Annotated in this window: 59 protein-coding genes and 1 tRNA gene (1 of these 60 cut by a window edge); 46 read left to right on the forward strand and 14 right to left on the reverse strand. The window is 39.1% G+C overall.

Annotation, left to right across the window (positions count from 1 at the left end; translation table 11 throughout):
* Positions 1–37: 37 nt before the first annotated feature.
* The 7 genes from gyrA to dnaA all read right to left on the reverse strand — a co-directional run bounded on the left by gyrA (position 38) and on the right by dnaA (position 9,038).
* Positions 38–2,524, reverse strand: coding sequence for a DNA gyrase subunit A (gene gyrA, locus AC2TDL_RS09285; RefSeq protein WP_484700579.1), 2,487 nt, complete (start codon positions 2,522–2,524; stop codon positions 38–40).
* Between the two features lie 260 nt (positions 2,525–2,784).
* The gene (gene gyrB / locus AC2TDL_RS09290) at positions 2,785–4,692 is read right to left on the reverse strand and encodes a DNA topoisomerase (ATP-hydrolyzing) subunit B (RefSeq protein WP_484700583.1); all 1,908 of its coding nucleotides are present in this window, start codon (positions 4,690–4,692) and stop codon (positions 2,785–2,787) included.
* Between the two features lie 73 nt (positions 4,693–4,765).
* Positions 4,766–5,014, reverse strand: a complete 249-nt coding sequence (remB, locus tag AC2TDL_RS09295; protein WP_484700588.1) for an extracellular matrix regulator RemB — start codon at positions 5,012–5,014, stop codon at positions 4,766–4,768.
* Positions 5,015–5,023: 9 nt separating this feature from the next.
* Entirely contained in the window at positions 5,024–6,139 is a 1,116-nt protein-coding gene (gene recF / locus AC2TDL_RS09300) for a DNA replication/repair protein RecF (RefSeq protein WP_484700591.1), read from the reverse strand.
* 29 nt (positions 6,140–6,168) lie between these two features.
* Complete coding sequence (gene yaaA, locus AC2TDL_RS09305; protein ID WP_484700594.1) at positions 6,169–6,384, reverse strand: S4 domain-containing protein YaaA; 216 nt, start codon at positions 6,382–6,384, stop codon at positions 6,169–6,171.
* Between the two features lie 10 nt (positions 6,385–6,394).
* The gene (gene dnaN, locus AC2TDL_RS09310; RefSeq protein WP_484700597.1) at positions 6,395–7,537 is read right to left on the reverse strand and encodes a DNA polymerase III subunit beta; all 1,143 of its coding nucleotides are present in this window, start codon (positions 7,535–7,537) and stop codon (positions 6,395–6,397) included.
* Positions 7,538–7,691: 154 nt separating this feature from the next.
* A complete protein-coding gene (gene dnaA, locus AC2TDL_RS09315; protein WP_484700599.1) occupies positions 7,692–9,038 on the reverse strand; it encodes a chromosomal replication initiator protein DnaA in 1,347 nt (448 codons plus the stop codon).
* Between the two features lie 682 nt (positions 9,039–9,720).
* On the opposite strand from dnaA, the gene rpmH reads away from it, so the two are divergent.
* The 12 genes from rpmH (at position 9,721) to AC2TDL_RS09375 (ending at position 20,987) form a co-directional block, all read left to right on the forward strand.
* Entirely contained in the window at positions 9,721–9,855 is a 135-nt protein-coding gene (rpmH, locus tag AC2TDL_RS09320) for a 50S ribosomal protein L34 (protein WP_213518855.1), read from the forward strand.
* 59 nt (positions 9,856–9,914) lie between these two features.
* On the forward strand, positions 9,915–10,301 hold the full coding sequence (gene rnpA, locus AC2TDL_RS09325) for a ribonuclease P protein component (protein WP_484700604.1): 387 nt from the start codon (positions 9,915–9,917) through the stop codon (positions 10,299–10,301).
* 132 nt (positions 10,302–10,433) lie between these two features.
* Entirely contained in the window at positions 10,434–11,225 is a 792-nt protein-coding gene (locus AC2TDL_RS09330) for a YidC/Oxa1 family membrane protein insertase (protein WP_484700606.1), read from the forward strand.
* The gene (gene jag, locus AC2TDL_RS09335; RefSeq protein ID WP_484700607.1) at positions 11,222–11,842 is read left to right on the forward strand and encodes an RNA-binding cell elongation regulator Jag/EloR; all 621 of its coding nucleotides are present in this window, start codon (positions 11,222–11,224) and stop codon (positions 11,840–11,842) included. Before AC2TDL_RS09330 ends, jag begins: the two co-directional genes overlap by 4 nt.
* Positions 11,843–11,949: 107 nt before the next feature.
* A complete protein-coding gene (gene mnmE, locus AC2TDL_RS09340; RefSeq protein WP_484700608.1) occupies positions 11,950–13,332 on the forward strand; it encodes a tRNA uridine-5-carboxymethylaminomethyl(34) synthesis GTPase MnmE in 1,383 nt (460 codons plus the stop codon).
* Between the two features lie 202 nt (positions 13,333–13,534).
* On the forward strand, positions 13,535–15,424 hold the full coding sequence (gene mnmG / locus AC2TDL_RS09345; RefSeq protein WP_484700609.1) for a tRNA uridine-5-carboxymethylaminomethyl(34) synthesis enzyme MnmG: 1,890 nt from the start codon (positions 13,535–13,537) through the stop codon (positions 15,422–15,424).
* The gene (gene rsmG, locus AC2TDL_RS09350) at positions 15,424–16,149 is read left to right on the forward strand and encodes a 16S rRNA (guanine(527)-N(7))-methyltransferase RsmG (RefSeq protein WP_484700610.1); all 726 of its coding nucleotides are present in this window, start codon (positions 15,424–15,426) and stop codon (positions 16,147–16,149) included. The genes mnmG and rsmG overlap by 1 nt, the downstream gene beginning before the upstream one ends.
* Positions 16,150–16,619: 470 nt before the next feature.
* Positions 16,620–17,444 carry a nucleoid occlusion protein gene (gene noc, locus AC2TDL_RS09355; protein WP_484700612.1) on the forward strand — a complete coding sequence of 275 codons (825 nt, stop codon included), beginning with the start codon at positions 16,620–16,622 and terminating at the stop codon, positions 17,442–17,444.
* An 86-nt stretch (positions 17,445–17,530) separates the two neighbouring features.
* Complete coding sequence (locus AC2TDL_RS09360) at positions 17,531–18,304, forward strand: ParA family protein (protein WP_484700614.1); 774 nt, start codon at positions 17,531–17,533, stop codon at positions 18,302–18,304.
* The gene (locus AC2TDL_RS09365; protein ID WP_484700616.1) at positions 18,285–19,124 is read left to right on the forward strand and encodes a ParB/RepB/Spo0J family partition protein; all 840 of its coding nucleotides are present in this window, start codon (positions 18,285–18,287) and stop codon (positions 19,122–19,124) included. The genes AC2TDL_RS09360 and AC2TDL_RS09365 overlap by 20 nt, the downstream gene beginning before the upstream one ends.
* A 96-nt stretch (positions 19,125–19,220) precedes the next feature.
* The gene (locus AC2TDL_RS09370; RefSeq protein ID WP_484700618.1) at positions 19,221–20,381 is read left to right on the forward strand and encodes an aminotransferase class V-fold PLP-dependent enzyme; all 1,161 of its coding nucleotides are present in this window, start codon (positions 19,221–19,223) and stop codon (positions 20,379–20,381) included.
* A 126-nt stretch (positions 20,382–20,507) separates the two neighbouring features.
* Positions 20,508–20,987, forward strand: coding sequence for a DUF4446 family protein (locus AC2TDL_RS09375; protein ID WP_484700620.1), 480 nt, complete (start codon positions 20,508–20,510; stop codon positions 20,985–20,987).
* Between the two features lie 6 nt (positions 20,988–20,993).
* Here the strand turns inward: AC2TDL_RS09375 and yyaC are convergent, their stop codons facing one another.
* Complete coding sequence (yyaC, locus tag AC2TDL_RS09380) at positions 20,994–21,587, reverse strand: spore protease YyaC (RefSeq protein WP_484700622.1); 594 nt, start codon at positions 21,585–21,587, stop codon at positions 20,994–20,996.
* Positions 21,588–21,692: 105 nt separating this feature from the next.
* On the opposite strand from yyaC, the gene AC2TDL_RS09385 reads away from it, so the two are divergent.
* The 9 genes from AC2TDL_RS09385 (at position 21,693) to AC2TDL_RS09425 (ending at position 28,421) form a co-directional block, all read left to right on the forward strand.
* Positions 21,693–21,941 (forward strand): putative Se/S carrier protein, encoded by a 249-nt coding sequence (locus tag AC2TDL_RS09385; RefSeq protein ID WP_484700626.1) that lies wholly within the window; start codon positions 21,693–21,695, stop codon positions 21,939–21,941.
* Between the two features lie 25 nt (positions 21,942–21,966).
* Positions 21,967–22,794, forward strand: a complete 828-nt coding sequence (locus tag AC2TDL_RS09390; protein WP_484700629.1) for a mechanosensitive ion channel family protein — start codon at positions 21,967–21,969, stop codon at positions 22,792–22,794.
* Between the two features lie 26 nt (positions 22,795–22,820).
* The gene (locus AC2TDL_RS09395) at positions 22,821–23,054 is read left to right on the forward strand and encodes a DUF951 domain-containing protein (RefSeq protein ID WP_484700632.1); all 234 of its coding nucleotides are present in this window, start codon (positions 22,821–22,823) and stop codon (positions 23,052–23,054) included.
* Positions 23,055–23,130: 76 nt separating this feature from the next.
* Positions 23,131–23,222: transfer RNA gene (locus AC2TDL_RS09400), tRNA-Ser, on the forward strand.
* Between the two features lie 574 nt (positions 23,223–23,796).
* Positions 23,797–25,422 carry a PucR family transcriptional regulator gene (locus AC2TDL_RS09405; RefSeq protein ID WP_484700634.1) on the forward strand — a complete coding sequence of 542 codons (1,626 nt, stop codon included), beginning with the start codon at positions 23,797–23,799 and terminating at the stop codon, positions 25,420–25,422.
* 571 nt (positions 25,423–25,993) lie between these two features.
* Positions 25,994–26,281 carry a 30S ribosomal protein S6 gene (gene rpsF / locus AC2TDL_RS09410; protein WP_484700637.1) on the forward strand — a complete coding sequence of 96 codons (288 nt, stop codon included), beginning with the start codon at positions 25,994–25,996 and terminating at the stop codon, positions 26,279–26,281.
* A 36-nt stretch (positions 26,282–26,317) separates the two neighbouring features.
* On the forward strand, positions 26,318–26,803 hold the full coding sequence (ssb, locus tag AC2TDL_RS09415) for a single-stranded DNA-binding protein (RefSeq protein ID WP_484700640.1): 486 nt from the start codon (positions 26,318–26,320) through the stop codon (positions 26,801–26,803).
* Between the two features lie 46 nt (positions 26,804–26,849).
* Positions 26,850–27,125 carry a 30S ribosomal protein S18 gene (rpsR, locus tag AC2TDL_RS09420; RefSeq protein WP_484700642.1) on the forward strand — a complete coding sequence of 92 codons (276 nt, stop codon included), beginning with the start codon at positions 26,850–26,852 and terminating at the stop codon, positions 27,123–27,125.
* Between the two features lie 117 nt (positions 27,126–27,242).
* Positions 27,243–28,421, forward strand: coding sequence for a cation:proton antiporter (locus tag AC2TDL_RS09425; protein WP_484700644.1), 1,179 nt, complete (start codon positions 27,243–27,245; stop codon positions 28,419–28,421).
* Positions 28,422–28,484: 63 nt separating this feature from the next.
* On the opposite strand, the gene AC2TDL_RS09430 is transcribed toward AC2TDL_RS09425, so the two are convergent.
* Together AC2TDL_RS09430 and AC2TDL_RS09435 are read right to left on the reverse strand one after the other, a co-directional pair.
* Complete coding sequence (locus tag AC2TDL_RS09430; RefSeq protein WP_484701116.1) at positions 28,485–28,871, reverse strand: hotdog fold thioesterase; 387 nt, start codon at positions 28,869–28,871, stop codon at positions 28,485–28,487.
* Positions 28,872–28,908: 37 nt separating this feature from the next.
* Positions 28,909–29,826 carry a 1,4-dihydroxy-2-naphthoate polyprenyltransferase gene (locus tag AC2TDL_RS09435; RefSeq protein WP_484700646.1) on the reverse strand — a complete coding sequence of 306 codons (918 nt, stop codon included), beginning with the start codon at positions 29,824–29,826 and terminating at the stop codon, positions 28,909–28,911.
* Between the two features lie 183 nt (positions 29,827–30,009).
* Here AC2TDL_RS09435 and AC2TDL_RS09440 point away from each other — a divergent pair, with 183 nt between their 5' ends.
* From AC2TDL_RS09440 to menC, 6 genes are all read left to right on the forward strand, one after another.
* A complete protein-coding gene (locus tag AC2TDL_RS09440; RefSeq protein WP_484700648.1) occupies positions 30,010–31,446 on the forward strand; it encodes an isochorismate synthase in 1,437 nt (478 codons plus the stop codon).
* A 181-nt stretch (positions 31,447–31,627) separates the two neighbouring features.
* Positions 31,628–33,415 (forward strand): 2-succinyl-5-enolpyruvyl-6-hydroxy-3-cyclohexene-1-carboxylic-acid synthase, encoded by a 1,788-nt coding sequence (gene menD / locus AC2TDL_RS09445; RefSeq protein WP_484700650.1) that lies wholly within the window; start codon positions 31,628–31,630, stop codon positions 33,413–33,415.
* Positions 33,412–34,230, forward strand: a complete 819-nt coding sequence (gene menH, locus AC2TDL_RS09450; protein WP_484700652.1) for a 2-succinyl-6-hydroxy-2,4-cyclohexadiene-1-carboxylate synthase — start codon at positions 33,412–33,414, stop codon at positions 34,228–34,230. Before menD ends, menH begins: the two co-directional genes overlap by 4 nt.
* Positions 34,231–34,232: 2 nt before the next feature.
* Positions 34,233–35,054 (forward strand): 1,4-dihydroxy-2-naphthoyl-CoA synthase, encoded by an 822-nt coding sequence (gene menB / locus AC2TDL_RS09455; RefSeq protein ID WP_484700654.1) that lies wholly within the window; start codon positions 34,233–34,235, stop codon positions 35,052–35,054.
* A 30-nt stretch (positions 35,055–35,084) separates the two neighbouring features.
* Entirely contained in the window at positions 35,085–36,551 is a 1,467-nt protein-coding gene (locus tag AC2TDL_RS09460) for an o-succinylbenzoate--CoA ligase (RefSeq protein WP_484700657.1), read from the forward strand.
* Positions 36,552–36,650: 99 nt separating this feature from the next.
* Positions 36,651–37,760, forward strand: a complete 1,110-nt coding sequence (gene menC / locus AC2TDL_RS09465) for an o-succinylbenzoate synthase (RefSeq protein WP_484700659.1) — start codon at positions 36,651–36,653, stop codon at positions 37,758–37,760.
* Positions 37,761–37,840: 80 nt separating this feature from the next.
* Here the strand turns inward: menC and AC2TDL_RS09470 are convergent, their stop codons facing one another.
* Positions 37,841–39,241: a TrkH family potassium uptake protein gene (locus tag AC2TDL_RS09470; protein ID WP_484700661.1), complete on the reverse strand. Its 1,401-nt coding sequence runs from the start codon at positions 39,239–39,241 to the stop codon at positions 37,841–37,843.
* A complete protein-coding gene (locus AC2TDL_RS09475; RefSeq protein WP_484701118.1) occupies positions 39,225–39,890 on the reverse strand; it encodes a potassium channel family protein in 666 nt (221 codons plus the stop codon). The genes AC2TDL_RS09470 and AC2TDL_RS09475 overlap by 17 nt, the downstream gene beginning before the upstream one ends.
* 223 nt (positions 39,891–40,113) lie before the next feature.
* Between AC2TDL_RS09475 and AC2TDL_RS09480 the strand changes: the two genes are divergently transcribed.
* The 6 genes from AC2TDL_RS09480 (at position 40,114) to AC2TDL_RS09505 (ending at position 47,143) form a co-directional block, all read left to right on the forward strand.
* The gene (locus tag AC2TDL_RS09480; protein ID WP_484700663.1) at positions 40,114–41,022 is read left to right on the forward strand and encodes a DUF2232 domain-containing protein; all 909 of its coding nucleotides are present in this window, start codon (positions 40,114–40,116) and stop codon (positions 41,020–41,022) included.
* A gap of 19 nt (positions 41,023–41,041) precedes the next feature.
* Complete coding sequence (locus tag AC2TDL_RS09485; RefSeq protein WP_484700665.1) at positions 41,042–43,003, forward strand: DHH family phosphoesterase; 1,962 nt, start codon at positions 41,042–41,044, stop codon at positions 43,001–43,003.
* Positions 43,000–43,443 carry a 50S ribosomal protein L9 gene (rplI, locus tag AC2TDL_RS09490; RefSeq protein ID WP_484700667.1) on the forward strand — a complete coding sequence of 148 codons (444 nt, stop codon included), beginning with the start codon at positions 43,000–43,002 and terminating at the stop codon, positions 43,441–43,443. The genes AC2TDL_RS09485 and rplI overlap by 4 nt, the downstream gene beginning before the upstream one ends.
* Before the next feature lie 41 nt (positions 43,444–43,484).
* Positions 43,485–44,846: a replicative DNA helicase gene (dnaB, locus tag AC2TDL_RS09495; RefSeq protein ID WP_484700669.1), complete on the forward strand. Its 1,362-nt coding sequence runs from the start codon at positions 43,485–43,487 to the stop codon at positions 44,844–44,846.
* 156 nt (positions 44,847–45,002) lie between these two features.
* A complete protein-coding gene (locus AC2TDL_RS09500) occupies positions 45,003–46,289 on the forward strand; it encodes an adenylosuccinate synthase (RefSeq protein WP_484700671.1) in 1,287 nt (428 codons plus the stop codon).
* 230 nt (positions 46,290–46,519) lie between these two features.
* A complete protein-coding gene (locus AC2TDL_RS09505; RefSeq protein ID WP_484700673.1) occupies positions 46,520–47,143 on the forward strand; it encodes a hypothetical protein in 624 nt (207 codons plus the stop codon).
* 81 nt (positions 47,144–47,224) lie between these two features.
* Here the strand turns inward: AC2TDL_RS09505 and AC2TDL_RS09510 are convergent, their stop codons facing one another.
* Positions 47,225–47,683 (reverse strand): ImmA/IrrE family metallo-endopeptidase, encoded by a 459-nt coding sequence (locus tag AC2TDL_RS09510; RefSeq protein WP_484700676.1) that lies wholly within the window; start codon positions 47,681–47,683, stop codon positions 47,225–47,227.
* An 87-nt stretch (positions 47,684–47,770) separates the two neighbouring features.
* On the reverse strand, positions 47,771–48,112 hold the full coding sequence (locus AC2TDL_RS09515; protein WP_484700678.1) for a helix-turn-helix domain-containing protein: 342 nt from the start codon (positions 48,110–48,112) through the stop codon (positions 47,771–47,773).
* A 214-nt stretch (positions 48,113–48,326) separates the two neighbouring features.
* On the opposite strand from AC2TDL_RS09515, the gene AC2TDL_RS09520 reads away from it, so the two are divergent.
* From AC2TDL_RS09520 to AC2TDL_RS09580, 13 genes are all read left to right on the forward strand, one after another.
* On the forward strand, positions 48,327–48,473 hold the full coding sequence (locus AC2TDL_RS09520; RefSeq protein ID WP_484700680.1) for a hypothetical protein: 147 nt from the start codon (positions 48,327–48,329) through the stop codon (positions 48,471–48,473).
* A gap of 46 nt (positions 48,474–48,519) precedes the next feature.
* On the forward strand, positions 48,520–49,134 hold the full coding sequence (locus tag AC2TDL_RS09525) for an ECF-type sigma factor (RefSeq protein ID WP_484700682.1): 615 nt from the start codon (positions 48,520–48,522) through the stop codon (positions 49,132–49,134).
* A 315-nt stretch (positions 49,135–49,449) separates the two neighbouring features.
* Positions 49,450–49,872 carry a phage tail terminator family protein gene (locus tag AC2TDL_RS09530; RefSeq protein ID WP_484700684.1) on the forward strand — a complete coding sequence of 141 codons (423 nt, stop codon included), beginning with the start codon at positions 49,450–49,452 and terminating at the stop codon, positions 49,870–49,872.
* Complete coding sequence (locus AC2TDL_RS09535; protein ID WP_484700686.1) at positions 49,865–50,038, forward strand: YqzN/YkzM domain-containing protein; 174 nt, start codon at positions 49,865–49,867, stop codon at positions 50,036–50,038. The genes AC2TDL_RS09530 and AC2TDL_RS09535 overlap by 8 nt, the downstream gene beginning before the upstream one ends.
* A gap of 1 nt (position 50,039) precedes the next feature.
* A complete protein-coding gene (locus tag AC2TDL_RS09540; RefSeq protein WP_484700688.1) occupies positions 50,040–51,371 on the forward strand; it encodes a phage tail sheath family protein in 1,332 nt (443 codons plus the stop codon).
* A gap of 1 nt (position 51,372) precedes the next feature.
* Positions 51,373–51,840: a phage tail tube protein gene (locus AC2TDL_RS09545; RefSeq protein WP_484700690.1), complete on the forward strand. Its 468-nt coding sequence runs from the start codon at positions 51,373–51,375 to the stop codon at positions 51,838–51,840.
* Positions 51,841–51,875: 35 nt separating this feature from the next.
* Positions 51,876–52,295: a phage tail assembly chaperone gene (locus AC2TDL_RS09550; protein ID WP_484700692.1), complete on the forward strand. Its 420-nt coding sequence runs from the start codon at positions 51,876–51,878 to the stop codon at positions 52,293–52,295.
* A 309-nt stretch (positions 52,296–52,604) separates the two neighbouring features.
* Positions 52,605–55,214, forward strand: coding sequence for a tape measure protein (locus AC2TDL_RS09555; protein WP_484700694.1), 2,610 nt, complete (start codon positions 52,605–52,607; stop codon positions 55,212–55,214).
* Positions 55,215–55,226: 12 nt separating this feature from the next.
* A complete protein-coding gene (locus AC2TDL_RS09560) occupies positions 55,227–55,958 on the forward strand; it encodes a LysM peptidoglycan-binding domain-containing protein (protein WP_484700696.1) in 732 nt (243 codons plus the stop codon).
* Positions 55,955–56,926, forward strand: coding sequence for an XkdQ/YqbQ family protein (locus tag AC2TDL_RS09565; protein ID WP_484700700.1), 972 nt, complete (start codon positions 55,955–55,957; stop codon positions 56,924–56,926). The genes AC2TDL_RS09560 and AC2TDL_RS09565 overlap by 4 nt, the downstream gene beginning before the upstream one ends.
* Positions 56,926–57,219 (forward strand): DUF2577 domain-containing protein, encoded by a 294-nt coding sequence (locus tag AC2TDL_RS09570; RefSeq protein WP_484700702.1) that lies wholly within the window; start codon positions 56,926–56,928, stop codon positions 57,217–57,219. Before AC2TDL_RS09565 ends, AC2TDL_RS09570 begins: the two co-directional genes overlap by 1 nt.
* A 4-nt stretch (positions 57,220–57,223) precedes the next feature.
* A complete protein-coding gene (locus tag AC2TDL_RS09575; protein WP_484700704.1) occupies positions 57,224–57,625 on the forward strand; it encodes a DUF2634 domain-containing protein in 402 nt (133 codons plus the stop codon).
* Positions 57,618–57,671 carry the beginning of a baseplate J/gp47 family protein gene (locus AC2TDL_RS09580; protein ID WP_484700706.1) on the forward strand. 1,026 nt of this gene lie beyond the right edge of the window, so the window shows 54 of its 1,080 coding nt (coding positions 1–54); its start codon is at positions 57,618–57,620; its stop codon lies off the right edge, out of view. Before AC2TDL_RS09575 ends, AC2TDL_RS09580 begins: the two co-directional genes overlap by 8 nt.

Consider the following 57,671-nt stretch of genomic DNA (forward strand, 5'->3'; position numbering starts at 1 on the left):
CTGGAAACGTATGTCCTTTGCCGTCCTTTAATCAAAATTATTCTAAATCACCAGGCTGCCCTGCATTATCATGATTATTTTCAGATGAAGCTTCATCGTCCTCATTTTTTTCTACACGAGTAACTGTAGATACGATGTCATCTTCACGAGTATTTATAAGTTTAACCCCCATCGTATCCCGCTTCATTGATTTAATTTCTTCAATACTTACACGAATTAGTGTTCCTGAAGCTGTCATAATCATTAAATCTTCTTGCTCATCAACAATCTTCAATGCGACGACTAAACCACGTTCTTCTGTTTGATTAATTGTTTTAATCCCGATACCGCCACGATTTTGCGGACGATACTCGCTTTCTGGCGTACGTTTACCATATCCATTGGCTGTTACAACAAGCACTTCGCGACCAGGAACAACGACATCCATATCAATAACTTTATCGTCATTTACAAGCTGGATACCTTTAACCCCAGTTGCAGAGCGGCCCATTGCCCGTACATCTTGCTCATTGAAGCGAATCGACATCCCATGACTTGTACCTAGAATAATCTCTTGATTGCCATCAGTTAGTTTAACACCAACTAAGTCATCATCCTCGCGCAATGAGATCGCGATTAGTCCGACTTTGCGGATATTCAAATACTCACTCAATGAAGTTTTCTTAACTACCCCTTGCTTAGTTGCAAAGAATAGATATTGCTCATCATTGAAGTTTTCAACAGGAATAACTGCGTTAATCGTTTCTCCCTGTTCAATTTGAATTAAGTTAATAATCGGTGTTCCTCTAGCTGTACGGCTTAACTCAGGAATTTCATAAGCTTTTAGTTTATAAACTTTTCCTTTGTTAGTGAAGAATAACAAGTAGTGATGAGAATTGGTTACGAATAAATGCTCAACAAAGTCATTTTCCTTCGTATCCATTCCGACTACCCCACGACCGCCACGCTTCTGGCTACGATAAGTTGTAACTGGCAGACGTTTAATATAACCAGAATGAGTAATCGAGATAAGTACATCCTCACGCGGAATAAGATCCTCATCAAGAATTTCCTCATCGCTAGCAGTAATTTCAGTTCTGCGCTCATCGCCAAAACGTTGCTTAATTTCTTCGAGCTCCTCATGGATGATCTCAAGCACTAGCTGCTCGTCTGCCAAAATTGCTTTATATTCAGCAATTTTGCGCATAAGCTCTTCATATTCGCTCTCGATTTTGTCGCGTTCCAAACCTGTTAGACGTTGCAAACGCATATCGAGAATAGCTTGAGCCTGCTCATGAGTAAGTGAGAAACGCTCAATTAAGCCATCACGAGCTTCATCTGCTGTTTGTGATGAACGAATCAAAGTAATAACTTCATCTAAATGATCTAACGCTATGCGCAAACCTTCTAAAATATGCGCGCGCGCTTCAGCTTTTTTCAAATCATACTCTGTACGACGACGAATTACCTCAACTTGATGCTGTAAATAATGATACAGCATATCGTGTAAATTCAATGTTTTTGGCTCGCCATTTACAAGCGCAAGCATGTTGATCCCGAAGTTAGTTTGCAGCTGAGTTTGCTTATATAAATTGTTAAGCACCACGCTTGGATTAACGTCACGGCGTAATTCAATAACGATACGCATACCGTTGCGATCAGACTCATCGCGTAAATCGGTAATACCTTCTATTCTTTTTTCACGTACGAGCTCTGCTATTTTTTCAATTAAACGAGCTTTAATGACCTGATAAGGTAGCTCAGTAACAATTATTCTAGCCTTTCCGTTGTGCTCCTCAATTTCTGCACGAGCACGCATTGTAATCGAGCCTCTACCAGTCAAATAAGCTTGCTTAATGCCAGCTTTCCCCATAATAAAACCAGCAGTAGGGAAGTCTGGTCCTTTAATATAATCTAGCAATTCAAGTGATGTTAACTCTGGGTTGCGAATAAGTGCCTGCGCACCTTCAATAACCTCGCATAAATTGTGTGGTGGAATATTGGTCGCCATACCGACAGCAATCCCTGTTACACCGTTAACGAGTAAATTAGGAAAACGAGAAGGCAGAACAACAGGTTCTCTCTCTTCTCCATCATAGTTATCTTGAAAATCAATTGTTTCTTTATTGATGTCACGCAGCAATTCCATTGCTATTTTTGATAATCTCGCTTCTGTATAACGCATGGCCGCTGCCATGTCACCATCAACAGATCCAAAGTTACCATGTCCATCAACTAGCATGTAGCGCATTGAAAAATCTTGCGCCATACGAACCATTGACTCATAAACAGCAGCATCACCGTGAGGGTGATATTTACCGATTACTTCACCTACGATTCTTGCTGATTTCTTATAAGGTTTATCTGGCGACATGCCTAAATCTGCCATCGCGTAAAGAATACGGCGATGTACGGGTTTTAGCCCATCTCTGACATCTGGCAACGCGCGACTTACGATGATGCTCATCGCATAATCCAAAAACGAATTGCGCATCTCCGTACCTATATCACGATTCACAATTGACGCTCTTTGTTCCTCGGCCATGCTTTACCTCCCTAACGTCATTCTATCTATAGCTTTATAATCTCCAATTATGTAAAAGAACAAACAGAAGAGTTCGCTATAATGACGCGTACATTCGACTATAGTCCACATTTTTGGCATTACTTTCGTTTTGAATACCAAATTTTATTATACCATTCATTACTTAGACTGTCTTGCTGTAAAATTCCATAATGACGTAAAAAGATGCTAATTTCGCTTGTTGTTCGTTACGAAATTAGCATCCTAAATTTAAGTCAATTCTAGAAGTCAAGATTGGTTACATACTTCGCATACTTCTGAATAAAATCTCTGCGCGGTTCAACGTTATCGCCCATCAGCGTATCAAAAATCGTATCAGCTTCCATTGCGTCATCAATTGACACTTGAAGCATCGTGCGACTTTCAGGGTCCATTGTTGTTTCCCAAAGCTGAGTGGCATCCATTTCACCAAGACCTTTATAGCGCTGCACATTGACTTTACCTTCGCCCATTTCAGCAATGATTTGGTCACGTTCCTTTTCCGTCAACGCATAGCGCACGACTTTACTTTTCTCAATTTTGAACAATGGCGGCTGTGCAATATAAACATAACCCGCTTCAATAATTTGACGCATGTAACGATAGAAGAACGTTAACAAGAGCGTGCGAATATGTGCACCGTCGACATCGGCATCAGTCATAATAATAATTTTGTGATATCTTGCTTTTTCAAGATCAAAATCATCACCAATACCGGTACCTAGTGCAGTAATAATTGCACGAATTTCCGCATTACTTAAAATTCGATCAAGACGCGCTTTTTCTACGTTTAAAATTTTACCCCGCAAAGGCAAAATTGCTTGGAAGTGACGATCGCGTCCTTGCTTTGCAGAGCCTCCCGCAGAGTCCCCCTCTACGATATATAGCTCGCTAATTGAAGCATCCTTAGAGGAGCAATCGGCAAGTTTTCCTGGCAGTGATCCTACCTCTAGCACACTTTTACGGCGAGTAAGCTCACGAGCTTTTTTCGCTGCTTCACGTGCCCTTGCAGCTTGCAATCCTTTTTCAATGATCTTCTTCGATACGCTTGGGTTTTCATTAAGAAACTCTTGGAATTTCTCTGAAAAGAATGATTCAACTATACCACGAACTTCACTATTACCAAGCTTTGTTTTAGTTTGCCCTTCAAATTGCGGTTCTGGTATTTTTACTGAGATAATCGCTGTTAAACCCTCTCGAACATCATCACCAGTAAAGTTAGAATCACTTTCTTTAAGCATATTATATTTGCGAGCATAGTCATTAATGATGCGCGTCAATGCTGACTTGAAGCCAGATTCATGTGTTCCACCTTCATGTGTATGAATATTGTTCGCAAAAGAATAGATATATTCTGAATAGCTTGTATTATACTGCAGGGAAACCTCTACCTGAATATTGTCACGATTACCCTCAATATAAATTGGCTCTTCATGCAACACTTCACGATGGCGACTTAAATATTTTACAAATTCTTTAATACCACCCTCATAATGAAACTCTTCGTATTGTCCACTTCGCTCATCTTTAAGGGTCAATTTAATTCCTTTATTCAAAAATGCCAGCTCACGTATACGTGTTTGCAAAGTTTCGTAATCGAAAACTGTAGTTTCCGTGAAAATTTCAGCGTCTGGCTTAAAGGTAACTGTCGTACCTGTTTCGTCAGTATCACCTAAAATTTTAATATCATATTGTGGTACGCCACGAGTATATTCTTGTTGATAGAGGTGACCGTCACGTTTAACTTGAACCTTTACATGCTCAGATAGGGCATTTACGACAGAAATACCGACACCATGAAGACCGCCTGACACTTTATAGCCTTCACCGCCAAATTTTCCGCCTGCATGCAGCACCGTTAGTACGACTTCAAGCGTGGACTTTTGCAGTTTTTCATTCATCCCTACAGGAATCCCACGTCCATTATCAATGACTGTTATTCTGTTGTCGGCATGAATGATGACATCAATTTTATCGCAGTAGCCTGCTAATGCCTCATCAATACTGTTGTCCACGACCTCCCATACAAGATGATGCAAACCTTTTACGCTCGTAGAACCAATATACATCCCTGGGCGCTTACGAACGGCCTCTAGCCCCTCTAATACCTGTATCTGGCTCTCATCATACGTGTGTTGTTCCAATGACATGCACGTTCACTGCTCCTCTCAACTGCTTATCCATCTCAAAAATATTATTATAAACTATTTCTGATAGTTATTTCTACAATGCTGCGAAATGGTGAGCTCTTTTCTTCAATGTAGCTGAAGAAATGGGTGAGTAAATCACTTTATTTGTTGTGACGACGATACTTTTTGCTTCCTCTTCGCCAATATCCTCAATTTGCTTGCGCTTTTGCGCGCCTGACATAAACTGCTTTGACAGCTTTGAGGAGCTTTCAATGGAAATATCAAAAATAGCAACAATTTCTGATGTCCGTACTATTTTCTCGCCACCAACATGGATATACATATATTCACCTCATTCACTTGTTAAGCTTACCTTTCCTTCTTTGACATAATAAATACCTGCATGATGAAGCCGTTCCATATCAACACTCTCAAGCCCAGTCGTCGTAATAAAAGTTTGCACCTTGCTTTGGAATGTTTCAATTAGCTGGGTTTGTCGATTGCGATCTAGCTCTGACAATACATCATCTAGCAGTAATATAGGATATTCGCCAATTTCCTCATGAATAAGCTCTAGCTCAGCAAGCTTAATCGATAATGCGGTTGTTCGCTGCTGACCCTGTGAGCCAAAGGTTTGTGCTTCCTTGTCATTAATAAAAAAGGCAAGATCATCACGATGTGGTCCTACAAAACTTACACCACGACGAAACTCTTGTTCGCTTGCCTGTGTTAACTTTACCATAAATTGTTCCAATAACATAGCTTCATCTTGTTCTAAATCACATTCAAAGGACGGGCGGTAAGCTAATCTGAGATGTTCCAGCCCATTAGTTATCCCGCTATGGATTTGTCTCGCAAACAATTGCAGCTTATCTATAAAGTGTTTCCTTTTCATCATTATTTTAACACCGAATTGTGCCAATTGCATATTCCATACATCCAGCATTGCTTTGTCAATCGCATGCGGGCCATTTTTCAGAAGATTATTTCTTTGCTGCAGTACTTTATGATATTGCTGCAACCAATGCAGATAGCCAGGCTGCACTTGGCCGATTTCCATATCAAGAAATCGACGGCGTACACCTGGCGTTCCTTTCACAATTTCCAAATCCTCTGGTGCAAACATTACGACATTTAAGCCACCGACATAATCGCTAAGTCTGCGCTGCTCCAACCCGTTAAGCTTTGCTTTTTTTCCTTTTTGGCTGTACATCAGCTCAAGCGACAATTTTCCGTACTTTTTTTCAACAGTTCCTCCAACATAAGCATGATCGCCGTTCCAACCGATCAATTCCTTATCTTTAGAGGTACGGTGCGACTTGGTGAGGGCAAGCACCAATATCGCTTCCAGCAAATTTGTTTTGCCCTGTGCATTTTGTCCTAAAAATACGTTTACCATATGTGGTGTTTCTAGTTCCAATGCTTCGTAATTGCGATAATTATTCAGTTTTATATTTTTAAGCAGCACCTTTTGCCCTCCCGCACTACTTCTATCGACTAGGAACCAGTAATCATAAATGAACCGAATCCTGCAACTTCTATTTTATCCCCAGGGTATAACTTGCGCCCTCGACGATTATCGGGCTCACCATTTATCAACACTTTTGTTTCCTGTAAAAAAAATTTAGCTTGTCCACCTGTGGATATACAATCTGTCATTTTTAAAAATGCGCCCAGCGTAATATATTCTGTGGATATTTCAACTTGTTTCATGTTAATCCTCCTAGCCAGTTGTGCGATACGGCAAGATGACATAAACGCAATGATCATGATCAAGCGGACGAATAATAATAGGACGCATTGCTCCAGTAAAGCCTATCACAATTTTCTCGCTATCAATTACTTTTAATACATCAAGCATATATTTAGAGTTAAAGGCAATACGCAAAGGTTCACCTTTATAGTCTATCGGTTGAATTTGCTCTGTAACACGGCCAAGTTCAGTAGAGCTAGAAGACACTTCAAGTAGACCATTATCAATCGTAGTTAGACGAACAATGTTTGTTTTTTCTTCACGTGACATTAAATATGCCCGATCCATTGCATCCATAATGATTTTTGTATCAAGAACAATTTCAGTTTCGTAAGCGGATGGAATAATTTTTGATGTGTCAGGGTATGTTCCATCAAGAATACGCGTAAAGAATAATATATGTTCAAGCTTAAATAACACTTGATTATCCGTAACAACAATATCGATTAAAGCATGTTGATCAGGAATTAGTTTGTATAGCTCGTTTAATGTTTTTGCAGCAATAACAATATTGCTAAAACGGAATTGATCCTCAGTATCTACTTTAGTTGTACGAGCAGCTAAACGATGTCGGTCAGTTGCAGTAAATTTCAGTTCTCCCTGATACAAAGTCCAAAGTACACCTGTTAAGATCGGAGTTTGTTCACTGGTAGAAGCTGCTAACACGGTTTGACGGATCATTGATTTTAAAAGTTCACCAGGAAGCTGCAGCACTTGATCTTGTTCTATGCTAGGCAATGTAGGAAAATCTTCTGGATCCAAGCCAACCATTTGAATTTCCGTTGAACCTGATTTAATTTGTGTTTGGAAATGTTGTCCAACTTCAATAGATACTTGGTCAGAAGGCAGTTTTTTTACAATTTCTACAACAACTTTAGCAGGCAATACAACACTGCCTGGTTTATCAATTTCGGCAATAATTTGTCCATTTTGTTCTACAGGAATAAAACTTTGAATAGATATATCAGTGTCACTAGCTGTTAATGTGACATATTGATGAGTAACATCAATTTTAATACCGCCTAATATTGGAATAGTAGGACGTGCAGATATAGCTTTTGCTACGTTTTGAATTGCTTGATTTAGTTCATTTTTGGCTATCGTTAATTTCAACGAAATCCCTCGCTTTAAAGTAGAAGTTTAAAAAAAATATTAGTAGTAGTAGCAGTAGGGGACCTGAATATGTGGATAACCCCTAAACTGGCGGATAAAACAAGCCTATCCACATGTGCATAGCTTGTGCATAGGCTTGTTTAGTTGTTAACATTTAATTTTTAATTTTCTCTGTAATGTTTGTAATGATTTTGTATAGCTCCTGATCAGTTTGGATTAGCTGAGAAATTTTTTCGTGAGCATGAATGACCGTTGTATGATCACGTCCTCCGAAGGCTTCTCCGATTTTAGGCAAGGAGTAGTCAGTTAGCTCACGCGATAAGTACATTGCAATTTGTCTTGGGAATGCTACTGCCTTAGTACGCTTGCGAGCTTTGAAATCCTCTATTTTTAAACCATAAAATTCGCCGACCTTCGCTTGAATATCATTAATCGTAATCATGCGTGGGCGAGATGATGGAATAATATCTTTAAGTGCTTCTGCTGCTAAATGTGATGTAATATCTGCGTTAATTAATGAGGAATAAGCAACTACACGGATAAGCGCGCCTTCCAGCTCGCGAATATTCGTATCAATTTGATTAGCAATATAGTTCATTGCTTCATTTGGAATATCAAGATTTTCTGCTTTAGCTTTTTTGCGTAAAATAGCAATTCTTGTTTCTAAATCGGGAGGCTGAATGTCGGTAATTAATCCCCATTCAAAACGTGAACGAAGCCGTTCCTCCAATGTAGGAATTTCTTTTGGCGGTCGGTCACTAGAAATAATAATTTGTTTCCGTTCTTCATGCAGAGCATTAAAGGTATGGAAAAATTCCTCCTGAGTTTGTTCTTTACCGGCTATAAATTGAATATCATCAATAAGCAGAACATCGATGTTACGATATTTTGTTCTGAAGCTTTCACCTTGGCTATCGCGAATCGCATTAATAAACTCATTTGTAAATTTTTCAGAAGAAATATAGAGCACACGCATATTTGGATTATGTTCCATAATATAGTGTCCAATTGCATGCATAAGATGCGTTTTTCCTAATCCTACACCGCCATACAAAAATAAAGGGTTATATGCTTTGGCAGGCGCTTCTGCTACAGCTAATGATGCAGCATGGGCAAAGCGATTATTTGCACCGATTACAAATGTATCAAACGTATATTTTGGATTTAGCATATTAGCAGGTGCTTCTTCTGCACTTACTGGACTAGCAGGTTGTTTTGCTGGTACAACGACAGACTGCTCTGCTGATTTCGCTTCACCAATTGAATATTTAATATTAATGTTGCGATTTAAATAGTCGTAAAGCGTAGATTTAATCAAATTAGTATATTTATTTTCCAGCCATTCTGCAGCAAATGCTGTTGGCGCAATAATTTCCAATAAAGAATCATCAATAAACCTCGCTTTTGTCGCTTTAAACCATGTATCATAGCTCGGCTTACTTAGTTTCGTCTGTATAATGGACAATACTTGCTGCCATAGATCTTGAGTATGGCTATCCACAGCCTGTCACTCCTTATCAATAAATTGCAAATATAAAGATATGTCGTTATGTCGAAATATAAAAGTGCAGAACAAAAAGTTGTCCACAATACGCAGATATGCTCCAAAAAGTTATTCATATATGCAAGATGTTGTACACAAATTTATCCACAGGTTGTTAATAACCTTGATAATAATTCAAATAATCCACAACGAAAACATTTCTATCATAGCAAAAGATCCCTTGTATTTCAATGAATTTGATGATTTTATCCACAATTTCAATAGGTTGTGTATATAAGTTATCTACAACACTAGATATTGTTAATATCGTGTGCAAATTTCGACAGCAGCCGATAAACCGTGTAAAAAAATATCCACAGCTGTCGTTTTCAATAGGAGAATAACCTTATTCAGGTTATCCACAGTATAGAATTTGCAATTTTATAGAAAAATATTTAGTAACTTAATATGGCTAAAAAGATACAGCTTTTTCCTATTGACTTCGATTGACTTTTTGCCCTTTGCATGGTTTAATGGGAGAAGCGTGTTTTTGAATATATTCTATTGAGCGCTCGCATCCTGACTTATAATGTGTAAGCAGTTATTTCAAGTAGTGTCCAATGATGGAGATTGTGACGTGAATGAAATAACCAGCATGGATTTAGCGTTTGGATAAGAAACATATAGGAGGTGCAGCATAATGGGTCCTACATTTAAGCCGAATGTAAGCAAACGTGCTAAGGTACATGGTTTCCGTAAACGTATGAGCAGTAAAAATGGACGTAAGGTTTTAGCAGCTCGTCGTCGTAAAGGAAGAAAAGTTCTTAGTGCATAATTTAAAAGACCACATTCGGTGGTCTTTTTTTATTTTATATAAGGAATGGGGACGGTTCGGTGCGCAGAAAGTTACGTCTACGAAATCGTGAGGACTTTACTCGTGTATATCGCGGAGGAAGATCATTCGCCAATGGTCAATTCGTTGTATACTGGTCGAAGCAGCAAAGCGCGGATCCTTTTCGCGTAGGCATATCAGTAAGTAAAAAAATAGGCAATGCTGTCGTTCGAAATCGCATGCGTCGTCTCATTAAAGAAATAGTTCGTCATATGGAATATCAAATTGTGCCTCATGTAGACTTTATATTAATAGTAAGAAAGCCTGCTGTTTCTATGAGTTATGCAGAGCTTGAGAAATCTGTGAAACATGTGCTACGTAAGGCTGGATTAATGAAGGATAGCAAAGCCAAGCAACCTAAAACTGCGATTATAAAAGGCAAAAGCTAGCCTTTTTTTGTAGCATAGGAAAACTTGTCTCGTGAGACTTCTTGAAAGCGGTTTGGTAATATTTATTTGTGGAATAATTTATGGTATAGTCTATGTTGAGATTAATGTAATGAGTCTCAGAGAGGAGATCTAATGTTGTTCCGTAACAATCGAAAATTGATGCTAATTGTAGGTTTGTTGTTATCTATTGCCCTGCTTTCTGGTTGTGCGCCACAGGTCGACAATACCAAAACAACAGAACACTTGCTAGAGGGTAATTTTTGGGAAAGAAATGTCGTCTATTATTTTGCATTGACATTGGATACGTTTGCTGATTGGGTTAATGGCAGCTATGTGTTAGCAATTTTAATGCTGACGATTGTTGTACGTACATTAATTTTGCCATTAACGTTAAAACAATATCGTAGTTCTAAAGCGATGCAAGCAATTCAGCCACAAATGAATGAGCTTAGAACGAAGTACAAAGATAACCCGCAAAAAATGCAAGAAGAAATGATGAAGCTTTACCAAATACACAATATCAATCCTCTTGCAGGATGCTTGCCATTGCTTATTCAGATGCCGGTTTTCATTGCGCTATATAATGCGATTTATTGGAATGAAAATTTGCGCTCAAGCATGTTATTTAATTGGACATTAAATGAAATTAGTCCATGGTACTTCTTACCGTTAATTGCTGCTATTACTACGTTTATTCAAACATTTATGATGCAAGCTACCCAAAAACAGCAACAGCCGCTGCCAATGATGAATATTTTGTTATTCGTATTCCCGATCATGATTTTTATAATGTCGAAGTCATTGCCAATGGCACTTCCATTATATTGGGTATTCAGCAACATTTATACCATTATTCAAAATTACTTCCTATATGTATTACCAGCCCGTAAAGGGAAAGATAAGAAGGAGGTTCTTGCGAAATGACAAAAATTCTTGCATCGGGTAAGACAATCGAAGATGCGGTAAATAATGGTTTGGCACAATTAAAAGTCACTCAAGATCGCGTAAAGGTTGTCGTGGTAGAACAGCCTAGTAAAGGTTTTTTAGGCTTAATTGGCTCAAAGGATGCCAAGGTAGAGTTAGAATTGATTCCTGATCCTAAGGAAGAGGCAGAGCGCTTTATTAAAGATGTCGCTCATGCAATGGGATTAGATGTTCATGTAAATTGGACAGAAAGTAAGGAAAGTTTACAACTGTCAATTTCTTGTGACGGTGATCTAGGAATGCTAATTGGACGCCGTGGACAAACCCTTGATGCTCTTCAATATTTAGTTACAATTGTAGCAAACCGTTATTCTGACAATCATATTCGAATTGTTTTAGATGCTGAGAATTTTAGAGAACGTCGTCGCAAGACTTTAGAAGAATTATCCGAACGTCTGGCTAATCGAGTTGTTCGTACCAAGAAGGAAATTGTACTGGAACCGATGATGCCGCATGAACGAAAAGTTATTCATTCTCAACTGCAAAGTCACCCTAAGGTAAAAACGTTCAGTCAAGGTGATGAGCCAAATCGTCGAGTAGTTATTACGTTGAGATGAGAACAAGAAAAATCATTAGATGGACAAGATGATCTAGATAGATATAGCGGTACAGCAATGACTAATTAAGGTCATTGCTGTTTTCCGTTTATGAGAGGTGAGTTTTTATGCTAGAAAATGATACGATCGCCGCAATTGCAACAGCGGTAGGTGAAGGTGGAATTGCGATTATTCGAGTTAGCGGTCCGCAAGCAATCCAAGCGGTTGACCGTATTTTTCAATCAAAACAGCCTTTGCGTGATGCGCAATCTCACACGATTCATTATGGATATATTATTAATCCAGACAGTAATGAAAAAGAGGATGAAGTGCTTGTATCCTTAATGAGAGGACCTCGTTCGTTTACTGCAGAGGATGTCGTTGAGATTAATACTCATGGCGGGGTTATTGCGGTTTCCAGAGTAATGGATATTTTGCTTCAGCAAGAAGGTGTGCGAATTGCTGAGCCAGGAGAATTTACAAAGCGTGCCTTCTTAAATGGAAGAATTGATTTAATGCAGGCTGAGGCAGTTATTGATCTTATTCGTTCAAAATCCGATCGTGCATTTGCTGTTGCGCGTAAGCAGGCAGAAGGAGTATTGTCCAGTAAAATTAAAGACTTGCGACAATATGTGATAGAGATGCTTGCTCATATTGAAGTAAATATTGATTATCCAGAGCATGATGTTGAGGAATTGACCAATCAATATATTCGTGAGCAATGTGAAAAAGCGATCACTGAAATTGATAAACTGCTAAAAACTGCGAATGAAGGAAAAATCCTTCGTGAAGGAATTTTAACAGCAATTGTTGGAAGACCTAATGTTGGTAAATCGTCGCTTATGAACGCATTAACGCAAGAAAATCGAGCAATTGTTACCGATATTCCGGGTACAACTCGCGATGTAATTGAACAGTTCGTTACATTAAATGGGATACCGCTGCGCTTGTTAGATACTGCGGGGATTCGGGAAACAAATGATGTTGTAGAAAAAATTGGGGTAGAGCGCTCACGAGATGCGATTAATGAAGCTGATTTGATTCTATTTGTGCTAAATAACAATGAACCGCTACAAGAGGAAGACAAAGAGCTGTTAGAATCATTGCGCGGGAGATCAGTGATTGTTATTGTTAATAAAATAGACCTGGAAGCAAAACTAAAATTGGATGAAGTTATCCCCTTTCTTAATGGAGGAACTATTGTTAAAATGTCTATGTTGCAGCAAGAAGGTTTAGATCAGTTAGAAGCAGCAATTAGCGAAATGTTTTTTGGCGGCAAGCTAGAAGCAAATGATCTAACCTATGTAAGTAATGTACGACATATTTCATTGCTTAAACGTGCTAAGCAGCATATGCAGGATGCTATAGAAGCGACCTATATGGGCATTCCGATAGATGTTATTCAGATTGATGCGCGGATGGCTTGGGAGGCATTAGGGGAAATATTAGGTGATGAAGCCGGAGATTCTCTAATCGACCAAATCTTCTCGCAGTTCTGTTTAGGTAAGTAACAATAGTCTCTAGCTGGTTTTTAAGCATGTTGGAAGCATATCAAATTTTACTTTAGATAAATTAGCTTTTGGTACAGGTTGATTGTGTCAATAAAGCAGAAATAGATGGTTTAGATAGAATTTTGAAAAGTAACTTTTGCTTTCAAAAGGTTAAAAATGTAAGTAACTATTTGATTTATAAAATTTTAGGAGGGATTAAACAATGGGTTATGTAGCTAAGCATTATGATGTCATTGTCGTTGGAGCGGGACACGCTGGCTGCGAAGCAGCTCTTGCGGCTGCTCGAATGGGCTGTAATACGATGCTAATGACAATTAACTTAGATATGGTGGCGTTTATGCCATGTAATCCATCAATTGGTGGACCAGCCAAAGGACATGTTGTACGAGAAATTGATGCGCTAGGCGGAGAAATGGGTAGAAATATTGATAAAACCTTTATTCAAATGCGTATGCTTAATACGGGTAAAGGTCCTGCAGTTCATGCACTTCGTGCACAGGCTGATAAATTTATGTATCAGCATGAGATGAAAAAAACAATTGAATCTACGCCAAACTTGACATTGCGCCAAGGTATGGTTGAAGAATTAATTGTAGAGAATGGTCGTTGTGTAGGTGTTGTTTCTCAAACAGGAGCACGTTATTATGCTAAAGCGGTAGTTATTACAACTGGTACGTATTTGCGCGGAAAAATAATTATGGGTGAGCTAATGTACGAGAGCGGCCCTAACAATCAACAACCTTCAGTTAAGCTTGCAGCTAGTTTAAAAGAGCATGGCTTAGAGCTTATCCGTTTTAAAACAGGTACACCGCCACGGGTAAACGGTGAGACGATTGATTTTTCAAAAACCGAGATTCAACCTGGTGATGAAAATCCTAAGTTTTTCTCCTATGAAACAAAAAATAGAGAAGTGGAGCAAATTCCTTGCTGGTTAACATATACTTCTGAAGCGACACACAAAATTATTAATGATAATTTACATCGTGCACCAATGTTTTCAGGAGCAATTGAAGGAACAGGACCACGTTATTGTCCATCAATCGAGGATAAAATTGTTCGTTTTGCTGATAAGCCAAAACATCAAATTTTCCTTGAGCCAGAAGGTCGTAACACTTTGGAATACTATATTCAAGGATTGTCCACAAGTATGCCAGAGGATGTTCAGCTTGAAATGGTTCGTTCCGTGCCAGGGTTAGAAAATGCGCAAATGATGCGCAATGGTTATGCGATTGAATATGATGCGATTATTCCAACACAGCTATGGCCATCCCTAGAAACTAAAAAAATTGAAGGGTTGTTCACTGCTGGTCAAATTAATGGTACTTCCGGTTATGAGGAAGCGGCGGGACAAGGGATAATTGCAGGTATCAATGCAGCTCGCAAGGTTCAAGGCAAGGATCCAGTCATTATTGGTCGTGCAGATGGTTACATTGGCGTAATGATTGATGACCTTGTAACGAAAGGTACGAATGATCCGTATCGTTTGCTTACTTCTCGTGCAGAATATCGCTTACTTTTGCGTCATGATAATGCAGACTTACGCTTAACGCCGCTTGGCTATGAAATTGGTTTAATTTCAGAGGAGCGTTATCAAGCATTTTTGCGTAAAAAAGAGCTAGTTGAGCTAGAAATCCAACGTTTAAAAGATACTAAAATTAAGCCTTCTGATGTTAAGGATTTGCTCGATGAAGCAGGTTCTGCTGAGTTAACGCAAGGCGGCAGCATTATTCAATTGCTACGTCGTCCTGAAATAACTTACAACCAACTAGAAAAGCATTTCCCTTCTCCTTATGAATTAACTGAAGAAATGAAGGAACAGGTGGAAATTCAAATTAAATATGCTGGTTATATTGAAAAACAATTACAACAAGTAGAACGTTTAAACAAAATGGAACGTAAACGTATCCCTGAGGATATCGACTATAAAGAGGTAAAAGGATTAGCCAATGAAGCTATACAGAAACTAGAACTGGTTCGTCCACTTTCAATTGGGCAAGCTAGTCGAATTGGCGGGGTAACACCAGCTGATATTTCTGTTTTGCTTATTTACTTGGAGCATTATAATCGAGTAACGGCTGCGAGAGGTTCATAATGGATCAAACAATAGAATGGTTTACAAAGGAACTTGCTGTCCATCACATTACATTGTCGGAGCAGCAATTAGCGCAATTTGAACGCTACTATGAACTGCTTGTGGAATGGAATGAACGAATGAATCTTACAGGTATTACAGAACGTGATGCTGTTTATGAGAAGCATTTTTATGATTCTATTTCATTAGCGTTCTTTGTTGATATGAAACAAAAGCAAAATATAGCAGATATTGGTTCAGGAGCGGGTTTTCCTAGCATTCCATTAAAAATTGTATTTCCACATTTACAAGTTTTAATTGTAGACTCACTTAATAAGCGTATCGGTTTTCTTAACCATGTGATAGAGCAGTTAGGCTTGCAAGGGGTAACAGCCTTGCATGGACGAGCTGAAGATGTTGCGCGTATGGCACAATATCGTGATGCCTTCGATCTTGTGACAGCAAGAGCAGTTGCACGCTTAGCAGTGTTAAATGAATTTTGTTTGCCTTTTGTTAAGGTAGGCGGCGTATTTGCTAGTATGAAAGGTGCAAGCTTAAGTGAGGAATTGCAGGAGGCAAATTTCAGTATAAAAGAATTAAAGGGAAAGCTAGCTGGACAATATAAGCTCCACTTGCCAAATGAACAATCTGAACGTCATATTGTTTGTATTGATAAACTTGCTGCAACACCTAAAAAGTATCCACGTAAGCCAGGGATACCACTTAAGCAACCACTAATCAAATAATGTTTCACGTGAAACAACTAATCGCTATATTTTAAGCGGATTACGATGTATAATAGCAACTAACTATAGTTAGTTGCTTTTTTTTGATAGCTTAAAGCAGCAATATCAGCTGGATTTATAGTAAAATAGCAAAATAGAGAGTAATAAACTTATTTTTAATGCTAATCAAGTGCTGCCTATAAAATGGCTCGCATGAAGCTAGTTTTTGTTAAAGGACAAGAAATGTACTTGCGATATTATTGGTTTAGCTTTTATTGTTAATAACATGTAAACTATTAGTTGATTTACTGTCAAATTGTACATCTATTTGTTTTTGGTGAATGAGCAGGATTCTTGTAGCGCTAAGTCGAATTATTATATGTTCGTTGTTTGTAGCTTCTCGTCAAACAACATGAAAGTAATAGTTTACTTATACCTCTAAATAGTTTATTTGCTTTTTCATCACATAATGTAGGTGGTTATAGTTAATTATGAAGGATCATATTTCAAGATTGTTCGGATTTTCTGAACAGAAAAGCACGAATGAGGAAGTTAAACAAATACCGCTTAGTGAAATTGTGACGAGCCCATTCCAGCCAAGAACGATTTTTGATGATGAACGTATTGAAGAGCTATGCCAAACGATTCGAACACATGGGGTTATTCAACCTATCGTTGTTAGAATGCGTAACAATAAATATGAAATTATTGCAGGGGAGAGAAGATGGCGGGCCGTTTCTAAGCTTGGACATGAAACAATCCCTGCTATTGTGCGCGATTTCAACGATTCGCAAACTGCTTCAATTGCTTTAATCGAAAATCTGCAGCGTGAAAATTTAACGGCAATTGAGGAAGCCGTGGCATATCAACGATTGATTGAGCTACATAGTTTAACACAGGAGAGTCTTGCTCAACGTTTAGGCAAAAGTCAATCAACGATAGCTAATAAGCTGAGATTGCTAGTGCTGCCAGAACAGGTAAAACAGGCTTTAATGGAACGTAAAATAACAGAGCGACATGCAAGAGCCTTATTGTCGCTGGATTCAGAGGAATTGCAGCTTAAGGTGCTTGATGATGTAGTGAAATATGATTGGAATGTTAAGCAAACGGAAGCAAAAATTGCTTCCCTTAAAAATACGGAGAAACCTAAAAAAGCAAAACGGATTTCCTTTACAAAGGACGTAAGGCTTGCACTCAATACAATTCGTCAGTCGATAGAAATGGTTTCTAGCTCAGGACTTAAAATAAATACAAAAGAACAAGATCATGAAGATCATTACGAAATTGTCATTCATATTCCAAAAAACAAAAAGTAACTAACATGAGAACGGTAAATGAGCTGTTTCTGGCAACCCAGCAGCATTGCCACTTCTTCAATAGTTGTTAACATGAGGTGAGAAGGATGTCGAAAGTAATTGCGATTGCGAATCAAAAGGGCGGTGTAGGAAAAACCACGACTTCGGTCAATCTGTCTGCTTGTTTGGCGTCGCTAGGGAAAAGGGTGCTGCTGATTGATATTGATCCGCAAGGCAATACAACTAGCGGTCTCGGTATTAATAAAGGAGATGTTTCAAACTGTATCTATGACGTTTTAATTAACGATGTTCATCCTAAAGATACAATTCTTGAAACATCAATACCTGGCTTGAATATTATACCAGCAACTATTCAACTTGCAGGTGCAGAAATTGAATTGGTTCCTACCATTTCTCGTGAGCAGCGTTTAAAAAAAGCAATTTCACTTGTAAAGGATCAATACGATTATATTTTAATTGACTGCCCACCGTCTCTTGGAATACTTACGATCAATTCGCTAACTGCTTCTGACTCTGTACTCATTCCAATACAATGTGAATATTATGCGCTTGAAGGATTAAGTCAGTTATTGAATACGGTTCGTTTAGTTCAAAAGCACCTTAACACTACTTTGCAAATTGAAGGTGTATTGCTCACGATGCTAGATGCAAGAACGAATCTTGGATTGCAAGTCATAGAGGAAGTGAAGAAGTACTTTCAACAGAAGGTGTATCAAACCATTATTCCTCGAAACGTGCGCCTAAGTGAAGCTCCTTCACATGGTCTACCTATAATCTCATATGATCCCAAATCAAAAGGGGCAGAAGTGTATCTTGAACTAGCTAAGGAAGTGATTTCTCTTGAAAAGGTCTCTAGGTAAAGGACTCGATGCGCTGTTTCCTGTAGAAACGAAAGAGGAAGAAGTAATTCAAATTCCGCTTTCTGATATTCGTCCGAATCCATATCAACCAAGAAAAACATTTGATGATGCCAATATACGTGAACTAGCTGAATCCATTAAACAGCAAGGGATTATTCAACCAATTATTGTACGGAAAGTGCTTAGAGGATTCGAAATTGTTGCAGGAGAACGTCGCTATCGTGCCTCACAATTGTGCGGGAATGAACGAATTCCTGCTGTAGTAAGAGAGTTAACTGATTCTCAAGTTATGGAAATGGCATTAATTGAAAATTTGCAACGTGAGGACTTAAATGCGATTGAAACAGCTCTTGCATATGAATCATTAATTAATAAATTTAATTTAACGCAAGAAGAGTTATCGTTAAAAGTGGGGAAATCGCGTTCTCATATAGCAAACTTTCTTCGTCTGTTAACATTGCCAGAAGATATCAAAGATTATGTTTCACGTGGAACACTATCAATGGGTCATGCAAGAGCAATTGTAGGAGTTAAGGATGAAAAAGTACAACTTCAGCTAGCAAAACAATGTATTGAGGGACAATGGAGCGTACGTGAGCTTGAGGATGAAGTTAATAAGCTGTCTACGCGTAAACCAGTACAGAAGAAAAAAGAAAAAGTAAAAAAACGTGATCCTTTTATAGAAAGTGTGGAAGCAACTCTACGTGAGAAATTTCAGACAGGTGTTAAAATAAAAGCATCAAAACATAAAGGGAAAATTGAATTGGAGTATTATAATAAGCAAGATTTAGAACGGTTATTAGAGCTGCTTCAAGGCTAACTACAAGTGATATTGAAATATGGCACATCTAAGTTGTAATCTTTTTATGAAAGGATTAAACTTAAATGTGCCATTGTTTATTTGGGGGGATACCATTTGCCAAAGACTGAAAACTATATATATTTGGATCATGCTGCAACGTCTTGGCCAAAGCCTAAAGAAGTTATAGAAGCAGTGAACAATGCGATGCTTCATGATAGTGCTAATCCTGGTCGAGGAAGTCATGCAATGGCTGTTCGTGCCAGTCGTATCTTGTTCGATGGAAGAAAAAAAATAGCTAAGCTTCTAAACATTAAAAATCCTAATGACATTGCTTTTACTTATAACACGACGATGGCTTTAAATATGGCGATTAAAGGATATTTAAGAGAGGGTGATCACGTTATTGCCAGCTCTGTTGAGCATAACTCAGTAAGAAGACCGTTACACCAACTAGAGCAACAAGGTGTTGAAGTAACTTATATTGATGCAGATGAGCAAGGCAATTATCAGCTTGATCAATTATCAGCAAATATGAAGCGCAATACGAAGTTAGTTATTGTCAATCATAGCTCTAATTTGTTAGGAACGATTATGCCGATTGCCGAAATAAGCGAAATTACACATAAATTCGGTGCTAGATTATTAGTTGATGGTGCACAAAGTGTAGGGATTCTTCCAATTGATGTTGAAAAGCTAGGGATCGATATGCTTGCTTTTCCAGGACATAAGGGCTTGCTAGGTCCACAAGGAACAGGCGGTCTATATATATCGCCTGAAATTGAATTAGAGCCGCTCTTGCAAGGCGGGACAGGCAGTCAATCCGAGTCACCCGAACAACCTTTAGTAAGACCAGATCGATATGAAGCAGGTACGCAAAACACTGCTGGTATAGCAGGTCTGGCAGCAGGCGTTCAATACGTATTTAATATAGGGGTAGAAAACATATATAGACATGAGTTTGAGCTGTCTCAGCGCCTTCTAAAAGGGCTGCAGGAACTGGATAAAGTAAAATGCCTAGGTCCAGAGCTCGGACAACCTAGAACTGGGATAGTCTCATTTTATGTCGATAATATTGATCCAGCGGAGATGGCATTTATACTTGATCAGCATTATGGCATTGCTGTTCGTTCAGGCTTTCATTGCACGCCTACCGCTCATTTTGCTGCAGGGACGAGTGAACGTGGGGCAGTTAGAGTAAGTGTAGGATATAGTACAACAGAAGCAGAGATTGACGCATGTATTGATGCAGTGAAAGAAATTATTGAGCAGTATTAGGGTAAGCTAAAAAGGTGAGAAGCGCTTATTGCTAAACAGCCTTGGCCCTGCGATTATTTTGCAGTCGCAATTTTATAAAGAAGAGTAAGCTATTAACTTTGTTAAGCATTAAAGGAGAGAATTCCAGTGCAATTTATTCAGGAATATTTGGAGTATATCATTATCGCATTAATCGCAATTGTTGTTATTCAGGCTATCGCTGTTATGTCATTAAGCAGTAAGTTAAAAAAGCTTGGACGTTCTTATAAAGCAATGATGGGAGAAACAGGGGTAGATAATCTGCAGGATGTTATTATCAGCATTCAGCAGGAAATTGGACAACATCAACAAAAAATTGAGGAAACCGGCAAAAATGTAGAAGCGTTGCAGCAGCTCTTACCGCTGCAAAAAAGCAAAGTTGCAATTCATCGCTACAACGCTTTTTCAGATTTGGGCAGTGACTTAAGCTTTTCACTTGCGATCATTAATGAGCAAAAAGACGGTGTTGTATTAACAAGCATTCATAGCAGAGAAGGGATGTATTTGTATGGCAAACCGGTTGAAGGAGGCCAGTCCAAATATTCACTTACTCCAGAAGAACGCAAAGTGATCGAAGAAGCAAAATAGCTGCAATTAATTACTGCGTGTCAAAGCAGAGGATTCATTTTGCTGAATACTGCGAATATGACGAACTACCGCATAATATAGGCATTGCGAAATAATATCAGACATGGAAATGACAAGGTGTAAACGAGTGTTTTGTAATACAAAATACTCCATGAATCCACCTACATTTACGATGCCAGTAATGTGCATGTCGCCAACTGGAGGAAGCTCTTTATTTACACCAGCACCTGGACGCACAGGTCCGATCCCAGCTTGAATGCAGCCTACGCTTGATGCCTGACCTAAGCAAGCATCAATGCCTATAATAAATGGATTAGTAAATTGCTGCTGTACATGCTCTAAAGTTTCACTCAGGTTTAGAGCATGTACAGGCTCTGCAATCGTTCCATATACATGCATAAAGCTAGATCGATATTTTTCTAATGCAGAGCCAACTAAAGGACCTAATGAATCACCAGTTGAACGATCAGTTCCAATACAAATAACGACTATTTCTTGATTCGGCAGGGCAAACTTTAAAAGATTTGTTAGCTCTTGCTGCAGCACAGTGCGAATTAACGGAGCATTATATAAAATTTTAATAGACGGATAAGTGTTCATTGTTTCTTGTAAGTTTCCTTTCTTGAAACAAAATATATTATCAGTATGTAGCGAAAATAAAGATCTTATACTCTTAAGTGAGTAGGGAAGGGGGCTAAAATAATCATGAATGAGCTGATGTTGATTGCATTTGATTCTACGCAGCAAGCGTTGCGAGCAGAAATGTTATTAGAATATAAAGATGTCGATATTGATATTTGCCCTACTCCCAAAGAAATAACTGCTGGGTGTGCATTATCCATTCACTTTCCAGCCGATAGTTTTGCACTGGTGAAAGATATTATTATTTCTGAGCATGTAGAAATTCGTGGTATATTTCAAAAACAAGATCTAGCTTATATTCAAGTGTGGTAAGGACTAAGAAAGGTTGCAGCGATTCATGTGGACGAAATGGCTAGAGAACATTCAAGCGTTATTTACTAACGAAAAATTTTGGAGCGGTATCGGCTTACATATCGTACGAATAGCATTAATAATTATTATTGGTAAATTGCTCGTATGGATTCTTCATAAATCTATTAATAAGATTGTGCTTGAACAGATGAATGTTAGGCATGCTAATCAACAACGAAGAATTACAACGATAGGCAAGCTGTTAAAAAATATCATTTCATATACTGTTTATTTTGTAATTAGCTTATTAGTACTTTCAGAAATCGGAATATCTCTTGGACCATTGCTTGCTGGTGCCGGTATTGCAGGTATAGCCATTGGTTTTGGTGCACAAAGTCTCGTTAAAGACGTCATTACTGGATTTTTTATTATATTGGAAGACCAATTTGCAGTTGGAGATATAATATCTACTGGTAAGTTTAAGGGAAAAGTTGAAATGATAGGTCTTCGTACTACAAGAATTGTTAGTGATAAGGGAGAAGTACATATTATCCCTAATAGTTTAATTACGGAAATTACAAATTATTCGTTAAAGCTGAATAAGGTAATCCTTGATATGAATATTGCATATCAAGGCAACTTGGACTATATTATGCAAGTCGTCAAGCATTGTGCAGAGACAATTGAACATGAAAAAATATTTGGAGAGCCTAAAGTTTTAGCAATTCCGCAATTTGATAAAGATGAAATAATAATGAGGGTAGAAGTTCAATGTCAGGCCACCTATGAAGAAGAGGTAAGACGATATATAAACGAGGCATTTAAATCCACATTAGAAAAACATGAGCTGCAAATGAAAGAAGAAGCGGATTAGGCTAGAAAGGAGTAGGAGGGGTTTATATGGAGCGAAAGCAATTCGAGCTTGGGGATATCGTACAAATGAAAAAAGTACATCCTTGTGGATCAAATGAAATGATCGTTATTCGCATGGGGATGGACATTCGTATGAAATGTGCAGGCTGTGGACATAGCATTTTATTACCTCGAGCTAAATTTGAAAAGAACATGAAAAAGGTTATCGGAAAGACTGAAATTACAGATATATTAAGGTTAAATGAGAATAAAAACGAATAACATTTGTGTAAGAAAATGTATAAGTCAAAATATTGAATAGCCTATAAGTCTATGTTATATTATTACATGTGCAAAAGGAGAAGTACCCAAGTGGTCATAAGGGGACTGACTCGAAATCAGTTAGGCGTGTCACAGCGTGCGTGGGTTCGAATCCCACCTTCTCCGCCATTCGTATTATAAATGCTAAATAGAATCGCAAGAAGCTCCTTTGTTTTCAAGGGAGCTTTTTTGTATCCTCAATTTTGCAAAACCATTTTCATAATCCTTCAATATCTCAATACCACTGTAAATATTCTCTCCTCCCTCTCTAACCTAAACGAAGCATCAAGGGATTTCACCGATTTTACTGAAAAAATTTCCATATTTTATACCTAACAGCATCGAATGGAATCCTATTGATGAGCAATCTATGCTTAATAACACAATGAAATAATGTGATATTGAAATTAATAGTCATTGGGATATAAACTAACCAATTTGAGAGAATACCTACAAAAAATGTGAACTATATGTTAGTTGTGGAGGTAATTACTAATAAAAAGTATATATTTTCATGAACATAGTATAAAGATAAGTAAAAATATTTGATATATAATTAAACCAAACTGAAAAATTACATTTTAAGTTATATTTATTAACATGTAACTCATTTTTATGATAGCAAACATTTAATTTTAACAACAACTTAACATCAAAAAGTTATTAATCTGATGCTTTAGCTTCACAACAGGGGATGATAAGGATGCAGAACATCCATTCAGAGGGATTCACAGTAGGTTCTTTGCTTGAGGTTCCTAGCCTCAAAGACGCTGTTTTAGTAGGCGGAAATGTAGGGTTAAATAATGTAATAACAAAAGTAAATATAATGGAAATGCCTGAGCTGGCAGAGTGGGCGAGTACTGGTGAGGTGGTTATGACGACCAGTAACTTATTTAGGGAGAATCCCGAGCAGTTAGTATTACTTATTGAGCAGCTTGCTGCTAAAGGAATTGCTGCACTGGGAGTAAAGCCTAAACCTTTGTTTTCTGAACTTTCACCACAAGTTATAGAAGTTGCCAATCAGCTTGGACTTCCGCTAATTGAATTGCCTTCAAATATAGCGATAACTGATCTTGTTCATGAAATAATGGAGAGAATGCTTGCAACAGAAGCGAAATCTTTAATGATTTTACAAAGCAGAGTTCAGAAACTGTCGCAAGTTTTATTAAATGGAGGCAATATTGAACGATTTATGACTCATTTATATGAGATGATTAATAATCCAGTTCTATTGATTGAGGATGATGGTGGATCAATTGCTCCGCCAGAATTGGACAGTTTAAATCATTTAGTAATTGATAGTGAATGGTTTAAGGCACATGGTGCGAAGAGAATAGATAATGCTGTCATTACAATTAATGAAAAAGTGTTTCCTATTCACTCATTTCATATTTCAGGAGATAGCGGCTATCAGTTAGTTGTCGTTGAGCAGCACAGTTCATTATGTACAGTCGATACGTTAACCTTAAACTGGGCAACACGATTGCTTGAATTTGAAATAAATAACATGCAAGTACGTAAAAACATTGAAGCTAAATATTTGGAGCACTTCGTTCAAGATTGGATGATTGGAAAAATTCCCTCTAAGCAGGATTTACAGCGAAGAGCAGAGGCTTGCGGATGGTTACTTCAATGTAATAGCGCTTATATGGTTGGCAGTGTATCCTTTTGGAAGGAAAAACCTAATAATAAGGAACTGCAGCATATTGCCAAGCAATTGAATAGCAACATCACTTACTTATTAGATGCAAATATTTTTTGGACGATATTAGAGGATGAACTTGTATGTCTAATCTCCCATCAAGGTGGACGTTGGAAAGAGCAACAGTATAAGGAACTTACGAAGCAAATGATTCATTGCTTAACTAAGCAAATTAATCATAGACAAGTGACGCTTTGTGTAAGTAAAGTTGTTTCAATGGCTACTGAAGTAGAGGCGGCATATCGTGAGACAAAACGCGTCATGGAAATTCGAAAAGTATATCGTTCGGAGGAAGATGTTCTTCATTATAATGAGTTAGGAGTATATTTGCTTTTGTATCGAATGCAGGGCACATCTGAGCTGGAGGAGTTTAAACAGATATATCTTTATCCCCTACTTGAACTTGAACGAAAGCAGCAAGGGGCTTTGTTAATGACGCTTGCAACGTATTTTGCATGTAATTGCAATGCTAAGGAAACCGCTCAAAAATTGTACGTGCATTATAATACAGTAAATTATCGTTTGGAACGAATTCGTGATGAGCTGCAATTACGTCTAGATGATCCAGAAGTAAAGCTGCTATTACAGTTGGCAATTAAAACTTATCATATGCAGCAACAGCAATAACGTATATTTGAGCAGTTGCTTATTTTATTGTAGAGGATGAATAGGAAAAGCCCTGTCCAGTAATCAAGGATCATGGACAGGGCTTTTTTGACGGTGTTGATTAGTTAAGCAATGGATCATTGTAAAGCAAAGTACGAAACAAGATAGCAAAAGCTATTTATTCGTATTCAACTGCACCGATAACGGTTTGCGAAGTTATTCTTTGCTGCAATTTACTGCATGATTCAAGCTTTCTGTTGCAACTATCGAAGTACAACGGAACCACACCTCTCTTCACCGTCACTAACTATTATGGATCAAAGCTTTGTATCTTATACATTGTAAATGAAAAATAATTCAGTGTCTCAAAATGTAATGAAATACGAAACGAAAAGGGTTAAGGCGCTCCTAATTTGTATATTAAATATAGAAAATATGGATTTGCTTCCAATACAATTAGGATAATAAAGCTATCCTTTTCTTGCTATTCCTTTAATAGTCTGATATAATTTTCAGGTGCGAGTGAACAAACTCGCTTTTTTTCCTTGCTCCATTTTCATGGGGCCGTAAGTCCAAAAGGAGGTGAAAGAAAATGCGCAAATATGAAGCGATGTACATCATTCGTCCGGAAATTGAACAGGAAGCTGTTCAAGCTCTAGTTGAGAAGTTCAATGCTGTTATCTCTAACGGTGGCGGTGAGGTTACTAAAACTGACATTCTTGGCAAACGTCGTCTTGCGTATGAAATCAACAAGGTTCGTGAAGGTCAATACGTACTAGTACAATTTACAGCTCCTGCTGAAGTTGTTGCTGAGCTTGACCGTGTCATGAAAATTGCCGATGAGGTAATTCGCGTGTTGATCGTAAAAGACGTAGCGTAAGAATGTTGAAGGTGTTTCGATTGGGAGGTCGTATAGATGTTGAATCGTGTCATTTTGATCGGTAGGTTGACAAGAGATCCAGAGCTTCGCTATACCCCCACTGGCGTTGCAGTAACTCAATTTACAATTGCTGTTGATCGTCCGTTTTCTGGAAGTAATGGTGAGCGTGAAACAGATTTTATTCCAGTTGTAACATGGCGTCAATTAGCAGAGACTTGTGCAAATTACTTGCGCAAAGGTCGTTTAACTGCTGTTGAAGGTCGTATTCAAGTAAGAAATTACGAGAATAACGAAGGCAAGCGTGTTTATGTAACTGAAGTAATTGCTGACAATGTTCGCTTTCTGGAATCAAATCGTGAGCAGCGTGATGAAAGTTACGGCACAAGTGGTGATAGTGGGTATTTAGCAGGTAATGGAGGTTATGCTAGCAGTCGACCGTCACAACCGTCACGAAGCAATGTCGATCCATTTAAGGATGATGGACGCCCAATTGATATTTCTGAGGACGATTTACCGTTTTAATACAAGAGAAACATAAGTTGAATTTCTAACGAAAGGATGGGTAATCATGAGCTTCAAAAAAGAAAGCGGAGAAGATCGCGGCGAGCGTAAATTTGTTCGTAAAGGCGGACGTAATAAACGTCGTAAAGTTTGTTACTTCACTGTAAACAAAATTACGCACATCGATTATAAAGATACAGAATTGCTTAAAAAGTTCATCAGCGAGCGCGGTAAAATTTTACCACGTCGCGTAACTGGTACAAGCGCGAAGTATCAACGTATGCTAACAATTGCGATTAAACGTGCTCGTCAAATCGCATTGCTTCCATACACTACTGAATAGTAGTCATATATGTTTGAAAAAATAGGAGGAGCCTGTCACCAAGGGCTCCTCCTGTTTTTTTATCAGGATGTTTATAAATTGCTCTAAATGCTTACGAAGAGCAAGGGGGGATTGAAGATGGAATATATATTAGCACTAATTGTAATTATTTTATTTACAAAAGTAGCAGGTCATCTATCGGTAATGATTGGTCAACCTTCGGTGCTTGGTAAGCTAATTGCAGGGATAGTACTGGGACCAGCACTTTTAAACTGGATTCAGCCAACGGAATTTATTGATCAGTTTGCAGAAATTGGTGTGCTGCTTCTTATGTTTATAGCAGGATTGGAAACAGATCTACAGCAGTTAAAGGAAAACTGGAAATCTGCTGTTGCGGTAGCATTTGGTGGAGTCATCTTGCCGCTATTTGGCGGATATAGTTTATCAATTGCTCTTGGTTTGCCGGAAACTGAAGCATGGTTTATGGGGCTGTTGCTTTGTGCTACCAGCGTCAGTATTTCTGTGCAGGCACTTAAGGAAATGAATCAGTTAAGCTCTCGTGAAGGCACAACAATTTTAGGTGCAGCAGTAGTTGATGATATTGTTGTCGTTATCTTGCTTGCTTTTATGATCAGCTTCTTAGGAGTTGGCGGTGGAGATGTATCACTTCCTTTAGTAATTGGAAAGAAGGTCATTTTCTTTGCAGTGATTATTGCAGTAAGTATTTGGCTTGTGCCGCTGTTGATGAAGTTGGCTTCAAAGTTAAAGGTTACAGAAGCTGTTACGAGTGGAGCAATAGTCATTTGTCTAGGTTTTGCCTATTTTGCTGAATGGTTAGGGGTAGCGGGAATTATTGGTTCCTTTGCCGCGGGCCTTGCAATTTCTCAAACAAATTTTATTAAAGAAGTGGATCATCGTGTTGAATCGATAACGTATACGATATTTGTACCAGTGTTTTTTGTAAGTATCGGATTAAACATTACGTTTGACGGCTTAGGTGATCAAATATTATTTATGGTGTTGCTCACAATCGTTGCAATTATAACTAAGATTCTTGGTTGCGGGTTTGGCGCTAAAATTACAGGTTTTTCATATAAATCATCACTTATTATTGGAGCAGGCATGGTTTCGCGTGGTGAGGTTGCATTAATTATTGCCTCGATGGGACTATCATCAGGGTTGTTTCCACAAGAATACTTTACTTCCGTTGTGTTAGTAGTTATTATTACAACTTTAGTAACGCCGCCATTATTAAAAGCAATGTTTTCTCCAAATCAAATTAAGCAACATCATATTGAACACAGTAAAGAGATATAAAGTCAAAAAAGCTATTCAGATTATCAAATGATTGATTTCTGAATAGCTTTTTAATTTTTTACTTTACTGCTCGGTGCGTTTTGGTGAAATGGCTACTGTACAACGAGATACACAAATCAATCGATTTTGCTCATCGGTAATTTTTATTTCCCATACAGCACTGCGACGTCCCTTATGGAGCGGAATACCAGTGGCAGTAACGATTCCTTTAGTGGCGCTGCGCAAATGATTCGCATTAATTTCCATGCCCATGGCAACTTCGCGCTCTTGATCGATGCTAGCCCATGCACCGATACTAGCTACAGTTTCAGCTAAAGCAACAGATGCTCCGCCATGTAAATAACCAAACGGCTGCTTTGTGCGTTCATTAACTGGCATTGTACAAACAACTTTATCAGGAGATAGCTCCAATGTTTCAATACCAAGTGTTTCGATCAGAGTTCCCTTAATATTCATCATTTCCATGGCATATGTCACCTTATCGTTGTTATAGTTGAGTTAGTACATAATCAATAACAAAGCTAAATGTTAAAACAATACCAAAAATTGTGTTGAGCTTGCCCGTTGATTTCATAGCAGGCATCATTTCAAAAGCTGCTGTTTTTCCTTGGAATTGCTTATAAGCCTTAATCGCTTGAGGTACACTAAGCAAAACTAATAAAGCCCAAATCGTTGTATGTCCAAGCAATACAAGAACGATTGTCCATAAATAAGCTACTGTAAACATGGCTCCTAGAAATTGAACGGCGCGTGTTGGACCTAGCAAGATGGCAATCGTACGACGACCATGTTCTTTATCGCCTTCACGGTCACGAATATTGTTGGCCATATTAATTGAACCGATTAAAAACCCAACGCTAATCGAAACAAAAAAATGGCTCCAATTAAAGCTTAATGTTTGAATATAATAGGTAATCATAATGATCACAGGTCCCATAAAAAAGCCTGAAAACAGTTCGCCAAAAGGGGTGTATGCGATTGGTAATGGTCCAGCAGTATAAAAATAACCGACTGCCATACAAATAAGGCCGATTAATGCAATCCACCAACTGCTTGCATTACAAATGTATACACCGATTAATGTTGCAATTAAGTAAAACAGAAAAGCAAGATTTCGTACGAATTTAGGAGCGACTCCATCTCGGACAATCGTGCCGCCGATGCCAACAGAATCCTTATTATCGAGTCCTCGCACATAATCGTAATATTCATTGAACATATTGGTCGCGGCCTGAATCAGCAGCGAAGCGACTAGCATCATTACAAATAAAAATAGATGAATGTTTCCATCTGATAATGCCATAGCAGTACCTGTGAAAACAGGCACAAATGATGCCGTAAGTGTATGTGGTCGCATTAATCGCCACCATACATTACTTTGAACAGGTTGTAGTTCAGTTTGCATAATAACGCATCCTTACTTATATATAATGATTTTTTTATTAATTTGTCGTAAAGTTCATTATAAGTTTAGGGGAAGGAAACAGTTGTGTCAACGTTCTAAACATGGTAGAAAGTTGACGTTATGCAGGCAGGGGTGTATTCTTGAAAAAGATAAAACGGCAAGGTTATGACAAGGGTGAATAGCGTGGCTTATAGTAAGTTAAGCACGAATATGTACAATATAACAGTAGAAGGTAAAAGGCAAGTAGCACTGCATGGCAAGCAAGTTTTGCTTAGCTCGGTAATAGAAGTTAGTCGTACGGATTTACTGGCCTTTTTTTCTTACAATAATGATACGTATCGTGGTAATCGTTTTTATTGGTCTGAACCTGGACGGGCATTGACTTATGTTGGTTTAGGAAAGATCTTTACAATAGAAGAAAATAATCAGCATGAACGATTTCGCTATGTGGATGAGACATGGAATCAGATAGCGGCAACAGCTATAGTTGAAGGAGAGCGTTCACCATTTACAGGTCCGATATTATTCGGTGGCTTTTCCTTCGATCCTCATACGATTCGGTCGCAAAAGTGGAGCGATTTTGCTCATACTAGCTTTGCTGTGCCCAAATATATGCTTACAGCTTATGAGGGGCGATATTATTTAACAGCAAACCGTTTAATTGCTTCAGGGGAAGATAGCTTGACTATAAAACAGGATGATGAGGAACTTAATCAGCTTTTATCAGCTATCGAGACTGGTTTAGTACAGCAAAATACTTCTATTAAAGCAAAAACTAATCCGTTTATGCATGAAGAAATTGCTCCAGCAGATTGGATGAATGCAGTTAAAGAAGCAGCGTTTTCCATTCGCCAAGGTGAGTTGGAAAAGGTCGTTTTGGCTCGTTCTCTAATGTTGCAAAGCGAAGATGAATTAAGCATTGAGCTAATTCTGCAAAACTTACTTGAAGAGCAATTAGATACGTATGTATTTGCAATTGATAAAGCAAATAGTTGCTTTATTGGAGCGACTCCAGAGCGATTAATTAAGCATCAAGAGCAGCAATTGTTAACATTATCGCTTGCGGGATCAATTGGTCGGGGAAAAGATGCAGCAGAGGACGAGGAGCTGGCAAGCTTTTTGCGAAATGATGTAAAAAATTTACACGAGCATAAACTGGCAGTAGATATGATTAAATCAACAATGCTAGAGCTTTGTGAGCAGGTTGATGCTCCAGTTGCTCCTATCATTCGCAAGTTGAAGGATATTCAGCATTTAGCTACACCAATTTCAGGAGTAATTAAAGACGGTGTAACGTTGCTTCAAGCAGTTGAGGCGCTTCATCCAACCCCTGCGCTTGGCGGTATGCCGCGCGAATCAGCTATTGAAGCAATTAGAAGATTGGAGCAAATGGATCGCGGTTGGTATGCTGCTCCAATTGGCTGGATGAATATAGCCTCTGAAGGAGAATTTGCTGCAGCGATACGCTCCGCCTTGCTAGTTAAGGAAAAAGCGTATCTGTTTGCTGGATGTGGCATCGTCGGTGACTCTGATCCGATTAGTGAATATAAAGAAACAGCGCTTAAATTTAGACCAATGTTAAAAGCTTTGCAGGCAATGCCTGTAGAGCCTAAAGAATAGGAAGGTTCCCATAAGAAAGACAAAGTGATAGATTTAAGCAAATTATAAATGGAATGTGAAAGATAAGGCAGGCTAATTAGGCTGCCTTATTCTTACATTGTGGCAAGTAGTTGATTAATTATTTAATAGCAAATAAAAAGTGAAATGATGGACAACCAATTTGGTATTTGTAGGAGGAAATATGATGAGCAATGAGGGTGCAACGTTATATCTAAGTGCATTTGTAGACGAATTAGTACGGTCGGGACTGAAGCATATCGTTGTTAGCCCTGGCTCTCGCTCTACCCCTATCGCAGTATTAGCCGCTGAACATGCAGAGCTTAAGGTATGGATGCACATTGATGAAAGAAGCGCTGCTTTTTTTGCATTAGGGCTTGCAAAAAGCAGTGGTCAGCCTGTAGCATTGCTGTGTACTTCAGGAACAGCTGCGGCTAATTATTATCCGGCGATTGCAGAAGCAAATTTATCTCGAGTGCCTCTAGTGGTGCTAACTGCAGATCGTCCACATGAGCTAAGGGATGTTGGTGCACCACAAACAATTGATCAAATAGGAATGTATGGCAGTCATGTAAAATGGTTTATGGAAATGCCGTTGCCTGAAGCTAGCATTGCGATGATTCGTCATGCACGTGTAGTCGCAGCACGGTCAGTTATGACGGCAGCGATGGCTCCCGCTGGAGTAGTACATCTTAATTTTCCGTTACGTGAACCATTGCTTCCCGATCTATCTCATCCACAGTTATTTAATGCTGAACGACGAGCAGAAGGAGCAGCTTATACAGAAAGCGTTCAGACTCCAGCGGGAATTGCCAATGAGCAAGTACAAAACCTTGCGTCTGAGCTGGAACTAGCAGGGCGCGGTGTTATTGTAGTAGGGCCATGTGACGATCGAGCGCTTGCTGACAGTGTTGTGGCACTTGCTGAACTGCTCGGTTATCCGATTATTGCCGATCCGCTATCACAGCTTCGCAGCGGGGGACATAGCAAGCGAAACATTATTGACAGCTATGATTCATTTTTACGAATTGAGACAATCATTAATGAACTGCAGCCAAAGCTTTTCTTGAGATTTGGTGCAATGCCTGTTTCTAAACCGTTGTTATTATATATGAATAAGTATCCGCAGGCTAAACATATCGTTGTCGATGAAGGTGGCTGGCGAGATCCAACTTTGTTAGTCGGCAAGCGTATTACTGCGAATGCAGCCGTATTATGCAAGCAGCTAGTTGAATCGATCAATCAGAATCAGCAGCAAGAAAAAGATGGGGTTGAAGCAGCAAAAGCGGAGCAAGCAGCATGGCTAGAACGCTGGCAGTTGCTTCAGCATCGTTCTATCGAAGTATTAGATCAGGTTGCTTTCGAGCATCATAATGGAGAGCTATTTGAAGGAGCTGTTGTTAAGCAATTACAGCAGTTGATGAATGAAGGCAGCACTTTATTTATTGGAAACTCGATGCCGATTCGTGACGTGGACAGTTTCTGGCGCAGTGATAATAAAGGAATTACGCTGTATGCGAATCGTGGTGCTAACGGTATTGATGGAATTGTCTCGACTGCAATGGGAGTAAGTGCTATGAAGCAAGAAACAGTGCTATTGCTTGGCGATTTGTCATTCTATCATGATTTAAACGGTTTATTAGCAGCAAAGCTGCACCAGCTGGATATAACGATCGTTGTCATTAATAACGATGGTGGTGGAATATTTTCTTTCTTGCCACAGGCACAGTTGCCTCAGCATTTTGAAATGTTATTTGGCACTCCGCTTGGCTTAGACTTTTCCTATGCGGCTAAGCTTTACGGTGGAAACTTTCAGCGTGTTACCTGTTGGCAGCAATTTCAGCAAGTATTCCGCGAGGCACAAGCAAGCGGTGGACTGAACATTATTGAGCTACCAACGAAGCGGGATGTAAACTTAACGCTTCATCGCAATATTTGGCCAAAGCTTGCCAAGGCGTTGATGACGGAATGAAGCTCAATATTCGCGGACAACATTATGAAGTAAATATGGTTGGAGCAGGGGAACCGTTACTTTTGCTACACGGCTTCTCTGGCTCACAGGCACAATGGCAGCCTTTTGTCGAGCATTGGTCACGTTATTATAAATTGATTTTAATTGATATGCTAGGTCATGGTAGCTCAGCAGCTCCTGCCGAGGTTGAACGGTACCGAATGGAGCAGGTGACTATGGATTTAGCATTTTTACTGGATCAGCTTGGCATAGATACTTCTCATGTGTTAGGCTATTCCATGGGCGGGAGGATAGCTTTATCCTTTGCTATACAGTATCAAAGTAGAGTACGTTCATTAATATTAGAAAGCAGTTCGCCAGGACTGGCCACAGAAAAGGAAAGAGCAGAACGACAAGCTAGCGATCATCGTTTGGCAGAGCTAATTGAGCAGCGAGGAATTGAATGGTTTGCTGAGTATTGGGGAAGCCTACCTCTGTTTGCTACATTACAGCGCTTGCCGCAAAGCGAGCAGATAAAACTTCATCAATCGCGACTGAGTAATTCTGCTTTTGGTATAGCGCAAAGCTTGCGTGGAATTGGCACAGGGCAGCAATCATCTTGGTGGGACAAGCTTAGTGAGTTAAGCTTAAAGGTACTGCTCATTGCAGGAGAGCTTGATCAGAAATATTGCGGCATTGCTCAAGCGATGCATCAGCAATTACCAGGGAGTGAGCTAAAGCTTGTTCCCGATGCTGGACATAATGTTCATGTGGAGCAGCCGCATTTATTTGATACAATAGTATTAACATTTCTAGATAAGATAAGGAAGGTGTAAGTATGGCTGTAGTACCTTGGGTTAAACAAGGAAATTATGAAGATATTATTTATGAAACATATGAAGGTATGGCGAAAATTACGATTAATCGCCCTGAGGTTCGTAATGCTTTCCGTCCAAAAACCGTAATGGAGCTAATCGATGCGTTTGCTTGGGCTCGTGACGATTCTGAAATTGGCGTTATCATTTTAACTGGTGCAGGAGATCTTGCATTCTGTTCAGGCGGTGATCAAAAGGTTCGCGGTCATGGCGGCTATGTTGGCGAAGATCAAATTCCGCGTCTAAATGTACTTGATTTACAGCGTTTAATTCGTACAATTCCTAAACCAGTTGTAGCTATGGTGGCTGGTTATGCAATTGGTGGAGGACATGTATTACATATTGTTTGTGATCTAACGATAGCTGCTGATAATGCTCGTTTTGGACAAACAGGACCAAATGTAGGCAGCTTTGATGGCGGTTATGGTGCGGGTTATTTGGCACGTATTGTAGGTCATAAAAAGGCTCGTGAAATCTGGTATTTATGTCGTCAATACAATGCACAGGAAGCTCTAGAGATGGGACTCGTTAATGCGGTTGTGCCACTAGATCAATTAGAGGCTGAAACAGTTAAGTGGTGCAGAGAAATGCTTGAAAAAAGTCCAACTGCGCTACGTTTCTTAAAGGCAGCTTTTAATGCAGATACAGATGGCTTGGCAGGTATTCAACAATTAGCTGGAGATGCTACTTTACTTTATTACACAACGGATGAAGCGAAGGAAGGACGCGACGCGTTTAAAGAGAAACGTAAACCAGACTTTAAGCAATTCCCGCGTTTCCCTTAATAATTTGATTACGAGAAGGAGAATAGCACGATGAATATGCCGATATGGCTTGATAAGCGAGCTTATTTAACTCCTGATCGTATAGCAGTGGAAGCAAGTTCTGAGAAGCTAACCTTTGCCGAATTGCAACAGCGAGCGATAGATAAAGCAAGTCGATTGAGAGCGCTTGGTCTACAGCAGGGACAAGCAGTTGCTGTATTAAGCGAGAGCAGTGTACGGTTAATAGAAGTTGTACATAGCATTCCTTATACTGGGGCAATGCTTATGTTGCTGAATACTCGACTAACAGCTCGTGAGCTTCTATATCAATTGCAGGACTCTGGGAGCAGTCTGTTAATCTATAGCGACAGCTTCAAAGAGCTAGCGCTTGAGCTGAGCAATGCAAGCAAGCAGCTTCGCATTGTTCCCTTAACTGAATTAGAAACAACAGCAGCAGTTGCCGATCCGCAACTGCTGCATTACGTTTCAGAGCATTCCACCTATACGATTATGTATACTTCAGGTACAACAGGTTCGCCGAAAGGTGTGCTGCAAAGCTATAACAATCATTGGAGTTCTGCGATAGGCTCCATGTTAAACCTTGGTTTGACCGAACAAGACAAATGGCTAGTCACCGTTCCATTGTTTCATATTAGCGGGCTTTCAATATTGCTGCGTAGCGTCATTTATGGCATTCCTCTTGTGTTACATGAAAAGTTTAGCCCCGAGCAGGCAAATAAAGCGATTATAATGCAAGGTGTAACGATAATGTCAGTGGTGAGCAATATGTTAACTCGAATGCTGGAAGTATTAGGTGAGCAGCGCTATCCTGAGAAATTTCGTTGTATGTTGCTTGGCGGAGGACCTGCACCATTGCCGCTACTCGAAGCATGCGTTGAACATGACATTCCCGTCGTGCAAACATACGGAATGACAGAAACCTGTTCTCAGTTTGCTACGCTTGCGCCGCAATATATGCTAAGCAAACTAGGCTCAGCGGGTAAGCCATTATTTCAATCGGAACTGCTCATTGTTGATAATAACGGAGAACAACTGCCTCCAGGTACTGCTGGTGAAATTGTAGTAAAAGGACCTAATGTAAGCAAAGGATACTATAATCGCCAAGATGACTGCTTTAAAAATGGCTGGTTTTATACTGGAGATATTGGCTACGTTGATGAAGAAGGATTTCTTTATGTGCTGGATCGGCGGAAAGATTTAATTATATCTGGCGGTGAAAATGTATACCCTGCTGAAATCGAAGCGGTGCTTATTAGCCATCCGCACATTGTAGAAGCAGGGGTAACTGCAATTAATGACGAACAATGGGGACAACGGCCAATAGCCTTCGTTGTTATGAATGAATATGACCATTTTCATGCCGATGAAATATTAGAGTATTGTCGTGAGCGGCTAGCTAAGTATAAACTGCCTGTTGCGATTTATAGTGTACCAGAACTACCACGCAATGCGGCAGGTAAGCTGCTGCGTCGTGAGCTGTCAAATTTATTAAAATAAGAGTTCAGGCTTGTCCGCTAATCAACTAAGCCTTTTTCAAGGGCAAGGAAACGTAAGTAAAGCTGCTGCTCTTCTTTTTTAATAGAAAGGAAGTCATTAATGGACATTAAATCGGTTGTGTTGCATCGGATTCGTATGTCACTTGTTTCTCCTTTTGCAACCTCATACGGCACATACACAGATCGTGAAACGATCATTGTGCAAGTGATTAATGAGCAAGGGTTATCAGGTTGGGGGGAATGTGTAGCATTTGCGACTCCTTGGTATACCGAGGAAACGGTGCAAGGAGCATGGCATATACTTGAGCAGTTTTTGATTCCGCCTTTGTTGCAGCAGCAAGTATCCCATCCTTCTCAGCTAACAGCATTATGGCAAGGAGTAAGGCGTAACAATATGGCCAAGGCTGGACTGGAAATGGCGATGTGGGATCTTTATGCTAAGTTGCTAAATAAACCATTATATGAGGTGGTAGGCGGTAATAGCGAGCCACTTAAGGTCGGTGTAGCAATTGGACTGCAGGCAGAAATATCAGATTATTATCGGTTAATTGATACCTATTTAGAGCAAGGCTATGAGCGGATTAAAGTTAAAATTAAGCCTGGCGCAGATATTCAGTTAATTGCTGAAATTCGCAAGCGCTACCCTGATATTTCACTTATGGCGGATGCAAATTCTGCTTATTCGCTGTCTGATATTCAGCATTTAGAGCAGCTTGATCAATATCGGTTGTTAATGATTGAGCAGCCGCTTGCTGTTGACGATATTATTGATCATGCTGCCTTACAGGCTAAATTAACAACGCCAATTTGCCTTGATGAAAGTATTGTTAGCTATGATGATGTGAGACATGCTTTGCAGCTAGGCAGCTGTAAAGTCATTAATGTTAAATTAGGTAGAGTAGGCGGCTGGAATGAGGCTTTGCGAATTCATCAGCTATGCTTACAAAACCATATACCGCTTTGGTGTGGAGGTATGCTTGAAACCGGAATTGGCCGCGCGCATAATATGGCACTAGCCTCCTTGCCAGGCTTTACATTGCCTGGAGATATATCTGCATCAGCTCGCTATTGGGAGCGGGATATTATATTGCCTGAAGTTGTTATTGAGCAAGGAAAGGTTCATTTACGACAAGGAGCAGGGATTGGCTATGAAGTCGATTTGCCTTATTTAGATAGCTTAACGTTGCAGAAGCTGACAGTGAATGCGTAACATATACAATAAAAAGCTCCCTTCATAGGGAGCTTTAAATTTGGAGACAACCATAACTTTACATAATAAAGTTTTAATAATTATCCAATCAAAATGTTATCCTCTGGATAGCCAATGCGAGATTGCTGCTTGCGATTGGCAAGCGCATAAGCTAGCGTCAGCGGCCCTAAACGACCAATAAACATAGCAAAGCAAACAATAATTTTGCCTAGCAGCGACAAGTCCTTGGTCAGTCCCATAGAAAGTCCAGTTGTACTAAATGCAGAGGTAGCTTCAAATAATACCTCAAGAAAATGATCTTCCAGCATATCCTCTGTAATCGTTAAAGCGAGTGCAACGATAAGCACAACGGTTATTGAACTCATAACAACCGCAAGAGCACGTGTAATTGTACCTTGTGGAACTTGACGACCAAAGGCGTGAACTTGTCCACCTCCACGAAAGGTAGCGATCGTCGCTAAAATGAGCACAACGATCGTATTTATTTTTACTCCTCCGCCTGTGCCACCAGAAGCAGCACCAATAAACATATAAATAACAAGTAAAAACTGAGAAGCTGTTAGCATATTTGGGATGTCAATTGTATTAAAGCCAGAGCTGCGTGGGACAAGCGTTTGAAACCATGCTGCTTGAATACGTTCAAACCATTTTAAATGACCGAAAGTCTCTGGATTTAAAGATTCTAGCAGCAAAATAAGGGCAAAGCCAATGATTGAAATTACTAACGATGATGTCAGTACAATTTTCGTATGCAGGGAAAATTTACGCCAACGTTTTTTTTGCAACAGCTCGACGATAACGATATATCCAAGCCCACCGGCGACAAACAAAGCGATAATGACACTATTAACGATCGGATCGCCTACGTAGGCAACAAGCCCATCTGACCATAATGAAAAGCCAGCATTATTAAAAGCCGACACAGAGTGAAACAATCCATAATAAAATGCCTTCGTCCATCCTAAGCTGGATTGCCAATGTAGCATTAGAATAATAGTGGCTATAAATTCAAAGGCAAACACAATAATAAAAATATAGATGCATAGGCGAACCAGTCCTTGTGAGGTAGTCGCTTGTGTAGTGTGCTGAATCAACAATCTTTCCTTCAAGCCAATTCGCTTACCTAATACAATTGCAATGACAACACTTATGGTCATAAATCCAAGTCCACCAATTTGGACTAAAAGCATAATAATAATTTGACCAGTTATAGAAAAATAACTGCCAATATCAAGAACACTTAGTCCATTTACACAAACCGCTGAGATCGCCATAAACAATGCGTCAATTAAGCTTGTCGGTTTACCGCTTGCTGATGAAAAAGGCATCATTAACAGCAGTGTGCCAATAGCAATCAAAATAAAAAATATCGTAATAATTAGCTGAGGCGGACTAAGCTGTTTACGAGATAACGATGATTTTTGCGAATTAATAACAGTGTCCAAAATTTTAGAGTCTAAAATTTTATTTTTTTCGTTCATAATATTTCTCCAACTGAGCAATTTGCTCTAGACTACCTAGTATAAGCAAAACATTGCCAGCTTCTACAATATCTTCGGCACGTGGTGATACGTTCATGCGCTGTTCCTTTTTTATAGCGAGGATGGTGCAGCCAAAGCGAGCGCGAATATTAAGCTTTTGCAATGAGAGTCCAGCCATTGCATCTGGCGCCATCAGTTCTACAATGTTGTATTCATCCGATAATTCGATGTAATCGATAATGCTGTTAGAGCTTAGCTGATTAGCAAGTCGAATTGCCATATCTCGTTCAGGATAAATTACTTTATCAGCACCAATTTTACGCAAAACATTGCCATGCATTTCATCTCGAGCTTTGGCAATAACCATCGGAATATTCATTTCTTTTAATAGCAATGTAGTTAAAATACTTGATTGCAGATCATCGCCAATGGCTACAACAGCGTGTGTGAAATTACTTGCACCTAGCTCCTTAAGCACGACTTCGTCTGTGCAGTCTGCTTGCAGTGCATGGGTAGCAAATGGAGCAACGTCTTGTACTAGCTCGGCATCTCGATCTACAGCAAGCACCTCATGTCCATTTTGTACAAGTGTGCGTGTTAAACTGCTGCCGAACCTGCCTAATCCAACTACTAAAAATTGTTTCTTCATAACCATTGGTCGTCACTTCCTCATTTTTACACTTTAACCTTATATAAATCTACATTGGATCATAAACACCTTAGTTAAAAATTACAATAATTTTCTAAGACATGCTTTACATATATGTACCAAATGAAGCAACAACATGAGCAAACATATCACAGGGAATAATTTGTGATATAATAAGTTGTATTGTTAAGCATTATGATTTTGACGTCTTGAGGTGAATCTTTTGAAAACTGGTAAGAAGCCATTATTATGGAGCGCAATTGCTTTGTTTGGTACTTTGCTGCTAATTGTGCCCGGGCTTAATCTTCTTGCAATGCTGCTTATGTTGGTTCCATATACAGTGTTGTATTCGTTATTGAACCGAAAATCTTTTGTTGTACATGCACTAGCAGTTTTTATTATTGGCTGCTTTATAATTGGCCCTACGTTATTTGTTAGCTTTAACTTATGTGCAATAATACCGAGCATTGTGCTTGGGGAGTATTATAAGAAGGGATTGCCTTCTAGTAAAATTATGCCCAAAATGGTCGGCTTAATGATTGTAATGCTTATGTTGGGCTTATTGTTCGTTGAAAATGGTTTGGGGATATCCCTATTGTCTGATATTAGTAAATCCATTACGCTGATGATGAATGATGTGGTGGCACAAGGTCTTTCACCTATATCTTGGAATAGTGATATGACGGATAGTTTTGTTAAAATGATGATTAATATGATTCCACTTGTGTTTTTTGTCATGGCATTACTGATTGTGGCATGCTCACACTATGTAGCGCGTAGAATGGTTAGTGCCGATGGGATTAACGTAACTCCGTTTCCGCAGGCGAAGAACTGGAGATTGCCACGTTCATTAGTTTTTATTTATTTTATTGCCTACTTGTTAGAGCTGACGATCGATCCAACTGAAGGGTCATATATGACCTTAGTAATTTTGAATTTGGTGCCTGCACTTAGCATTTTGTTTGCAATTCAGGCAGTAGGCTTTTTCTACTACATTGCGGATAATCGACGTTGGTCCAAGGCGATTCCATTCATCATTGCTATTCCGGTCTTGCTGATTCCACCGGCGAGCATTATTGGACTTTTGGATACAGCTTTTCCACTTAGAAAAATAATTTCTAAGCAACAATAGGCACAGGAGCGAATATCATATGCCAAATTTTTTGATGAAGCGCTGGCATAAACTGCATAGTGTAATTTCGATGATCATCATGTTTTTACTATCAGTGGGCTTATTTTTCTATCATTGGATTCCAGGGCTATTAGGATTGCTGCTAACGATTGCCTCTGCAGTTTACTTATACTTAGCAGAACGAGCGTTTCGCCGTGAATTTAAGCAATATGTTCAAACGCTGTCCTATCGTTTAAAAACAAGCGGAACGGATATTCTTCAAAATCTGCCTTTTGGGGTTATTCTTTTCAATGAAGATTATCTAGTAGAGTGGCATAATCCTTTTATGTCCAACATATTTAAACAGGACAATCTGATCGGAGAGCCGCTAGCTAAGCTGTTTCCTAGCTTGTCGCCTAATAAGGAGATTCAGGCGCCAATTGAAATTATGATTAATCAACGGATGTATTCATTGACCGTTCGTGATAAAAATCGCGTCATTTATGTAAATGATATTACTGATTCATGGCAAATTCATAAGAAGTATGATGAAGAACGTTTGTCTCTTGGAATTGTTATGATTGATAATTTGGAAGAGGTTGCGCAAGGGCTGGATGATAATCAGCGCAGTTCCTTACTTTCTAAAGTGACTAGCATGATTACGGAATGGGCACAGCGTCATGAAATTTTATTAAAACGATTAACGTCAGATCGGTTTTTGTTAGTTACTGATCAACGCACATTACGTATATTAGAGCAAACTCGCTTTGATTTACTGGATGATGTTAGGGAAATTACAAGCGATCAAAGAATACCGATAACATTAAGTATTGGTTTTGCTGCTGGAGCTGAACATATTACGGAGCTGGGGCAGTGGGCACATCGCAGCTTAGATATTGCCCTTGGTCGCGGCGGTGATCAGGCCACTGTTAAGTTCGGCTCACGCCAAACTTTTTATGGCGGTAAAACCAATGCAGTTGAGAAGCGTACGAAGGTGCGTGCTCGAGTTGTTGCTCATACATTGCGCGATCTTATTAAAGAAAGCTACAATGTCGTAATTATGGGGCACCGTAATCCAGATATGGATGCAATCGGTGCGGCAGTTGGTATTCTTAAAGCAGCGCGTATTCTTGGTAAGGAAAGCTACATTGTGCTGGAAGGAGTGAACCCTTCCATTGATCGTATGATGGAGCTATTACGTGAGGATGAAAAAATTGCGCAGCGCTTTGTTAAACCTGATCAAGCATTTGAGTTAATTAATAATCAAACCCTTGTTGTTGTAGTAGATACACATAAAGCTTCAATGGTCGCTGAACCTAAGCTGCTGACGCTATCAGAGCGACTGGCAGTTATTGACCATCACCGTCGCAGCGAGGAATTTTTAAGTCATGCAACGTTAATGTATTTAGAGCCGTATGCTTCCTCAACGTGTGAGCTTGTAACGGAGCTACTGCAATACATTCATGATCGCATTTCGCTTGATGTACGTGAAGCGACATCGTTGTTAGCAGGTATTACCGTTGATACGAAAAGCTTTTCGCTTCGCACTGGAGCTCGCACGTTTGAAGCGGCATCGTTTTTACGACGAAGCGGGGCAGATTCGGCTATGATTCAGCGAATGCTACAAGAGGATTTGCAAGGCTATATCTCGAAGTCTGAAATTATTAAGCATGCAGCCGTTTATTTTGATCATATTGCGATTGCGGTAGTTTCAGAGGGTGAGGTTAAGCCGCAGCTGTTAATTGCGCAATCGGCAGATACGCTGCTGAATATGTCTAATATTTATGCCTCCTTTGTCATTGCGCAGCGTCCTGATGGTTTAATCGGGATTAGTGCTCGGTCATTCGGGCAGATTAATGTACAAGTTATTATGGAGCGTATGGGCGGCGGCGGACATCTAACAAATGCTGCTGCACAGCTTGAGGGGACTGTCCATGAGGTAGCTGCCTCGTTAATGGCTGTCTTGAAACAAATTGATGAAGAAGAGGGGTTATTTGAATGAAGGTCATTTTTTTACAGGATGTAAAGGGTCAAGGTAAAAAAGGGGAAATTAAAGATTTATCTGAAGGGTATGTTCGTAATTTTCTTTTGCCAAAAAATCTCGTAAAAATTGCTTCTGAAGGTAATGTGAAATCTTTAGATATGCAAAAAGCTGCTGAAGAAAAACGCAAGCAAAAGGAAAAAGAAGAGGCAATTAAGCTTGGTGAAAAGCTAGAAGAAGTTATCGTTAAAGTGCCAGCTAAAGCAGGTGAGGGCGGTCGCTTATTTGGTGCAATTACAAGTAAACAAATCGCCGAAGCACTCGCTAAGCTAGGCTATAAAATCGATAAACGTAAAATTGAGTTAGATGAGCCTATTCGTACTTTAGGCACAACACAAGTTCCAATTAAGCTTCATAACGAAGTAAAAGTTACTGTTAAGGTGCAAGCTGTTGAAGAATAATTAAGAAATATTGTAACGGGAAAATGGAGGAGGATAGGGCAATGGATCCGGAAGCAATATTTGATCGTGTGCCGCCGCAAAATATGGAGGCGGAGCAAGCAGTAATTGGCGCTGCATTGCTTCAGCCAGAGGCATTAATTACGGCGATGGAACGCGTGAAAAGTGAAGACTTTTATAACACTGCCCATCAGTTAATCTTCGAAGCGATGATTGAGCTCGGAGAAAACAACCAGCCAATTGACCTCGTTACGCTTACTGCTCATCTGCAAAATGCAGGAACCCTTGAGGAAGTTGGCGGAGTCAGTTACTTAGCGAAGCTGGCTAATTCAGTACCTACTGCCGCCAATGTAGAGTATTACGCTCAAATTGTTGAGGAAAAATCAATGCTGCGTCGTCTTATACGGACAGCAACGAATATTGTTTCTGATGGGTATGCTAGTGCCGATGATGTTTCTAGCTTACTGAGTGAAGCTGAACGAAAAATTTTGGAAATCTCCAACCGAAGAGCAAGCAGCGGTTTTATCTCTATTCGTGATGTATTAGTTGAGGTATTCGAAAAGGTTGAATTTTTATATTCAAATCGCGGAGGAACAACTGGAATTCCTTCAGGCTTTATTGATCTAGATCGAATGACAGCTGGTTTTCAGCGAAGTGATTTAATTATTGTTGCCGCGCGTCCGTCTGTTGGTAAAACGGCATTCTCCTTAAATATTGCACAAAATGTGGGAGTGCGCGCAAAGGAAACTGTTGCAATCTTTTCTTTGGAGATGTCCGCGGCACAGCTTGTACAGCGGATGGTCTGTGCTGAAGCGAATGTTGATGCAACACGTCTTCGCACAGGGAATTTAGAGCCAGATGATTGGGAAAAACTAACGATGGCTATTGGGGCATTGTCGGAGGCTCAAATTTATATTGATGATACGCCAGGGATTACTGTTGCAGATATTCGTGCGAAATGTCGCCGCCTTAAAAAAGAAAAAGGGCTGGGGATGATTCTAATCGATTATTTGCAGCTCATTTCTGGAAAAGGTAAAGCAGGGGAAAATCGTCAACAGGAAGTATCGGAAATATCGCGTACATTAAAGCAGATTGCAAGGGAATTAGAGGTTCCTGTTATTGCACTGTCTCAGTTAAGCCGTGGCGTTGAGCAGCGGCAGGACAAGCGTCCGATGATGTCAGACTTAAGGGAATCCGGGTCAATCGAGCAGGATGCTGATATTGTAGCATTTTTATACCGTGATGATTATTATGATAAGGAATCGGAGAAAAAGAATATTATCGAAATCATTATCGCTAAACAGCGTAATGGTCCTGTTGGTACAGTTGAGCTTGTTTTCCTTAAAAATTTTAATAAATTTGTGAATCTTGAACGAAATCATCAAGATCCGTCCCAAGCATCATAAATTTCCGAACGATTAATTAGCGAACAATATAATTTGTTCGCTTTTCTGTTTGACTTTTACCGCTTCCATTGATAAAATATAAATGCTGTTTCTTTACAGCATTTTTTTATGTCGTTAAATTAATCGATGGGTGTTACATCGAGTGGAGGTATGGTTATGTCAACAGTTGTAGTTGTTGGTACGCAATGGGGAGATGAAGGAAAAGGTAAAATTACCGACTTTCTTGCGGAAGGTGCTGATGTAGTTGCGCGCTACCAAGGCGGTAACAATGCCGGACACACGATTTTGATTAATAATAAGAAATATAAACTAACTATGATTCCATCAGGTATCTTTAACAATAATAAAACTTGCGTCATTGGTAACGGGATGGTTATCAATCCAAAGGCGCTTATTGCAGAAATTAACTATATTCATGAAAATGGTTTTTCAACAGATAATCTATTCATAAGTGATCGTGCTCATGTCATTATGCCGTATCATCTAATTCTAGATGCTCTAGAGGAAGATCGTAAGGGCGATAACAAAATTGGTACGACTCGCAAAGGGATTGGTCCTTGTTATATGGATAAGGCATCTCGTAACGGAATTCGTATCGCTGATTTGATGGATGCAGAGGAATTTGCATCACGCGTCCGTGCGATTGTAAAAGAGAAAAATCAAATTATAGAGCAAGTTTACGGCGGAGAACCAGTTGATGCTGAGCAAATCATTAAAGATTATTTAGGATATGCTGAAATTTTGCGTCCTTATGTAACAGATACTTCTGTTGTCTTAAACGATGCAATCGATGCAAATAAAAATGTACTGTTTGAGGGCGCACAAGGGGTCATGCTTGATATTGACCAAGGAACGTACCCATATGTAACCTCCTCTAACCCATCAGCTGGTGGCGTATGTATTGGTTCTGGAGTAGGTCCATCACGTATTAAGCAAGTAATTGGTGTTGCCAAAGCGTATACAACACGTGTAGGTGATGGTCCATTCCCAACTGAGCAAGACAATGAAATTGGTCAATTGATTCGCGATAAAGGGAATGAATACGGTACAGTAACTGGTCGTCCGCGTCGTGTTGGTTGGTTTGATACAGTTGTTGTACGTCATGCACGTCGTGTTAGTGGTATTACAGGCCTAAGCTTGAACTCCTTAGACGTGTTAACAGGGCTAGAAACGGTTAAAATTTGTACAGGCTACAAATACCGTGGTGAAGTGATTTATCACTATCCAGCAAGCTTAAAGGCCGTTGCTGAGTGTGAAGCAATTTATGAGGAACTTCCAGGCTGGAGCGAGGACATTTCCAATGTGAAGCGTTTAGAGGATCTTCCTAAAAACACATTAAACTATGTGAATCGTATTTCTGAGCTAACAGGTATTCCAATTGCTATCTTCTCTGTTGGCCGTAACCGCGAACAAACAAACCAAGTATTGCCAATCTATGAATAAATCAAAAAATAGTCATAATGACTGACTATAATTGATATGAAAAAGCTTTGATTCTCGTGCATTTTTCGCATGAGAATCAAAGCTTTTTTTATTATCTTAACTTGGGCAAGAATGAGCATTTTGTATTTTGACCATAATGGTAGAAAGTAGAGAAATTGATGATCGAGTCAGCGCAAGTCAAAGATTACGATAGAGAATATGGTCGGAAAATATTTGAGGTGAAATAAGAGATGACTTTAAAGATAGGGTTATGGATTGCGAGAATTATCGCTACTGTACTAATCGTATGTCTGTTGTCGATCTGGACAACAAGCTATGTCGTAACGAGTTATGTACAAGCATTGCTAGAAGAATATGAGATTCCGCTTGATGTTAAGCCTGTGGCTCTTGCAGATGTCTGGAAAATGATCTGGGGAGCAGATGAACAATCGACCAATGAGCAATTGACCGATGCCGCTGGTGAAAAACAATCTAATGTTGCGGAGTTATTAGAGGAGCAAGAAACAGCAAAGATGGATGAAATAGATAATGATGCTAATGACGAGGAGGAAGCATTATCAGAGTCCGAGCCTGCACTCGAAGTGTTTGCTCCTATTGAAGCAGGAGTCGAGCCTAGTATTACTCCAGAGCAAATTATTGCTAAGAAGGAAGGGTTAGACACTGAAGAAAAGGAGCGGATGTTCGAAATTATTGTGGGTAAGTTGCCTCCAGAATCGTGGCAAGTCTTTTCAAGTGCTGTTGAAGATGGTTTAACGGATCAAGAATTACTAGAGGTACAACAATTAATGGCACAGCATTTAACTAGAGAAGAATACGATGAGTTGATGGCGCTGTTAAGTGCCGACGAGCAGTAGTATGTATTAAATATTTGAGCAATAACAGAACATATGTTCTGTTATTGCTGTGAAAAAAAAGCGTTACTGTAATAACGTCTCTTACATAGGGATAATTTGAAATGGTTCAAAGTAAATTAAATAGCTATCACGGGTTACGTACAATCCGTATTTTCGTTGATAGTAATTAATGGCTTCTTGAAGAAATTCCTCAGTTACCTCTAAATACTCTGCTAAGTCATGTCGCCCCTCTAAACCTTTTTGCCAAGCTTTAATTAGCTTTTCTAGAGGAATTAGTCGTTCATAACCCCAAGAACGTGCACGATATTCCTGCTTACGATTAACGAGCTGGCATTGATCAAGAATGTTGCCGCTAGAAGTAAAGTAATGACCAAGCTCCTCTGATAAAATACAGGCTTTTTCCTTATAGGTGCTTATATCTTTATTAATCCAAATGACATCATCTGCATATAGACCTTTATTTCTTTTGGACATTGATTTTTCATATACACCGATAGATTGCTCTTCTGCAATGGAAAGAAGCTGTTCATATAACTTCAAATAACTTCACCTCTGCTGCAATAAATAATGTATTGTATGACCATCTTCTTGTAACTCGATGTGTCTTATAAAATACATTGCAAACGTTTATTGCGATTGCTTTTCTTTACGTTTAAGTCGTACAAAAGCTTTAAAGCGTTCAATTTCCTCTAACTCTTCACTTGTCCATTCTTCACCGTCATGGTGTGCCGCAATTGTGTCAGGCTCATAAGCTTGACCGTTAGCCATTGCTTCTAGCTCTTCAACTGTAATGCCGAGTTCCCTGCATACATCTAATACATTAGAGACCGAAGCTCTGCTTAGATCACGAGTTAGCATCGACTGAAGGGTAGTTGGCGGCATACCAATCTTCTCGGCGAAGGCTCGTCGGCTTCCTCTTCTATCTATCATTTCTGCAAGTATTTCGGTCATTCGTAACGTATTACGCATGGAAATTAACACTCCTCAACATACAGTGGTGTACGAAAAAACGTATACAACTTAATGATACTGCATAAAAATGCTGCTGTAAATGTAATTTTGAACGAAAGTTAGTTTAAATTTTGCAATGACTGGTTGAAATTGAACGTATTTTCGTATATATTTACGATGTAGCAAACGAAAGTTCGTTCAATTTAATCATTTTTTTGTGAGGGGGGTTGTAATGAATAAGCAGGTAGGTATCAATAAGAAAACCGATCAACGCAAGTATGCGCAAAACGATCAGTTTTCTCGTGAAGCATTTATGCTTTGCTTATATATGGCGTGGTTAAATGTAAAGTTGCATAGACGAAAAGTTCGTAACAATTAATTTGATAATGGGGAATATTTTTATTTAATTATGAGGAGTGATAAGCATGACTATGACAGAGCAAGACGTAATTGAACAATTATCTAGTTATAAACGAATGATGGCACGAATTAAAGTATTGTCCAACTATTCAGTGGGAGCTGGAATTACGGTAAGTCGTCTAAATGAGGACGATCATTTACAGGAGCTGCACGCCCGTCTTAGAAAAATGCCATCCTATATGTACTTGTCTAAGCATGAGCAAAAATTAGAAACGGTAGCTCATACGTATTTAAATGGACATTACCCAACAGGGATATTAAATCAACAACGAGCGATTACTTCAGTAGGTTACGATGAAGAAGATACAAAGTTATTAAAGGAATTAAAGCGTAAAATTGACAAGGTTATTGCAGCTAGAGGATATACGATTAGAAGTGATATAGACGAAGTATTGGAGCGAGTTGCTGAACTGCAGGATTTACAGGCTGAAATTAAACGAATTGATGAGGTACTTGCTGCACTAGAGCAGTACAAGCCTGATTATGAAAAGCTGCTCCGCTGGCGTTACATTGACGCCTTATCTGTTAGAGAGGTAGCTATTCGATTAAATATAACCGAGCGTACCTTTAGACGTTGGAACGCTGTGGCTATGCAAGAATATATTAAGTTGTCCGCTTAATGTCCGCTTATTGACCGCATAAAGGCCGTTTTTTCCATTTTACCCGTGTTATTATGATATCATCGAAGAAAATTCATAGAAGAACTTGATACACCCTTAGCACAAGGCATGATGGCCCGATAATGACAGGCTATCAGCTTTAGCGACAGGGTGTATTTCTTTTATGGACTTGCTTTGAGGCTGATACAAGCAATAGCTTGCAGCAAGAAGGGAGGGAATAAAGATGCGTTAGCTTAGAAAGTTGTAGCAATTAGCAAGTAAAAAGTAGCAGTAATAAGTAGAAAGTAGCAAAAAAAGAGAAAGTGAGGTGATGATATGCAGATTACCATTAATAATGTTCGGTTTGCTCTGCAGCAATCGCTTAGCTCAGCTTTTCCGCAAATTACTGTGTTAAGTACAGAACCAAGCACGCCGACTTCAACCTATTTTCTTGTAAAGCTCTTGAAATTTACGCAGGCACAGGAGTATGGAAGAAGGTATCGACGCAGCTTTCCGTTTAATATTTCCTTTGTTACAGATGATTCAAGCAGTGATCAGCTTTATGAAACGGCGGAGTTAGTCATTGATGCGATTAAGCAAATTTCAGTAGGAGACAATCGCTTAACAGGGCATAACTTGAGCATTGAAATGATTGAAGGAAGGCTGCATTTTTTCATTACCTACGAAATGTTGGTACGCGAGCATCTGCAAGAAAGCGAAAAGATGCAGCAATTTGAAGGAGGGATTACTGTTGAATGACACAGTAACCGAAGTAACGTTTACGAAAAAGCAATTTATGAGCTCCAAGCAATTTTTAGGCTGGAAAAAGGATTTATTGGCAGCTTTGCTGGAGGATAACAAAGTTTATACGATGCAAGAGGCAGAGCAAGCAATTGAAAACTATTTAAAGAAAGGCGTGAAATAATATGGCAGGTGGAACATGGAGTTCACAAAACAAGGCAAGACCGGGAGTTTATATTAATTTCAAAGCAAAACCACAAGCACTGGGTACAATTGGGGAGCGTGGCGTCGTCGCTGTTGCTGCTCCGTTAACATGGGGGAAAACAGGCAGCGTTATTGTCTTAAACGCTGAAAATTATACTGAGCAGTTGCTTGAGCAGCTAGGCTATCGTGCAGATGATTCGCGCATTGCACATATTACGGCAGCAATGAGTCATGCCAAGCAGCTATTAATTTATCGTTTAGAAGTTACTGGTGCGACTAAAGCTTCTGTAACTTATGAGGGGCTAACTGCAACGGCAAAATGGAGCGGTACGCGAGGCAATGATCTTAAAATTGTTATTCAAAATAGCTTAGATGAGGAAGGCAAATATGAAGTCATTACTTTGCTGGAAAATGCAGAAGTAGATCGTCAAACTGTAGCGGAAATTGAGGAGTTGGCAGCAAACTCATTTATTGATTGGTCAGGTTCAGGTGATTTAACAGTTACAGCTGGTGTATCACTTACGGGCGGTACAGCAGGGGTAATTAATGGACAAAGCTTTTCAGCGGCACTTACTGCTCTAGAAGCTTATAACTTTAACGTGCTTGCAGTTCCACTTGAGGATGCAACGAGCAAGCAGCTTGCTGTTGCTTATGTTAAGCGTCAGCGTGAAGAGGAAGGTAAGAAAATTCAAGCTGTGCTTGCCAACTATCCTAATGCCGATTACGAGGGCATTATTAGTTTGCGCAATGGTGTCATTACTGTTGATGGAGGTCAGGTTTCACCGACATCACTCGTTTGGCAAATTGCAGCAATGCAAGCAGCTGCTGAAGTTAATCAATCATTAACTTACTCAGCAATTCCTAATGCAGTCGATGCCTATCCAAAGCTAAGTAATAGCGAAACAATTGCAGCGCTGAAAAATGGTGAGCTTGTTATTACATCGCTTAACAATACAGCGGTTATTGAGCAGGATATTAATACTTTAACGTCCTTTACACCTGAGCGCAGTAAAGCATTTAGCAAAAATCGTGTTGTGCGTGCATTAGATGCAATCGGCAATGATGTTAAGCGTATTTTTGATACGTATTATCTTGGCAAGGTAAGCAATAACGCTGATGGTCGAGCATTGCTTAAACATGAAATTATTACTTATCTTGAATCACTGCAGGAAATCGGTGCAATTCAAAACTTTGATAGCCAACAGGATGTTATCGTTAACCAAGGAGTAGAACTAGATGCTATTGTGGTTGATCTGCAAGTACAGCCAGTTGACAGCATTGAAAAAATTTATATGACAGTGGAGGTGGCTTAATATGGCATATTTTATGGAGAAGGATGCGATTAGCGGGAAGCATGCGCGAGCTTATATGATCGTTAATAAGCGTAATGAGGAATTATTTTATGCCAAAAGTTTAGAGGCAACAATCGAGAAAAATAAGGTGGATGTTCCTGTACTAGGGAAAACGAGCACTCCAAAACGGGCAGCGGGTTGGAGCGGTACAGGTACACTAACTATTTATTATGTGACTTCGACTTTCCGTCAATTAATGAACAATTATATTAAAAATGGTGAAGATTTTTGGTTTGATCTCATGGTTGTAAACGAGCAACCAGGCAGTGCTGCGGGTAAGCAAACCGTATTTTTGCGAAATTGCAATATTGACAGTGTCATTGCTGCACGTTTTGATGCAACGAGTGACGATATGCTGGAGGAAGAGATCCCATTTACCTTTAGCGGATATGATATTCAAGATTCATTTAACAATATTACGGGCGCCTAAATGGCGTCCTTCTATTTTATTAGGAGGCGATTAGGATGAGTTTAAAAGCTTTTTTTGCACAAAATGTTCAAGCTGAGGTTATTGAGGAGTTTGTTGTATCCGAGCGATTTAAGGACGAGCAAGGAAAACCGATCAAATGGAAATTAAAAACACTAACTGAGCAGGAGAACGAGGCGATTCGCAAATCAGCAACTCGTTACACAAAAGCTAAAAATGGCGCTCGTCAGCAAGAAATTAACCAAGAGGAGTATGCTGCTAAGCTTGTAGTGGCAAGCGTAGTATATCCTGATCTGCAAAATGCTGAGCTGCAAGCGTCCTATAAAGTAATGGGAGCTGATAACCTTATTAAATCAATGCTGTTGTCAGGTGAATATGCCAACTTATTGCTTAAAGTTCAAGAGTTAAACGGCTTTGATCAGGACGTTGACCAAATGGCAGATGAAGTAAAAAACTAATTAACGAGGGTGATCCAGAGGCAGCGTACGCTTACTTTGCTCTCAACGAATATAATCTCATGCCGTGGGAATTCGCTCAGTTAGATTCTGTTCGTAAGGCAGCATTAATAGGCTGCATTAGAGTTCGCGTCGAGGCAGAACGCAGGCAAAGAGCTAAGCTTAAACGCAAGTAACTCGGTCACTTTAGCTTTTGATTACCCATCCAATATAGCCTAATAGCATCTCTTGCTTAGTCAGGTGAGAGATGCTGTATAGGCACTGGTATTAGGATAATGATTAGGTATCAATTAAATTGAAAGGAGGGGGCCCATGGAATCCATCACTCTTTCACTAAAAACTTTTAAAAACTTGACCAAGTCAATGAATGGTGTCAATCGTACAGTCACTCAAACGATTAAATCTTTTGAAAAACTCCGTAAAATTGTAGAGCGTCCGATGAAATTAAAGTTTGATATATCTGAGCTTGAAAAAGTAATGGATCAACTAAATCAAATATCAAATTTAAATCAGAAATCTAACTTAAGCAAAACAAGCTCTAACAATATAAAGTCGAAAGATTTACCACAAAACATGACCAAACCGCTAATAACCACAATTGACGACGCTATTATGGACTTAAAGATAGGCATTCTGATGACGACGAATAATTTAGCTGCGATGCCTTCAAAGTTCCGAGACAAAATGAAGTCAATAGAAACTTCATTGGAACAGGCTTTTATGGATGCAAAGATAGGATTCTCGATGGTCGGAAATAAATTATCAGAGATTGCATCGCCTATCTTAATCAAATTAAAGCCGTTAAGTGAAGCATTTATGAATCTAAAGATAGGTTTAGCGATGACTGCGAATAAGCTGTCAGAAATTCCTACACAGATCCAAAATAAAATAAAGTCAGTACGGACCGCTTTGAATCAATCCCTTATGAATGTAAGAATAGGTTTTTTAATGACAGGAAATAAACTATTAGGAAGTGCAGATCCTTTCTTAAAAAAATTAAATCCACTGACAACAATATTAAGTCAATCATTTACTAGATTAAAAAACGGTATTATAAAGGCTGGAAACAAACTTACTGGTATTGATAAGAGATTATTAAACAAACTAAATCCAGTAATTACTGCAATTGGAAAAGTAGGAAAAGGTCTATCAAATATATTGACTAAAGTAAGAAAATCTTCGGAGAATTTGCAACCAGCCGTAAAAAAAGTATTTAATTTTGATCAACTCAAAAAACTTGTTAATCATGGAATGCAAGCAGCAGATGAATATACTAATGCAAAGGCAAAGTTAAATACGATTAATGACGGTAAGCAAACGACATCCGAGCTGAAGAACAAGCTGTTTGCAGCAGCAAATCGCAGTGGTACTAGATTTGAGCAAATGCTAAGTACAGTATCGGATCTATCGTTGTCTTTGCCTAATATGTTTACCAGCAACGATGAGGCTATTCAATTTGTTGAATTAACCCAAAAAGCATTTCAGCTTAGCGGTCAATCCCCATCGGAGCAGGTAGCTAGCAGCGGTCTCATTAGCAACATAATGAAAAGTGGTGCTTTCTCTGGAGGAGATTTTACAGAAATAATGTCGACTGCTCCCCATATTGCAGAAGCAATATCCAACTATACAGGAGAAAGCTTAACCAACTTACAAAAGCTAGCGGCAGAGGGCAAAATCACAAGTGACATTCTAAAAAATGCTATGTTACAGGCAACCGACAGCATTAATGAAAAGTTTGGCGAGCTGCCAATGACCTTCTCAAGCTTAATGAATATTGTAAAAAATGTTATTTTCCAAACAATAGGACCTGCATTGCAAACTATTTCAATAAAATTAAAAGAAGCCTTTGAAAGTGACAGCTTTAAAGCCTTTATTAATAATGTTGCGCAAATGTTTAATGTGTTAGCTAATATTGGTGTTTGGGTGTTTGACCTTATTATTAATAACCTAGATATTATAAAAAATTTATTAGCTGCTCTTGGGATTATGGCATTAATAACGGCTATAACGATGTTTGTCGCATGGATTAAAGCTAACCTTTCATTAAATTTAGTCATTTTAGCTATCTTTGCGCTTATTTCTTTGCTTGATATGCTAGGAATTTCGACAGAGCAAGTTGTAGGCTTTATTGCAGGACTGTTTATGATGTTGTTTGGCGTAGTATGGAATGTCGTAGCTTATATATGGAACATATTTGTTATGTTGGCTGAGTTTATCGCAAACCTATTTAATGATCCGATCTATGCAATAAAAAAGCTATTTTATGATCTTAAAATGATTATCTTAAATATCATTTATGATTTGCTCGATCTATTTGATATATTTATACGATCCATTATTGATGGAATAAATGGCATTATTAAAATAATGAATAAGGTTGGAAGCTTTATGGGGCTGGGCCAAATGGACTTGATTGATTCAACCTCCTTTATCACAAATCTAAAAATCGACCTTAAGGGAGCAATGGACAAAATGGAGCCGCCAACAAGCAATAAGGATGTTGTTAATCTAGATCATTACAGGATGGAAAAGCAGAATATTGGAGAGCTTGTAGATAGCGGCTATAAGGCTGGCGTAAATATGTTTGGCAATGCAAAAGGCGTGTTTGATAATCTTAGCGGAGGAGATTTATTTAAAGTAAGTCCGTTTCAAGGATTTCCATCAGACAGCCTTTCCAATGTAGATCGTGTAGGCGAAGTTGGAGCAATTAATGAATCGGTAGACATTAGCAGCGAAGACTTAAAAATGATGCGTGAGCTTGCAGAGATGAATAATATTCAAAACTTCGTATCTTTGACGCCATCAATCAATTTCGGGGACACGTATGTGCGAAAAGATAACGATTTAGATATTATTGTCGCAAAAATTACCGATAAGCTTAATCAAGATATTGCCACATCGGTGGATGCTGCGTACAGGTAGGGGGTGATTAAGATGGTTATGCAAAATAAAACCACTGCTTCTAACGATGAACAAAGCAGTATTTACTTTGCCTACATGAGTTTTCAAAATAATTCAGAGTATTTATATTTCCCTATAAATCCGTCCTCATTAGAGGTTAATGAATCTGGACAAGGTAAAACATACAATGTTCCTGGTATTGGAGAAATAAATGTGATTGGCAGCAAAGCATTGTCAGAAATAAGCTTTAGCGGTTTATTTCCTGCACATGACTATCCATTTACTACCAAAGTTGTCAAAGTAGCTAGTGACAAGGATAAGGATAAAATAAAGGACATAGATCTTGCCATTCATCCTCCTGTCTACTACATTCTTCTCATTAATAAATGGATGAGAGCAAAGCATCCGATTCGATTTATTTTTTCCAGTGAGACCTATAACATTAATACTCCTGCTTCGATTGAAAGCTTTACTTGGAATGAGGTTCCAGGAGGCGGAGGGGATATTGAATACAGCATTAAGCTAAAGCAGTATGTTTTTTATCGCGCTCGCAAAATAAAATCAATTGAAGCTGGAGGAACAGCTAGACCTGTTGAGAAACAACAGCCAAAAACCTACACAATGGTAGCGGGGGATACGCTTTGGTCCATTGCAAAAAAAATGCTTGGCGACGGTACACGTTGGGTTGAAATTCAAAAGCTTAATGGAATTTCCGATGCGGAAATTAAACGACTGCCAATTGGAAAGGTGTTGAAGCTACCATGACAGTTGAAATGAAGCTTATTCACCATAACGGAACCGAGTGGGATATAAGTCAAATTGTTCAAAATATATCATGGAAAACGTACCGTATAGGTAAAGCTGGAAGTTTAAGCTTTACATTAATTAAGAGAGGACTTTATCAGCAAAGAGAGTTTACCTATAGCAACGGTGATATCGTGCGCTTACGAGTCAATGGAGTACCTATTTTTCATGGCTATATATTTAGTATTGAGGCTGGGCGCGACGAGTCAGTATCGATTACGGCATATGATCAAATTCGCTATTTAATGAATACAGATACTTATGTATTTGTTAATCAAACGGCAGCAGATATCGTTAAACGTATTGCTAGCGACTTTCAATTAAAGCTAGGCTATATTGCTGATACTGAATATATTATTCCAACAATGAGTGAGGACGGACAGAAGCTGCTTGATATTATCTGTAAAGCAATTACTTTAACATTCTATAACAAAGGGAAAGATTATTGTCTGTATGATGATTTTGGTAAGCTATGTTTGCGAAATGTGGAGGATAATAAGTTGGATTTTTATGTAGGCGAGCAAAGTTTACTGTATGACTACAGCGTGAAAACCTCAATTGATGATGAAACGTATAATCGAATTAAGCTATATCGCGATAATAGCGAGACAGGCAAGCGCGAAATCTATATGGCACAGGATAGCGTCAATATTAAACGTTGGGGGTTGCTGCAGCTTTATCAAAGCGTCGATGAGAAGATGAATGAGGCGCAAATCTCTGAATTGCTTAATAATTTGGCGAAACTAAGAAATCGCGAAAGTAAATCATTAAGGGTTGAAGCCTTGGGAGATATTCGCGTAAGAGCGGGATTTAGAGTGCATATCATGATTGAGGAATATGGAATTAATCAGCCGCTTTTGGTTGACGAGTGTACCCATTCATTTGAGGATGATACTCATACAATGAGCTTGGAATTGAAGGTGGTTTAATGGCAGATTTGCTCAATATTGTAAAACGAGCAGCGGTAGAAGCTGTGAAGGCTAGCAATCCTGTAGCTTTATTAACAGGTGTAGTTATTAGTGATAATCCGTTAGAAGTTAGAGTCGATCAACGATTCACACTTCCAGCGGATTTTTTAATTTTACCGCACTCTTTACGGCGTAAGGAGCTGTCTATCCAAGGCACGAACTATGTTATCTCGGAAGGAATACAAACCGGCGATAATGTTATATTGCTTCGTGTGCAAGGCGGTCAGAAATATATTTTGTTAGATAGGTGGTGAAGCAATGATACCTGAAATTACCGTTCCTTTAGATGACGATATATCTGCGGTGCAGCAACCGTCTCTAACATGGAGGCTAGATTTTAATAGCGGAAGAGTAAGCGGCAAAATCGATGAACTGGAGGCAGTAAAACAGGCTGTTTTCAAAATTTTACAAACAGATCGTTACTGGTATGCCATTTATTCCACCGATTATGGGCATGAGCTATCCTCGTTAATAGGCAGTCATCCTGTATATTTACAGTCTGAACTAAGGCGAAGAGTAGAGGAAGCATTGCTGATAGATGAGCGAATTGTAAGTGTCGAGGTGCTGGAGACTGAATTTCTTGAGGATAGTCTCAAATTAACCATTCAAGTAAATAGCGTTTTTGGTTCATTTCAAGAGGAGGTGAGTACAGGTGTATGAGCAAATGACGTATGAATTCATTTTATCACGTATGCTTGCTAGAGTA

It is taken from the genome of Paenibacillus sp. plas6, from assembly GCF_057221655.1.

What these genes read in the sequence shown, in the direction of transcription:
- rpsR (WP_484700642.1), top strand. Translation starts at nt 26,850, where the DNA reads ATGAGCTTCAAAAAAGAAAGCGGAGAAGATCGCGGCGAGCGTAAATTT.
- AC2TDL_RS09360 (WP_484700614.1), top strand. Translation starts at nt 17,531, where the DNA reads ATGTCGAAAGTAATTGCGATTGCGAATCAAAAGGGCGGTGTAGGAAAA.
- AC2TDL_RS09560 (WP_484700696.1), top strand. Translation starts at nt 55,227, where the DNA reads ATGGTTATGCAAAATAAAACCACTGCTTCTAACGATGAACAAAGCAGT.
- noc (WP_484700612.1), top strand. Translation starts at nt 16,620, where the DNA reads ATGAAGGATCATATTTCAAGATTGTTCGGATTTTCTGAACAGAAAAGC.
- AC2TDL_RS09550 (WP_484700692.1), top strand. Translation starts at nt 51,876, where the DNA reads ATGAGTTTAAAAGCTTTTTTTGCACAAAATGTTCAAGCTGAGGTTATT.
- menD (WP_484700650.1), top strand. Translation starts at nt 31,628, where the DNA reads ATGATGAGCAATGAGGGTGCAACGTTATATCTAAGTGCATTTGTAGAC.
- AC2TDL_RS09485 (WP_484700665.1), top strand. Translation starts at nt 41,042, where the DNA reads ATGCCAAATTTTTTGATGAAGCGCTGGCATAAACTGCATAGTGTAATT.
- remB (WP_484700588.1), bottom strand. Translation starts at nt 5,014, where the DNA reads ATGTATATCCATGTTGGTGGCGAGAAAATAGTACGGACATCAGAAATT.
- AC2TDL_RS09475 (WP_484701118.1), bottom strand. Translation starts at nt 39,890, where the DNA reads ATGAAGAAACAATTTTTAGTAGTTGGATTAGGCAGGTTCGGCAGCAGT.
- mnmE (WP_484700608.1), top strand. Translation starts at nt 11,950, where the DNA reads ATGCTAGAAAATGATACGATCGCCGCAATTGCAACAGCGGTAGGTGAA.
- AC2TDL_RS09385 (WP_484700626.1), top strand. Translation starts at nt 21,693, where the DNA reads ATGAATGAGCTGATGTTGATTGCATTTGATTCTACGCAGCAAGCGTTG.
- jag (WP_484700607.1), top strand. Translation starts at nt 11,222, where the DNA reads ATGACAAAAATTCTTGCATCGGGTAAGACAATCGAAGATGCGGTAAAT.
- AC2TDL_RS09460 (WP_484700657.1), top strand. Translation starts at nt 35,085, where the DNA reads ATGAATATGCCGATATGGCTTGATAAGCGAGCTTATTTAACTCCTGAT.
- AC2TDL_RS09505 (WP_484700673.1), top strand. Translation starts at nt 46,520, where the DNA reads ATGACTTTAAAGATAGGGTTATGGATTGCGAGAATTATCGCTACTGTA.
- rsmG (WP_484700610.1), top strand. Translation starts at nt 15,424, where the DNA reads ATGGATCAAACAATAGAATGGTTTACAAAGGAACTTGCTGTCCATCAC.
- menC (WP_484700659.1), top strand. Translation starts at nt 36,651, where the DNA reads ATGGACATTAAATCGGTTGTGTTGCATCGGATTCGTATGTCACTTGTT.
- AC2TDL_RS09500 (WP_484700671.1), top strand. Translation starts at nt 45,003, where the DNA reads ATGTCAACAGTTGTAGTTGTTGGTACGCAATGGGGAGATGAAGGAAAA.
- mnmG (WP_484700609.1), top strand. Translation starts at nt 13,535, where the DNA reads ATGGGTTATGTAGCTAAGCATTATGATGTCATTGTCGTTGGAGCGGGA.
- AC2TDL_RS09575 (WP_484700704.1), top strand. Translation starts at nt 57,224, where the DNA reads ATGATACCTGAAATTACCGTTCCTTTAGATGACGATATATCTGCGGTG.
- AC2TDL_RS09425 (WP_484700644.1), top strand. Translation starts at nt 27,243, where the DNA reads ATGGAATATATATTAGCACTAATTGTAATTATTTTATTTACAAAAGTA.
- dnaB (WP_484700669.1), top strand. Translation starts at nt 43,485, where the DNA reads ATGGATCCGGAAGCAATATTTGATCGTGTGCCGCCGCAAAATATGGAG.
- AC2TDL_RS09395 (WP_484700632.1), top strand. Translation starts at nt 22,821, where the DNA reads ATGGAGCGAAAGCAATTCGAGCTTGGGGATATCGTACAAATGAAAAAA.
- AC2TDL_RS09530 (WP_484700684.1), top strand. Translation starts at nt 49,450, where the DNA reads ATGCAGATTACCATTAATAATGTTCGGTTTGCTCTGCAGCAATCGCTT.
- gyrB (WP_484700583.1), bottom strand. Translation starts at nt 4,692, where the DNA reads ATGTCATTGGAACAACACACGTATGATGAGAGCCAGATACAGGTATTA.
- rplI (WP_484700667.1), top strand. Translation starts at nt 43,000, where the DNA reads ATGAAGGTCATTTTTTTACAGGATGTAAAGGGTCAAGGTAAAAAAGGG.
- gyrA (WP_484700579.1), bottom strand. Translation starts at nt 2,524, where the DNA reads ATGGCCGAGGAACAAAGAGCGTCAATTGTGAATCGTGATATAGGTACG.
- AC2TDL_RS09520 (WP_484700680.1), top strand. Translation starts at nt 48,327, where the DNA reads ATGAATAAGCAGGTAGGTATCAATAAGAAAACCGATCAACGCAAGTAT.
- rpsF (WP_484700637.1), top strand. Translation starts at nt 25,994, where the DNA reads ATGCGCAAATATGAAGCGATGTACATCATTCGTCCGGAAATTGAACAG.
- AC2TDL_RS09525 (WP_484700682.1), top strand. Translation starts at nt 48,520, where the DNA reads ATGACTATGACAGAGCAAGACGTAATTGAACAATTATCTAGTTATAAA.
- AC2TDL_RS09470 (WP_484700661.1), bottom strand. Translation starts at nt 39,241, where the DNA reads ATGAACGAAAAAAATAAAATTTTAGACTCTAAAATTTTGGACACTGTT.
- AC2TDL_RS09545 (WP_484700690.1), top strand. Translation starts at nt 51,373, where the DNA reads ATGGCATATTTTATGGAGAAGGATGCGATTAGCGGGAAGCATGCGCGA.
- AC2TDL_RS09515 (WP_484700678.1), bottom strand. Translation starts at nt 48,112, where the DNA reads ATGCGTAATACGTTACGAATGACCGAAATACTTGCAGAAATGATAGAT.
- AC2TDL_RS09540 (WP_484700688.1), top strand. Translation starts at nt 50,040, where the DNA reads ATGGCAGGTGGAACATGGAGTTCACAAAACAAGGCAAGACCGGGAGTT.
- yyaC (WP_484700622.1), bottom strand. Translation starts at nt 21,587, where the DNA reads ATGAACACTTATCCGTCTATTAAAATTTTATATAATGCTCCGTTAATT.
- AC2TDL_RS09565 (WP_484700700.1), top strand. Translation starts at nt 55,955, where the DNA reads ATGACAGTTGAAATGAAGCTTATTCACCATAACGGAACCGAGTGGGAT.
- AC2TDL_RS09435 (WP_484700646.1), bottom strand. Translation starts at nt 29,826, where the DNA reads ATGCAAACTGAACTACAACCTGTTCAAAGTAATGTATGGTGGCGATTA.
- yaaA (WP_484700594.1), bottom strand. Translation starts at nt 6,384, where the DNA reads ATGAAACAAGTTGAAATATCCACAGAATATATTACGCTGGGCGCATTT.
- AC2TDL_RS09555 (WP_484700694.1), top strand. Translation starts at nt 52,605, where the DNA reads ATGGAATCCATCACTCTTTCACTAAAAACTTTTAAAAACTTGACCAAG.
- menB (WP_484700654.1), top strand. Translation starts at nt 34,233, where the DNA reads ATGGCTGTAGTACCTTGGGTTAAACAAGGAAATTATGAAGATATTATT.
- ssb (WP_484700640.1), top strand. Translation starts at nt 26,318, where the DNA reads ATGTTGAATCGTGTCATTTTGATCGGTAGGTTGACAAGAGATCCAGAG.
- rpmH (WP_213518855.1), top strand. Translation starts at nt 9,721, where the DNA reads ATGGGTCCTACATTTAAGCCGAATGTAAGCAAACGTGCTAAGGTACAT.
- menH (WP_484700652.1), top strand. Translation starts at nt 33,412, where the DNA reads ATGAAGCTCAATATTCGCGGACAACATTATGAAGTAAATATGGTTGGA.
- AC2TDL_RS09570 (WP_484700702.1), top strand. Translation starts at nt 56,926, where the DNA reads ATGGCAGATTTGCTCAATATTGTAAAACGAGCAGCGGTAGAAGCTGTG.
- AC2TDL_RS09405 (WP_484700634.1), top strand. Translation starts at nt 23,797, where the DNA reads ATGCAGAACATCCATTCAGAGGGATTCACAGTAGGTTCTTTGCTTGAG.
- AC2TDL_RS09390 (WP_484700629.1), top strand. Translation starts at nt 21,967, where the DNA reads ATGTGGACGAAATGGCTAGAGAACATTCAAGCGTTATTTACTAACGAA.
- AC2TDL_RS09330 (WP_484700606.1), top strand. Translation starts at nt 10,434, where the DNA reads ATGTTGTTCCGTAACAATCGAAAATTGATGCTAATTGTAGGTTTGTTG.